Here is a 57,671-nt window from a genome sequence, read left to right as displayed (position 1 = left end):
AAATATAAAAGTCCGTCTCAATTTTGAGGTGGACTTTTTCTTTGAGTTCATTTAAGATTTTGCCCATTCTAAAAAAATGTCTAACTTCGTCCCAAACTTTAGGGGTGTCTGTTACCAACAGACTGAGACTTTACCCTTTGAACCTGATCTGGATCATACCAGCGTAGGGAAAAGTAGATGACTTTTGCTGTACATTCTATTGTACAATAATGGCCATTCCTAAAGTATATTTAAAATTATTAGGAATGGAACTTATAATCAACCACACCCGAAAAACATTTGATGTACTTCCTGCAAACCTGGAAGCATTACTGGCTATTGAGCTGCCCGGAAAGAAAAAAGGCATCGCTGTAGCCCTCAACAATCGTATTATTCCCCTGTCGGCCTGGGCGGAAACCATCCTTAATAACAACGATTCAGTTTTAATCATTACTGCCACTCAGGGCGGTTAATTCTCATATTTAATACCAATATTTATGGCTCACTCCATTACATGTTCGCCATTTCCGAACTCAAAGAAAATCTATATTGAAGGAACAGTACACCCTATCAATGTAGCAATGCGTGAAATACAGCTTAGCCCAACCAAATTGACCAATGGCGGCTTTGAACATAATGCTCCGGTAACGATCTACGATACTTCAGGGCCTTATACCGATGAAAATGCGGTTATTGACATTCAGAAAGGACTTCCAAGAATCAGAGAACAATGGATTCTGGACAGAAATGATGTGAATATTCTGGACGGAATTACGTCTGAATACGGAAAAGTCCGTCTGGCAGATCCGCGTCTTGATGAACTAAGGTTTTCCTATGATCATAAACCTAAGGTAGCACAAGAGGGAAAAGAATTGACCCAGCTTTACTATGCAAAACAAGGAATCATCACTCCGGAAATGGAATATGTGGCGATCAGAGAAAATCAAAGGATAGAACAGCTTGATTCCGTATCAAAAGAAATGGCTTTTCAACATCCCGGACACAGCTTTGGAGCAAATACTCCGAAAAGTAAGATCACTCCGGAGTTTGTAAGAGACGAAATTGCTGCCGGAAGAGCTATTATTCCAAATAATATTAACCATCCGGAAAGTGAACCGATGATTATCGGAAGAAACTTTCTGGTGAAGATTAATGCCAATATCGGAAACAGTGCCGTTTCATCCAGTATCGAAGAAGAAGTGGAAAAAGCGGTATGGGCCTGCCGATGGGGAGCAGATACCATTATGGATCTTTCAACCGGGAAAAATATTCACGAAACAAGAGAATGGATCATCAGAAACAGTCCGGTTCCCATTGGTACAGTTCCTATCTATCAGGCACTGGAAAAAGTAAAAGGCGTTCCGGAAGATCTGACATGGGAAATTTTCAGAGACACTCTGATTGAACAGGCAGAACAGGGAGTTTCCTACTTCACGATTCATGCAGGTGTTTTGTTGAAATATATTCATTTAACAGCAAAAAGAGTAACCGGAATTGTTTCCAGAGGTGGTTCTATTATGGCGAAATGGTGTTTATTCCATCATAAAGAAAGCTTCTTATACACTCATTTTGAGGAGATCTGTGAGATCATGAAGAAGTACGACGTTGCTTTCTCTCTTGGAGATGGTCTTCGCCCGGGATCTATTGCAGATGCCAATGATGCCGCTCAGTTTGCCGAACTGGAAACTTTAGGTGAACTGACAAAAATTGCATGGAAACACAACGTACAGGTAATGATTGAAGGACCTGGCCATGTTCCGATGCACATGATCAAAGAAAATATGGAAAAGCAGCTGGAAGAATGCCATGAAGCTCCGTTCTATACCTTAGGCCCTTTGACAACTGACATTGCGCCGGGCTATGATCACATCACTTCAGGAATCGGGGCGGCGATGATAGGATGGTTTGGATGTGCGATGCTTTGTTATGTAACACCGAAGGAGCATTTAGGACTTCCGAATAAAGAAGATGTAAAAGTTGGGGTGATTACCTATAAGCTGGCAGCTCATGCAGCAGACCTTGCAAAAGGTCATCCGGGAGCTCAGTACAGGGACAATGCATTAAGTAAAGCCAGATTTGAATTCAGATGGGAAGATCAGTTCAACCTTTCATTAGATCCAGAGACGGCAAGAGCTTATCATGATGAAACATTGCCGGCAGAAGGAGCAAAAATTGCCCATTTCTGTTCTATGTGCGGACCAAAATTCTGCTCAATGAAAATTACTCAGGAAATCCGTGAATCTGCAGAAAAAGGAATGCTGGATAAATCACAGGAATTCATTGAAAAAGGGAAAGAAATCTATATATGATCCTGGTAATCACTCCTGAATTGATGGTTCCGAACGAAACTGATGTGATTAATCAACTATTTAAGGAAGGACTTGATCTGCTTCATATCCGTAAACCATGGATCAACAGAGATGAAATGATTGAATTGATCAGCCAAATTGATGAAGCGTTTCATTCACAGTTGGTGTTACATACACATTACGATCTGGGGAAGGAATATAATATTTCAAGATTTCATTTCAGAGAGATTGATCGAAAGGAAGAAACTTATAAACCTTTTGCAGAAGAAAATACCATTTCAACTTCAGTACATGATATCACAACCTATAATACTTTGGACAAAGAATGGGAATATGCTTTCATAAGCCCGTTCTTTCCAAGTATCTCCAAAAAAGGATATGGATTGGATTCTACTATTAAAGATGAAATAAAACATAGGAACCATCCGGATGTAAAATTAATTGCTCTTGGAGGAATTGATCAGGATAATATTCAGGAAGTTTTCAAAACAGAAGCAGATGGAGCAGCTTTATTAGGTGCCATCTGGGAAAGTGAAGAACCTTTAAAAGTATTCAAAAAATGCAGGAACGCCCTTATGTCATGAGTGTTGCAGGCTTTGATCCAAGTGGTGGAGCAGGCTTGTTATCAGATAGTAAAACCTTTGAGCAATCGAAAGTGATGGGACTTGGAGTATGTACAGCGTTGACACTGCAAACAGCCTCCAAATGTCTTAGTCTTGAATGGCGTCCTGTAAAAGAAGTGACTGATGCTATTCAGGTACTGATGGAAAATTATCCGGTTTCAGCCGTGAAAGTCGGAATAGTGAAGGATGCAGAATTTCTGGGTGAAATTGTAAAAACGGTAAAGATTAGCAATCCTGAAGTAAAAATAGTTTGGGATCCCGTTCTGAAAAGCACTTCCGAATTCACTTTTTTTGATCTTAAAACACTTCCTCAATTAAAAACGGTTATTAATAAACTTTGTTTAATAACCCCTAATTATAATGAATACAGTGTTTTAAAGGAACACAATCTTTTATCAGATACAAATCAATGCTCATTGCTGATCAAAGGAGGGCATAGACAAGATCATTTAGGAACGGATATTTTAGTTGAAAACGGAAAAGAAACTCTTTTAGTTCCAGTCGAAGACCATCAAATATATTTTCCTAAACATGGTTCAGGCTGTGTTTTATCATCAGCAATTACAGCAGAACTCGCCAAAGACGAAAGCATGGAAACAGCCTGTAAACAGGGGAAATTATACATTGAAAAATTTTTAAAAAGCAATTCCTCTTTATTGGGAACGCATTCATTATAAACATGGAAAAACTACAATACATATCACAGGGAAACACAATACAGGAACAGGAACTTCATATCCGAAAGGCTTTAGATAATGGGATCAAATGGCTGCAGGTAAGATGGAAAAATGCTCCTGAAAATGAATTAATCAATCTTTGTGAAATTTCAAAACAGCTTTGTTCAGAATATCAGTCGGTTTGTATCATCAATGACCATGTACAGCTGGCAAAAGAAATAGGTGCTGAAGGAGTTCATTTAGGTTTGAATGACCGGTCTATTGAAGAAGCCAGACAGACTTTGGGAGAAAATAAAATTATTGGTGGAACGGCCAATACCCTTTCAGATGTCATCCAGAGAATTAATGAATCTTGTGATTATATAGGTTTAGGTCCATTGAGGTTTACTATAACCAAAGAAAAATTGAGTCCTGTTCTTGGGTTTGAAGGGTATCAGGAAATTGTCGATGGATTAAAAGAAAAATCAATCGACATTCCTAAAATATTTGCCATTGGAAGCGTTACCCTTGAAGATATTTTGCCGTTACAAGAGATTGGCATTTATGGTGTTGCCGTATCCGGACTCATTACCAAGCAGCCAACGATTATTAATGAACTAAAAAAAGTAATGATATGAACAATCAGAAATTAGAAATAGCAGGAAGAACTTTTGAATCAAGACTGTTTTTAGGAACAGGCAAGTTCGGAAGTCTGAAAGATATGGTACAATCTGTCATCGCATCAGAAACGGATATGGTGACCATGGCACTGAAAAGAATTGATGCACAATCCAGTGAAGATGATCTGCTTGACTCATTAAGAGAAACCAATGTTCATCTTCTGCCTAATACCTCCGGAGCCAGAACAGCTAAAGAAGCAGTATTAGCCGCACAATTAGCCAGAGAAGCACTGGAAACAAACTGGGTAAAACTGGAAATTCATCCGGATCCGAAATATTTACTGCCGGACCCTATTGAAACATTATATGCAACCGAAGAACTTGCCAGGCTGGGATTCATTGTGATGCCTTATATTCATGCCGATCCTGTTCTATGCAAACGTCTTGAAGATGCCGGAACAGCTGTGGTAATGCCTTTGGGAGCACCTATCGGAACAAATAAAGGATTAAGAACCCAGGACTTTCTGGAAATAATTATCAGCCAGAGTAATGTTCCTGTAGTGGTAGATGCTGGAATCGGTGCGCCATCAGATGCAGCAAAGGCCATGGAAATGGGAGCGGATGCCGTTTTGGTGAATACAGCCATTGCCGTTGCAAGAAATCCGCTTAATATGGCTGTCGCTTTTAAAGAAGGTGTGATTGCCGGAAGAAGAGCTTTTGAATCAGGATTGGGAGCCATTGCCAACCATGCTGAAGCCTCAAGTCCGCTTACTTCGTTTTTGTTTGAATAAATCAGGATTATGAAAAGCTTTAAAGATGTTTTTGAACGCTATCAATGGGAGGAGGTAAGGAGTAAGCTTGAAAAAGTAAACCTGTTTGATGTAAGATCCAGTCTTCAGAAAAAGAATAAAACCCTTGATGATTTCCTGAATCTTCTGTCACCGGTGGCTTCTCAGGAATTGGAACTGATGGCAGGAATGACACAGGCACTTACCCAAAAACGATTCGGAAAAACCATTCAGTTGTATGCTCCGCTCTATCTCAGTAATGAATGTCAGAATATCTGTACCTATTGTGGATTCAGTCTTGATAATAATCTGAAAAGAAAAACTCTTTCCGATACAGAACTGATGATTGAAGCATCAGTTCTGAAATCAATGGGTGTGAATCATGTACTGCTGGTAAGCGGTGAAGCCAATAAAATAGTGGGAGTTCCCTACTTTCAGAATGCTGTCCGAAAGTTAAAACCTCATTTTTCCAATATTTCCATTGAAGTTCAACCTTTAATGGAAGAAGAATATAAACTGCTTCATGAAGAAGGAGCACATTCCGTATTGGTATATCAGGAAACCTATCATCAGGATGTTTACAGAGAATATCATCCGAAAGGTAAAAAATCAAATTTCCATTTCCGTCTGGAAACTCCGGACAGAATAGGACGGGCGGGAATTCATAAAATTGGGCTAGGAGTTCTCCTTGGACTTGAAGATTGGAGGGTTGATAGTTTTTTCAACGCTTTACACATAGATTATCTTCAGAAACAATACTGGAAAAGTAAATTCTCGGTTTCCTTTCCAAGACTCAGACCGGCAGAAGGAATTATTGAACCTAATTTTATTATGGAAGATAAAGATCTTCTTCAGCTCATTTGTGCCTATAGAATCTGGAATGAAGACCTTGAAATCTCCATTTCTACCAGAGAAAATGAGGTCTTTAGAAATAATATTGTATCTCTGGGAGCTACAGCCATGAGTGCAGGCTCAAAAACCAATCCCGGAGGGTATGCTGTCGATAAAGAATCTCTGGAGCAGTTTGAAACCAGTGACGAACGAAGCATGGATGAGATCAGACTTATGATTAAAAAAGCGGGCTACGATCCTGTGATGAAAGACTGGGATTCAGTATATAGTGGATTTTAAACTTTTAAACCATGAAGAACTTTGAAGAGCTGAAGCTAAATTAAGAAAAATCGAAGATTTTAAGGCCATATCTTCTTAAAGCAAAGCTCAGCTTAATTTTCCTTAAAAACTTAAAGAATCTTAATGGTTCAATTATCATAAAGTATGAAAAAAGAAGATCATTTTTCGCGATACAGCCGGCAGATATTTATAGAAGAGATAGGACTGAAAGGACAAAAGAAACTCATGGCTTCAAAAGTCCTTGTCATAGGAGCGGGAGGTTTGGGAAGTCCCATTATTCAATATCTGGCCGCTGCAGGAGTGGGAACTTTAGGCGTTGCAGATTTTGATGAGGTTGAAATTCATAATCTGAACAGACAGATCATTCATACTGAAAACAGCGTAGGGTTATCCAAAGTGAAGAGCGCCGAAGCATTTGTAGAAAAGCTTAATCATCAGGTTACATTTACAGGAATCGAAGAGAAAATAAATAAAAATAATGCTGAAGACATCCTTTCTCAGTACGATGTAATTGTAGAGGGGTCAGACAATTTTTCCACAAGATATCTGGTGAATGATACCTGTATAAAATTGAAAAAAACTTTGGTCTACGGAAGTATTCTGGGATTCTCAGGACAGGTTGCCGTGTTCAATCATAATGGAAGTAAAAATCTGAGAGATCTATTTCCGGAACCTCCTTCTGATGAAGATATGCCGGATTGTGACAGTCTTGGTGTATTGGGAGCTCTTCCCGGAATAATAGGAAGTATGATGGCTCTTCAGACCTTAAAAATCATCACTGATCTTCCAATAATTGTCAATCAGTTGACATTGGTAGACACGCTGAACTGGAGATTTCAGACGATAGATTTCTGATGTAAATATAAACACTAATATCGCTAATATTTTCACCAATAACACTAATTCAATATCAATAGAAAGAGGCAGTAAAAATTATTACTGCCTCTCTTATTTATCTTAAGAATTATTGTGCCTGCTGCATTACGCCTCCATTATCTTCTTTTTTAGTCTGGTTTAGGATATTCGGATCCTCTTTCGCCAGTTTATTTCTTGTCGGAATTTTATAATTGATGGAAAATCCGAAATTTCTCGTGTCATACTTGCTGCTGATCATTACCGGAGTTCCTGATGGCGGATTAGAACGTACCTGCATCATCTGTCCGTTGAAAATATCATTCGCAAAAACTGAAAGCGTCAGACGGTTGTTCATAAACTTCTTCGTCAGCGTAATATCAAGAGAGTTGTTGAATGGTTTCTCTGCCGTGAAATAGAAATATCCTGCCTTTGGAGTCAGATAGCTGTAATTGGCTGTCATTTTGATGTCTTTAGGCAAAAGAATCTGAGTCATAATATTGAAAATCCAAAATCCTTTATTATTCAGATTGTCGATTTCATGTTTCTGGTAACCAGCATATAAGTACATGAAGTTAATTTTATCAGGATTAAAATCAAACTTCATGATTTCGCTCAAAGGCTTGCTGAAAATCATAAAAGGAACCGGTAATCCCACGTTGAAGTTATGAATTTTCATATTCGAAATATTCACCTGCTCGTTGTAGAGTTTTCTTCCGTCTTTTCGGATGATCTGTGCCACCTGATTGTTTGCTGAACTTACGCTATACCCGATAAATGCATAATCAAAAGCCGAAATTTTCAATTCATAATTATCAAAAATAGTAGGTTGTAGATTCGGGTTACCATTAACTTCCGTACTTGGTCCGGAGAACGTTACGTTATTCGGGTTCAGGGCAGAAATACTTGGTAAGCTGATTTTTCTGTTGTAATTCGCAGCAATATAAACCTGATTCATCATGTTATACTGTACACTCGCGTTCGGGAAAAATTTAAATTTATTGAAAGGAATCAAATTCGCTTCCACCAGTTTTGCATCTTTATCGAAATATCTTGTTACCCCCGAAATGTCATAGTTTTCCGCACGGGAACCCAATGTGAAGTCAAACTTTTTCAGTTTAGCCTGAAACTCCAAATAGGTAGAAGCAGTTTGTCTTTGATATTCAAGATTCGTCAAGCCAAAACTTTCCGTATCATAATCCTGTTTTTCATACAATCCTCCAAAGCTTACCTTTCCACCATCAAGAAGCTTGATAGGCTGGGCATAATCTACTTTAAAGTTGGCAATATTCATTACAGATTCATTGTTCAGAATATCTTTTAAGCCACTCATTGCACTGTTAATTGGTGGATTGGGAGCTGCAGCAAATATACCATCCTGAAAATAATTGTCCTGAGAGAATTTACTGTCTGATCTTGTGTAGCCAAACTGAAAGTCCAGTTTTTGAGATTTGTCAGCAAAACGTTTCTGATACGTTACAACAGCTTCCTGTCTCAAGCTATTGGTATGGGCCACATCAGAAGATGTATAAAAAGCTTCTCTTAAATCCTTTGGATTGTTCTGAAAAGGTAAATCTCCATGACCGTTACTTAAAGTATAATTGTCATTATTATTGTGGTAAATATCGTAGTTTAATAATAATCTGTCCTGTCCTAAATCAAAAGTCAATCCTGATTTTGCAAAATACCCACGTCCGTATCTGTCGGTATGACTTGTTAAAAGCTCATCCTGTTGGCCGTTCAGCATACTTTCACGGTAGTTTTGACCAACATTCAGCTGCCATCCGAAATATTTATTTCTGGCATTTAAATTAACGGAGTTGGTCGTTCTGCTTCTATACTTGTTATAATTTGTGAAAGAATAATTTCCGGAATACGTAGCGGTTAAATATTTATTGGCATTTTTGTTCGTGATGATATTCATGATTGCACCTCCGGATGTAGCCGGAAATTCAGCGCCGGGTTGAGTGATTACCTCAATTCTTTCTACAGAATTGGCAGGCATTCCTTCAAGAAAGGAGTTCAATTCATTGGATGTGATGTTCAGAGGTCTTCCGTTAAGATATACTTCCAGCATTTTTCCCTGGTACATCATTCCTGCGATGTCGGTAGATACCAGTCCAGGAAGCTTTTTTATTCCTTCCAATACGTTTCCGTTGTTCAGCTGAGGTTGCTCGGAAAAGTCAAAAATAGTACGGTCTGCCTTTTGTTCAACTGCTTTTTTAGTTTTGGTGATGACTACACCTTCAATCTGCTTTTCCTGAGGTTTGTTGTTTTTTTCCTGTGAAAAGACAAAAACAGAGCTTAATAAGGATAACGCGAAAATCGTTTTTTTCATAATGTTTTTACTGATATCCGGTTAGACGCTGAAAAAGATAATTTGTTACGCTAAAATGTTGAAAATCGAATTTTAGGTTAAATATTTTTTTATTTACGAAATAATTATATCTTTGCCGGGTAATTATCAAGAATCTCTAGATGGGATAGCAACCTGCAAAAACAAGCAAGGTGCTGCAATCGATAAGCCGGATCTTCCGGAAAAAATGTTTATCATTCTATCATTATCCCATCTTGAATTTTTGTTTTAAAGTTAAATTCAAATGTTTAAAGACAAGGGAAATCTCCTTACATCAGTTATCTTTTATTCTTCGGATCATGAAGTGAATCTTCATTATTCCCATATGTTTTCATGCCATTTCTATATGCGCATGTGTTGTTGCTTCTAGCCTTTTCTATTTCTAAAAAATAATACAAACATTTCGAACATTTATGTAACCTTAAAATTTAGGGATACGGGATTTGTATTGCTCAAAAAACAATTTTTAACAACAAAAAGTAAACAACAAACAACATGCATAATTTCAAGAAAAAAATATTTGTTCCTTCTATTGCGCTTATTTCTACATTTTATTACGCACAGACGGACACGTTACAATCTAAGAAAATAGAAGATGTAGTCATCCTTGGATCAAGAGGTTCCGGAAGATCATTGACAGATACACCTGTTCCGGTAGACATCATTAATATATCAAAAATTTTAAAACAGAGCCCGACTAATAGTATCAGCCAGGCCTTAAATTATATTGTACCCTCATTTTCATCCACTTCTCACACGGTTAACGATGGAACTGACTTTGTAGATCCTGCTCTTTTAAGAGGTTTAGGTCCGGATCAGGTTTTAGTTTTACTCAATGGAAAAAGAAGATACCAGTCTTCATTGATTAATGTTACCCTCACACCGGGAAGAGGATCTGTGGGAACCGATCTTAATGCTATTCCAGCTTTTGCTTTAGAAAAAATTGAGGTTTTAAGAGATGGAGCTTCTGCCCAATATGGTTCTGATGCCATTGCTGGAGTCGTTAACCTTGGATTGAAAAAAAGATTGGGGCTTTCCGGACAGGTGTTTTTAGGTGGATATGCTTCACCTGTTGCCAATAATTTCTCCGGAGGAGTGGATGGACAGACCATTTCTGTAGACCTTAATTATGGAGCTAAAATTGGACAGACCGGATTTTTTAACGTTACAGGTTCTGCCCAATACCGAGACCCTTATTCCAGAGCCGGAGTAAGAGAAGGAGATATCTTCAATGCCTATAATGCCATTAATTACAGAGCATTACAGGATGGAGTGAATATTGATGGGTTGTATAAAAATATTACCAATACTTCCAATACTCAGCAGATTATCAATACAATTAAACAATATGCAGGTAAGGTTGGATATTTTGCACCGGATTTTCAGTCTCAGATTTCGGGAGCAAATAGTATTTCGGACCTTCAAAAATTATTAGGTAAAGATTTTACCTCCCAGGAACTTAATTACAGAGGATTAGAGAGAAAAGATTTCAGTCTGAGAGCAGGACAGTCTAAGCTGCAATCCGGACAGCTCTTCTTTAATTCTGAAATTCCTGTTAATGAGGAATGGAAGGTTTACTCATTTGGAGGTTACAGCTACCGCCTTGGAAATGCCGGAGGATTTTACAGACTTCCTAATACTGAAAGAAACATCAATGCAGTGACTCCCAACGGATATCTTCCTCAGATTGAAGCAACCGTAAATGATTATTCTCTCGCTGCAGGAATCAAAGGGAAATGGAATGGCTGGAATGTGGACTTCAGTAATACATTCGGGAAAAACGTCTTCAGTTTTGGGGTGGTAAATACCTTTAATGCATCACTTACAGACAGTTCTCCAAGAACTTTTGATGCCGGAGGCTCTGAGTTTTCACAAAATACCATCAACCTTGACTTTTCCAAAAAATATGATGTCCTGAAAGGATTGAACATTGCATTTGGAGGTGAATACAGACACGAAAACTATAAAGTAAATGTTGGAAAGGAAAATTCTTATGCTTCTTATGATATTTATGGACGTGTGGTAACCGCTAAAACCCCTGAAAATGAAAAAGTAACCGATTTCTTTGGAAATATAAGACCGGCCGGAGCTCAGGTTTTTCCAGGGTTTAGTCCGGAAAATGCAGTCTCCGGAAACAGAAACAGTATTGCGGCTTATGCAGATGCAGAGCTGGAGGTTACTGACGGATGGCTGCTGGAAGGAGCTTTACGATATGAGAATTATTCAGACTTCGGATCTACATTCAATTATAAGCTGGCAACCAATGTAAAGCTGGCTCCCAATCTAAACTGGAGAGGTGCTGTTTCTACGGGGTTTAGAGCACCATCTTTAGCACAAATCTATTATAGTTCTACTTCTACACTGATTCAACAGGGAAAAACTACACAGGTAGGTACTTTCAGAAACAATTCTGAAGCAGCACAGGCATTGGGTATTCCAAAATTGAAACAGGAAACCTCACAATCCTACAGCACAGGAATTACATGGAAGATTCCGTCATTAAGCCTGACTTTCACAGCAGATGCTTATTTAATAAAGATTAAGGACAGAGTAGTATTGACAGATCTTTTTTTCCGCCCTAATGGTAATTTTACCCCAGGTTCGGATCAGGCAGTTCTTCAGGACGCTTTTGATCTTGCAAGGGCAAGTGCTGCCAATTTTTTTGCCAATGCGGTGGACTCTCAGACGAAAGGGCTGGATATTACCATTTCTCAGAATTCAAAAATCTCATCAGGGATTTCTTTGGAGAATAACTTCGGCCTTAATCTTAATCAGACCAAAAGAATCGGAGATATCCATGCGTCACCTAAATTAGTAAGCCAGATTGATAATTATTTCTCAGAACCGAACAGAGTATATTTTGAAGAAGCTGTACCACGCGTAAAAGCTACCTTATCCAATACGTTAAGAGTTTCCGGATTTACTTTCCTGCTGCGTAATTCTTTCTTCGGTAAAGTGACAGATGCCGATGTTTTAGATGCTAATTTTGACGGAGTAACAGGAAGTACAGAGCACTTCATTCTTAATAATCGTTTGATAACTGATTTATCTGTAGGATATGATTTTAATAAAAATATTTCAGCAACTATCGGGAGCAATAATATATTGAACATACTGCCTTCTAAAAGCCCGAATATAAATTCATTAACAGCTGATAACCAGTTTGTATATTCAAGACAGGTTTCTCAGTATGGTATTGGTGGAAGGTTCTTATTTGCAAGAATTGAATTCAGATTCTAATAAATAAAGCTTAGAAAATTTAATAAAAAAAACAGAGAAGATATCTCTGTTTTTTTATATTCTATTACACCATAAAGAATGAATTATCTATTAGGGTGATTATTCTAATTTTATTTATTTCAGTGAAGAAAATTCAATAAAATCATATTCGGCGGAAGAAGAGAAAAGCTGTCTTAGTACTGCTGCATGGCCATTTCCGGCTATCACAAGAATTCTGTCTTCACTGTTGTGAGGAATCTTCTGAATATTGCGGAACATTCTCAGATTTCTGCTGTACCAATACAAGGCAAGCATATCTGCTCCATCAAATTCTCTAAGTTTAAAATCTCCACTCAGGTAAGCTCCATATCCATACTGATGACTTTCTTTAGAATTCATGTAGGTAAATGTGTCTAAAAGTGATTTGAAATTTTTAGGTTCAGAGCTTTTAAAGAAAACGTTAAACTGTTCGGAGATCAGATCATCACTTTTAAAATCATAATCTTTGCTGCGGTTATTAAAAAATGTAGAATCTGTTTTCCCAAATTTTGTCTGGAGATCATTCCAGATAGATTCTGCATCTATACTGAACAGTTCGTTGACTTTAAGTTCATTGGCGATGCGCATAGCAAGCTGATAGCGTTCGTCTCTTTCTTCTCTGTGTTTTCCCTCACCATACTCCTTCAGTTTTTGGTTTGCATTCCAGTTTGGCCAGGCTTCAATAGCAATCTTAGTAGGTTTAAATTTCTTGATATATTCTACAAGTTCAGCAACTTCCTTTGCAGTTTTAGGTGAAAGAACATCTATCTGATCTTCCTTATTGGTTGTATGAGCATCAAGATTAGGATAGTCAAAGTGGAAAGACCCTACAACAAGGACTTTGGTTTTTGGATTTTTGAAATAGTCCGAAGGCTTCTTTTGAGCAAAAAAGAATGTGGGAATGCATAGTAGAAGAATATAAATGAAGGTTTTCATAGGTTTATTTTTTTTGTTATTAAATTATTGAGCACGGTTTTTCTCTTCAAAATCCACCACTCTTTTATTAGATTTTACTTTCTGATTTCCAAAATTGTAAGTGATGCTGAGTGCCAGTCTTCTGGCATCCCAATAGTTGTTGAATGACTGTGTATTATCTGTGAAATACATATCTGCCTTAAAACCAGACTGCCTGAAAATATCACTCACCGAAAGGTTGACCTGAAGAGCCTTTTTCGCAAAACTCATCTTTACTCCTGCATCAATGCTTGCTCTGTTTTTTGCTGCAATATATCCGTCACGTGAAGGCAGATTCTGCCAGTAGTTGACAAACAGCATGAATGTTTTCGCCTTATTCAGCTGAAAAGTATTGTTGAGGGAATAATAAAATGACTGTCCGTTTTTAGGAATCAGATTGAATCTTGTAATCTGGGTCTCATTGTAACTGAACGAAGTTGAGATATTACTTTCCCAGATTTTGAAAAACGTATCTGTGTAATTGAAATTGATCCCGTACACGTTCTGATTATAATAATTTTCATAGGTACTGGTAAGGTCAATGCCGTTCAGGAATGAAATCTGGTCAAAATTATTCGTAGTTCTCTGGTAATAAAGATTCGCAGAAAATTTACTTTTAAAAATATAATTGAACTCAATATTATGATTAAAAGAGGGTTGCAGGCTTGGATTTCCGGAATAATATGTATTAGGATTGGAATACCATCGGAACGGATCTAAAGCCCGGAAATAAGGACGGTTGATTCTTCGGGAATAATTAATGCTGAACTGATTATTTTCATTGGCTTTATAAGATAAATAAGCTGTCGGGAAAAACTTTCCGTAATTATTCTCAGATTTTGACTGTGTAGTAAGGGAGAAACCGCTGGTTTGTGAATATTCATAACGGAGTCCTGCCTTTACAGACCATTTTTCACCAAAATCTTTACTGGCACTGATATAAGCTGCATAATTCTTTTCGTTATAATCAAAAAGATTGCTCTTTGCAGGATCTGTGATATAATTTCCATTGATGAAATTAAAATATCCAATATCCGAATTATTGGAAAACTGGCTGTATTTCGTACCGGTTTCTAACTGAATTTTTTTGAAATTTAAAGTTAAGTCAGCCTGTCCGGAATAGATCTTATAATCTACCGAAGAAAGATTTCTCACGACCTGTGTTGCGTTGCTGGTGACATTTCTTGTTGTAAAATTAACTTCCGTATCAGGTAAATTTCCATAATAATTGGCTCCGAAACTTAGCTTATGCTCTCCAAATTTCTGGTCAAAATACAGATTAAGCATTTGGGTTGTAAAAGGAGAACGATGCTTTGAATTCGTCTCTGTTTGTAAAGTAGGCGTACCATCTGTAAAGTAACTTTGTGTTGAAGTGATATCCATATTCGTATGCCCCTTTGTAATATCGTATACCAATCCGATATTGGAATTTTTAGAAAGCGAATAATCAAAATTGGCATTCAGACCGAGCCCGTCATTCATATCCCTTCTGTCATCCTTGCTGACAGAAGAACTTTGGCCAATAATATTATATTTTTCTACTGATCTTTTATCTCCGTCATAGCCCATTACTTTTACGGAGGCTTTTATTTTTTCATTCTGATAATTCACTCCTGCCACACTGCTGAAGCCGGCATATGTTTTTTGAGTATAACTGGTCGTCAGATAACCGTTCCATCCAAGATTCTGATTCTTTTTAAGGACAATATTAATGATTCCGCTATTTCCCTGTGCTTCATATTTGGCGGGTGGAGTGGTGATCACTTCTATTTTCAATATATTTTCAGAACGAAGATTTCTCAGATAATTAATCAGTTCAGATCCGGAAAGATTCAGCATCCTGTCATTCACCATCACAGAAACTCCGTTTTTTCCTGCAATAGAAAGAAGACCTTTATTTTCATCCACCTGTAATAAAGGAGTGCCGGCTAAGACCTCGGTTCCCGAACTTCCCTGTGAAAGCATAGAATTCTGAACATTATAAACCAGGCGGTCCACTTTACGCTCTACCAGAATTTTTTTGCCATTCATCGTTACTGCCTCAATTTTGTTGACGTTAGCAGTGTCTTTTGTTTGTGCTGTTGTAAAAGAACAAGCAAGGGCGGTTATAAATAAAAGATGCTTTTTCATAGGTTAGTAATGACAGATTAAATGATCTTTATGTTGAATTTCTCTGACAAAAGTATAGGAAGAGCCTTCCATTGGAAATAGCATTTAGATGAAGCCTGAGATTATACATGTCAAAATAGTTTCGTCGGAAAAAAACAGGTTTTTATCGAAAAGGGTTGATGAATTGTGGGGGTATAGAATTATATTTGAATATGAATAAAAAGCAAATTATCTGGCTTCAGATTTTTTATTGGAGTTTCAATTTTATAGGAAACAACATTACACCTTATTTCTTTTTTCCTGAGCGGAGAGGATTTGAATCATATGTGCTGAACTTTACTTATTTTATTACAGAAATCTCTACTTTTTATCTTTTGTATCTGGTTATTATTCCGAAAGTATTAAATCTGGAGAAACTTTATTCTGCCGTTTTAGTTTTTTTGATCTCTATTTTAAGCTTTGGTGTAATTCGGTATGGAATAGAAGAAGTGCTGCTTCCTATTACCCTTGGATTCAGAAATTATAATAAAGATACCGGACTTTTATATTATTTGACGGATAATATCTACAATGCATCATTGACTGTTTTCATTGCAGGAATCCTGTGGATCGTAGAGAAATATGGTGTTGCCGAAAATGACAAAAAGCAGCTTTTGATTGAAAAAAAACAGGCAGAACTTCAGGCGTTGAAAACCCAGATCAATCCTCATTTTATTTTTAATTCATTGAATAATATCTATTCTCTCGTATATCAAAAATCAGATAAAGCACTTCCTGCCATTGAGGAACTTGGCCAATTACTGAGGTACAGTACAAAAGATCTAGAAAAAGACTCGATTTCTCTGGATAAGGAAATTGGATATATTGACAGTTTAATTGCACTGGAAAAGCTTAGAATCAGAAATCCTGAACTGTTGAGTATAGAAAAAGATATTCAGCATCCACAACTTAAAATTTCACCGATGCTGTTGGTTCCTTTTGTAGAGAATGCTTTCAAACATGGTGATTTTCGTGATAAAGGTTTTGAAATGAAAATCTCTGATCATGATAAGATTCTGCATTTTTATCTTTTAAATTTTAAAACACAGAAAATGAAAGATACCGTGTCTGGAATAGGAATTCAGAATGTGAAAAAAAGACTGGAAATCCTTTATCCTAAACATCAGCTTGAGATCAAAAATTCAGAAACGGAATTTATTGTAGATTTAAAAATTGATTTACGGCATGAATAAGATAAAATGTATTATCGTTGATGATGAGCCGCTGGCAATCTCTCTGCTGGAGCATTATGTAGAGAAAATTCCTTTTCTTGAACTGGTTTTCTCTACAGAGAATCCAATTTTGGCTTTAGAATATCTGCAGAAAAACGATTCGGATCTCATCTTTCTGGATATTCAGATGCCGGAGCTTACGGGAATCAATTTTATGAAGATTGTTGGACCTGATCAAAAGTATATTCTGACTACAGCGTATTCGGAATATGCGTTGGAAGGATATGAACATAACGTTGTGGATTATCTTCTGAAGCCTATCTCCTTTGAAAGGTTTCAAAAGAGTGTATTAAAAGCTCAGGAGCGGTTTTCTTTTCCACAGGAAGAAAGCACCCATTTCTTTGTGAAATCCTCCGGACAAAGGCATCGTATCGGCTTTCATGAGATTTTATACGTAGAAAGTATCAAGGACTACGTCAATATCCGGACAGAAAATGATGAGTTTATTGTTCTGGATACTCTTAAATCAATGGAAAGTCAGCTTTCTGAAAAATTTGTGCGGATTCATAAATCTTTCATTGTCAATTTGGATAAAATCAAAAGTATTGGGGCAAAAAAAGTTGTTCTTCCTGAGTTTGAAATTCCTATCGGGGAAAGCTATAGAACAAATCTTCTGGATAGATTAAAGTAAGAAAATTGTAAGTTTTGGCTAAAGCCAGATGTATTTTATAATTTTAAAAGCGGACTAAAGTCCGCTCCTATTGAATTTATTAGCAGGAATTTTTGGTATGAAAATAAAAAAGACGACTTCAATTGAAGCCGCCTTTATATTAATTAATCTAACAATTAATTTTATTTTTCCTGTTGTTTGATTAGGTTAAGCGCAGAACCCGCTTTAAACCACTCAATCTGCTGATTGTTATAAGTATGGTTTGCCATGATGATATCTTTAGTTCCGTCAGCATGAACGAATTCTAAAGTCAACTGTTTTCCTGGAGCAAACTGGTCAAGATCTAAGAAGTTAACTGTATCATCTTCCTTGATTTTATCATAATCAGCTTCATTAGCGAAAGTGATTCCAAGCATACCTTGTTTTTTAAGGTTGGTTTCATGGATTCTCGCGAATGATTTTACCAATACAGCTTTCACACCAAGGTGTCTAGGTTCCATGGCAGCGTGTTCTCTTGAAGAACCTTCACCGTAGTTCTGGTCTCCTACAACGATTGTTGGAACGCCTGCCGCTTTGTAAGCTCTCTGTACAGCCGGAACCTCACCGTATTCACCGGTTAATTCATTTTTAACTTTATTGGTTTCCATGTTGTAAGCATTTACAGCTCCGATCAACATGTTGTTTGAGATATTATCTAAGTGACCTCTGTACTTCAACCATGGTCCGGCCATAGAAATGTGGTCAGTAGTACATTTTCCGAAAGCTTTGATCAATACCTTAGCTCCTTCAATGTTTTTACCATCCCAAGCCGGGAATTCTTCTAATAACTGAAGTCTGTCTGAAGTAGGACTTACATTCACAACAACGCTGGAACCATCTTCAGATGGAGCCTGATATCCATTATCATCTACCGCAAATCCTTTTGAAGGAAGTTCATAGCCTTTAGGTTCGTCAAGTTTTACCTGCTCGCCTGCTTCGTTAGTTAAAGTATCTGTAATCGGGTTAAAATCTAGTCTGCCTGAGATCGCAACAGCAGCTACCATTTCAGGAGAGGCTACAAATGCATGGGTATTTGGGTTACCATCAGCTCTTTTGGCGAAGTTTCTGTTGAAAGAGTGAATAATAGAGTTTTTCTCTCCTTTTTCAGCACCTTCTCTGTCCCATTGTCCAATACATGGTCCACAAGCGTTGGTAAAGATTCTTGCGTTTTCAAATTTCCTGAAAGAATCTAAGAATCCGTCTCTTTCAGCTGTAAATTTTACCTGTTCAGAACCCGGATTGATTCCTAAGATGGCTTTAGGTTTTACACCTTTTGATACGGCATCTTCTACAATGGAAGCAGCTCTTGATAAATCTTCATAAGAAGAGTTGGTACAAGAACCGATAAGTGCCCATTCAACTTCCAAAGGCCATCCGTTAGCTTCAGCTTTAGCTCTGAATTCTGCAACCGGAGTTGCCAGATCCGGAGTGAAAGGTCCGTTTAAGTGAGGCGTCAGTTCAGAAAGGTTGATTTCTATTAACTGGTCGAAATATTGTTCAGGGTTTGCATATACTTCTGCATCTCCTGTTAAATGCTCAGCAATTTTATCCGCAGCATCCACTACATCCTGTCTTCCGGTAGCAGCAAGATATCTTCTCATAGAATCATCGTATCCGAAAGTAGAAGTTGTAGCCCCAATTTCAGCACCCATGTTACAGATTGTACCTTTACCTGTTGCAGAAAGAGATTCTGCCCCTTCACCGAAATATTCTACGATGCATCCGGTTCCTCCTTTTACGGTAAGGATTCCTGCTACTTTCAGAATAACATCTTTTGCAGAAGTCCATCCGCTCATTTTACCGGTTAATTTTACCCCGATAAGTTTAGGCATTTTAAGCTCCCAGGCCATTCCTGCCATTACGTCTACCGCATCAGCACCACCAACACCTATTGCTACCATTCCCAGTCCTCCTGCATTTACAGTGTGTGAATCTGTACCAATCATCATCCCTCCAGGGAAGGCATAATTTTCCAGTACAACCTGGTGAATGATACCTGCTCCCGGTTTCCAGAATCCGATTCCGTATTTATCACATACAGAACTTAGAAAGTTGAATACCTCAGAGTTTTTGTTGATTCCTTCCTGTAAATCTTTATCAGCTCCTACTTTTGCCTGTATCAGGTGATCCGCGTGAGCTGTGGAAGGAACGGCAACTTTAGTTTTTCCTGCCTGCATGAACTGTAAAAGTGCCATCTGTGCAGTGGCATCCTGCATTGCTACTCTGTCTGGAGCGAAGTCTACATAAGAGTTTCCTCTTTCATAAGCCTGTGTAGCATTTCCTTCCCAAAGGTGGGTGTAAAGGATTTTTTCTGAAAGGGTAAGAGGTTTTCCTACGGTTTGTCTTGCTGCAGCAATTCTTTCCGGGTAACGCTCGTACACCTTTTTGATCATATCAATATCAAAAGTCATATCGTATTTTAGTTTTGTTCTTTTTCCGTTTAATGTTTCCTTTTCTACTGTCTGAAAAAGAAAAATCACTTTTCTATATATCAAAAAACGTTCCTATAATCCATAAACAGGGTTGTTTTTGATTCCAAAATCAATAGATTTTATAACTTTCAATTTAAGAAAAAATAGAATCTATTTTCCGGATTTTATCGAAAAAAAAACATAACTATCTTAAAATAGAAACGTTCTAAACAAAAAATTGGAAGATTTTAAATCCCAAAGGACTAAAATCTTCCAATTATATAATTTTCAATAGTCTTACGACGTATGTGTAAATCTCTTAGTGAGCGCTTGTACTTGTTAATTCTTTAATAGAAGGTACAAAAGTGGTAAGGTCAATACCCTCAACGGCAGCTTTGTATTCATCAATATTAGGAATTCTTCCAATGATCGCAGAAAGAACTACAACCGGAGTTGAAGCAAGTAAAGATTCACCTTTTTTACGTTCAGAATCTTCAACTACTCTTCCCTGGAAAAGACGTGTAGAAGTTGCTAATACTGTATCTCCTTTAGCTGCTTTTTCCTGGTTACCCATACAAAGGTTACATCCGGGACGCTCAAGGTACATTACGTTTTTATATTCAACACGAGCTTCTCCTTTTGGAGCATTATCATCAAATTCAAAAGCTGAATATTTTTCCAGTAATTCCCAGTCTCCTTCTGCCTTTAATTCATCAATGATGTTGTAAGTAGGTGCTGCTACTACAAGAGGAGCATTAAACTCTACCTTTCCTTGTTGTTTTTCAATGTTTCTAAGCATTTGAGAAACAATCTTAAGGTCACCTTTGTGAACCATACAAGATCCTACGAAACCAAGGTCTACTTTTTTCTCACCTCCATAATAAGAAAGGTCTCTGATGGTATCGTGAGTATATCTCTTAGATACATCGTCGTTATTTACATCTGGGTCAGCAATCATAGGTTCTACAATTACATCAAGATCTACAACTACTTCAGCATAATATTTAGCATTTGCATCCGGAGTCAAAGCAGGTTTTTCTCCTGATCTGATCTCTGCAATTCTCTTGTTTGCTTTGTCAATTAGTCCCTGAAGAACTTTATTATGGTTATCCATACCTTTATTAATCATGATCTGGATTCTGCCTTTTGCAATTTCCAGTGATTCAATTAAAGTATTATCTTCAGAAATGTTGATAGAAGCTTTTGCCTTCATCTCAGCAGTCCAGTCTGTAAAGGTAAATGCCTGGTCAGCAGGAAGTGTACCAATATGAACCTCAATGATTCTACCCTGGAATACGTTTTCTCCTCCAAACTGCTTCAACATCTGAGCCTGTGTTGCATGAACTACATCACGGAAATCCATGTGTTCTTTCATGTTTCCTTTGAACGTTACTTTCACAGATTCAGGGATTGGCATAGATGCTTCACCTGTAGCTAATGCAAGAGCAACTGTTCCTGAGTCAGCTCCGAAAGCCACCCCTTTAGACATTCTTGTGTGAGAGTCACCACCAATGATGATGGCCCACTCATCTACAGTGATGTCGTTAAGAACCTTGTGGATTACGTCAGTCATTGCATGATATTCACCTTTCGGGTCGCGGGCTGTAATAAGACCGAACTCATTCATGAATTTCATCAGTTTCGGAATATTAGCCTGAGCTTTTTTATCCCAAACAGAAGCCGTATGACATCCTGACTGGTATGCACCATCAACGATTGGGGAAATCACTGTTGCAGCCATAGATTCAAGTTCCTGAGAAGTCATAAGACCTGTTGTATCCTGAGATCCAACGATATTCACTTCTACACGAACATCTGAACCAGCGTGTAACACTTTTCCTGGAGTAGTTCCAACAGCATTTCTGTTGAATATTTTCTCTACAGCCGTAAGTCCTTGCCCTTCGTGAGAAATTTCTTTTGATGGAGCAAAAACAGCAGGTGCTTCAATTCCTAAAAGCTGAGCTGCAAATGTCTGTAGTTTTTTACCAAATACGATAGCGTAAGATCCACCCGCTTTGATGAATTCCATTTTTTGCGGAGTGAAAGATTTAGTAAGGTCGATAAGTTCTTTATCGCCGTTATATAATTTCTTTTCTTTTGTATTAATCGTTAAAACAGTTCCTGTTGCTACTGAATAAGCTTCTTCAAGAACGATGTCGCCATTTTCGTTACGAATTGGGTTTCCGTTTTCATCAACTTTCTTTACCCAGTTTTTAAGGTCAACACCAATACCTCCGGTAACGTCTACTGTTGTAAGGAAGATCGGAGAAATACCGTTTGTTCCTCCTACAATTGGAGCAATGTTTACGAATGGTACATAGGGGCTGGCTTGTTTACCTGTCCAAAGAGCAACGTTATTCACTCCAGACATTCTTGATGAACCTACACCCATTGTTCCTTTTTCAGCGATAAGCATAACGCTTGCATCAGGATGCTGTGCCTGTAAAGCTTTAATTTCTTCCTGAGCCTCAGGAGTGATCATACATTTACCATGAAGTTCACGGTCTGATCTTGAGTGGGCCTGGTTACCCGGAGAAAGTAAATCTGTAGAGATATCTCCTTCACCGGCAATAAATGTTACTATTTTGATTTCTTCAGCAACTTCCGGCAGTTTCGTAAAGAATTCAGCTTTTGCATAGCTTTCAAGAATTTCTTTTGCGATTTCGTTACCGCTGTTGAATGCTTCCTTCAGACGGGTTGTGTCTGCTTCATAAAGGAAAACCTGTGTTTTAAGAACAGCTGCAGCTTCTTTAGCGATAGCCGGATCGTTACCTAAAGCAAGGTCCAGCAGCACTTCAATAGAAGGTCCGCCTTTCATATGAGATAATAATTCAAAGGCAAATGCCGGGGAAATTTCTTCTACTATGGATTCACCCAGAATAATTTCTTTTAAAAATTTAGCTTTCACTCCCGCCGCACTTGTCGTTCCGGGTAGCGTGTTGTAAATGAAAAATTTAAGAGAATCCGATCGGTCAGCATTACCTGAATCTTTAATCTGTGTAATGATTTCGCTTAGTAATTCAGCACCATCAATAGGCTTTGGATGAAGCCCTTGGGTTTTTCTTTCTTCAATCTCTTTGATGTAATCCTTATAAATATTCATAATAGAAGGTCTTTCAACATTAAAGGTAGGCCTGCTTCTTCTTTACCGGTCTGTACAAATACAGTTAATGACATTTTGAGTTCTCGCATTTTGATGCAACATTAACCGAATAAAGTCAGCATAATCTACACTTTCTTAAAAGTTTTTTAAAATTATCAAACAATTCAAAATGTTCCCAAAATTACGAATTTTTAATATTTTATAGAAACGAAATTATTTAGATTCTTTATAAATATGAATTTTATAATATCTATTTTTGGTCATATTTTTGTAGACATATGGTGAATATGAAAAATATCCTAAATGTTTTATGCATTTTTACTTCGGTTTTCGTTTTTTCACAGACTAAATCTGTGAAGAAAATAACGGTGAAGCAAGGCGTGAAAACAGCGGTTAAGAAAGGGTCTGCAGCTAAAAAGCCTAATCCTGATTTAGTAATAATCAATAAAGATCTTCCGGTTTTGATTCCTAAGAAGAAAGGTGATCATTTTGGGTATGTTAACCAGAAAGGGAAATTTATTATTCAGCCGGAATATCATATTGCCGTATTTTTTTACGAAGACTGCAACCTTCTGAATTCTCCTAATGAAAAAGTTAGAAAATTCGGAACAAAAGAATATGCTACAGTAGAAAAAGATATGATTTCTTACCGGGTAGATCAGTCTGGGAAGAGAGTATACCAGTTCAAAGAAGCCGATTTTGGAAAATGTATATTTGAAGAATATAAACAGCAGCTATTTCAGGCTTATACTCTGAATGGTTTTTACGGCATTATTGAAAAATCAAAATTTGTGAATGCTGCAGATTACAGGCAGTTTCAGATCTATCCTCAATATCAGTATCTGTACATTATGGAAGGTGATGATGTGGCTAATCCCATGATTGTTGCTTCCAATAATGATAAATTTGGAGTGATTGACGTTAACAATAAGATCATCATTCCTTTTGAATATGCCAATATTAAAAGAAACTTTAGCTGGAAACTGGGGAAGATGTTTGAAGTCACGAAAGACGGAAAAAGCTACTATTATGTTGATGCGGACAATAAAACCTATTAGAAAATTATAAATTATAAATTATGAATGATGAATGATGAATGATGAATGATGAATGGTTCATTCAATAACTCCTATTTTCCGTGATGTTTTTATTATCTCATAACCCAATATCCCGCAACCCGTAACCCGGATTTTACATTCTCTTTTATCTCATATATTTTTTGTAATTTTGCGGCTGAAATAAAGGGGTGCTTTAACAGGCTGAGATTATACCCAATGAACCTGGAACAGGTAATGCTGTTTAGGGATGCGTCTTCATCAGGCGCTTATTGTATAATATCTTATCGATCCCCTTTTATTCATTAAATGTCAAAGATTTATAGAATGAAAGGATTATTTTTTTTAGGGCTTAGCGTGGGCTCTGTAGCCTTTATCCAGGCTCAGAATAAGGATTCTCTGAAAATCAGAGAAATTGAAGCCGTCAACTTTACCAAAAGGCTGCCGGTAGCAAAGGAAATCATCAACGTACAGAAAGATTTAGACGGTAAAAATTTAGGACAGGATCTTCCTATTCTTTTAAAAAATCAAACCTCCATTATTTCTACCTCAGATGCAGGAAATGGAGTAGGATATACCGGTTTTAGAATTCGTGGAGTTTCAGGAAGCGGCATTAATGTAATGATGAATGGTGTTCCGTACAACGATTCTGAAAGCCAGGGGACTTTTTTTGTGAATGTTCCGGATTTAACAAGTTCTGCGTCTCAGATTGTTATTCAAAGAGGGGTGGGAACTTCCAATAATGGTGTTTCTGCTTTTGGCGCAAGTATCAATGTGATTTCTAAAGATCCTGAAGAAAAGTTTTATTTTAAAACAGATGACAGCTACGGCTCATTCAATACCTATAAATATTCGGCTGAAGTAGGTTCCGGTAAGTTCTGGAAAAACCGTCTTTCCATAATGGGAAGATATACGCATATTCACTCTGACGGATATATTGACAGAGCTTCATCAAACTTACATTCTTATAATTTCACTGCTTTATTTGAAGAAGGAAACACAAAGCTGCGTTTAATGGCTTTCGGCGGAAAAGAGAAAACCTACCAGGCATGGAACGGGATTGACCGTAAGACATGGGAAACCGATCCTAAATTCAATGTTTCAGGTGCTATTTATGATGCCAATTGGGAGAATATTGTAAGTTTCTATGACAACGAAACAGACAATTACAGACAGAACCACTATCAGTTGCTTTGGGAACAAAAATTCAGTGACCGATGGAATCTTGAAACTACTTTTCACTATACCAAAGGAAAAGGATATTACGAAAACTACAAGCAGGGAGATCCTTTTTCCAGATACAATTTACCTGATTTGACTGAAGGAGGGCAAACTATAAAATATTCAGACTTTATTAGAAAAAAATGGCTGAATAATGATTTTTATGGAGTTGTTTCAACGCTTTACGGAAAGTTTGAAAACTTAGATCTGAATGTTGGCGCTGTTGCCAATCAATATTACGGAAGGCACTATGGAAATGTTACCGGAGTATTTTTTCCTCAGATTGATGAAAGTGAGTATTACAGAAGCCGCTCAATAAAGAATGAAGTATCCGGTTTTGCAAAAGCTTTGTTCAGAGTAGATAATTTTGAATTTTTTGGTGATTTACAGCTTAGAAAAATCAATTATAATACTAAAGTCCTGATGGCTGGTGATGGTGAAGGTGCAGATTTAAGTAAGAACTGGCTGTTTTTTAATCCAAAAGCCGGCGTAAATTACAGAATTGAAGGTGGTAAAGTATTCCTGTCATACGCTCATGCACACCGTGAACCGAACAGAGATGACTTGATGGCGAATAACGATGTTAAACCTGAAAAACTTCACGACATTGAAGCTGGTTTTGAAAAACAGTTCGGGATTGTATCCTTTACAGCGAATCTCTATTATATGTACTATGTGAATCAATTGGTATTAAATGGTGTACTTAATAATGTAGGAGCATTCATCAGAACCAATTCCGGGAAAAGCTACAGAAGAGGTATTGAGGTAGGTGCCCTGGCAAAGCTATCCAAGCAATGGGAAGTTTCCGGAAATGTGACGCTAAGCCAGAGCAGAAACCAGGATTTTAATATTCAAAATGGAGATGTTCCTAAAAGTCTTGGAAATACACAGATTTCATTCTCTCCAAATGTAATTGCCAATGTAGGTCTGAAATTCAACCCTACAAAGAATTTTCAGTTTGCTTTAATGAATCAGTATGTCGGGAAACAATATCTGGACAATACGGAAGATGCAAATCTGCAGCTTAAAGATTATTTCCTGACAGATTTCAACGCTCAGTATCAGTTTAAAATTGGCAATAATGAAATCACATTAAAACTGTTGGTGAATAACCTGTTCAATAAAAAATATGTCAACAACGGATCCGTGTACGAAGGACAGCCATATTATTTTTCACAGGCAGGAACGAATTTCATGTTTGGAGTGAGCTGGAAGATTCAATAATGAGAAGGTCGGAAAGTAAATAAGTGAATTTGTAAATCTGCCCTTTTACCCGTTTCATTATAACTGTTAAGCTTAAAAAAAGAAGTTTAAATACCTGTATTCCAGTTTTGATACAGAATAATCAAAAGACTGTTTCGGCAGTCTTTTTTTATATAGGTTAAATATCTTAAAAAGTCATGAAAAAGTTATAAATTTGCTGCCAAATGAATATTTCAGCATACATTTTAGAATACTTAAAACAATTTGGAACTGCCACGGTTCCAGGCTTTGGGGTGTTTTCACTGAAAAATTCTAAGGCAATTATCAATTCCGAAAACGGGAGTATCTTACCTCCAGCCAGTCAGATTGAATTTACAATAGACTACGAAGTACAGGCTGAAGATCTTACTGCTTTTATTGCAGGACAGAAACAGATGTCCTTAGAGGCTTCAAGAAGTGATCTGAAGATCCAGACAGATTTTTGGAAGAAGAAACTTCAGGCCGAACAGGTTCTTGAAATTCAAAACCTTGGAACAGTTTTCATTGAAGAAGGACATACCCATTTCAAAGGAAAAAGAATAGAATCAGGACGTCCGGACTTTTATGGACTTGAAGAGATCAGATTTTCAGATATCAATAACGGAGAAAAGGTAAATCCTTCAGTTAATCGCGAAAAGGATTTCAAATTCAGAAAAACTCTTCTCTGGGTTTTCCTTTTGATTATTCCGGTTTTGGGGATTTTATATCTGGCTTTTACCCAGCAGGAACTTCTTTTTGGTAAAAAGTCTTTCAATAAGGTTTCCGTACAAACCTCTACCCACAGAATTGTAAAAGATACCATTAAGGTGATGGTACATACCCCAAAAGCATCCGTTTCAGATTCTTTGAAAAAAGATTCATTAGCAAAACCTGTCGGAAAAGGAGTAAAACCAGCTCCGGCCGTTCCAAACAACACTAAGACTAGATGGCAAAAATAAAAAAAGCGTCAGACTCTCTGACCATTATGACCAATATCGTTCTTCCGAACGAAACCAATTCTTTAAGAAATCTTTTTGGAGGTGAACTTTTGGCAAAAATGGACCGTTGTGCGTCTATTTCTGCGGCAAGACACTGCGAGAGAAGAGTAGTAACAGCTTCTGTAAACCACGTGTCTTTCAATCACCCGATTCCGGAAGGCGGAGTAGTGGTATTGGAATCTAAAGTTTCCAGGGCATTTTCTACCTCCATGGAAGTATATGTGGATGTATGGTTGGATGACCCGATCAATCAGAAGAAAATTCATACCAATGCTGGTATTTATACTTTCGTTGCAGTAGATGAATTCAACCGTCCGATTCCGATTCCGGAAATGGTTCCTGAAACAGAAGAAGAAAAAGAAAGATTTGCAGCAGCATTCCGTAGAAAAGAACTTTCATTAATTCTTTCCGGAAGAATGAAACCTCTGGAATCTGTAGAGCTTAAAAAACTCTTCCAGGAACCACAGGAGTCTAAGAAAGATAAGAAATAACCTCCTATAAAACACAAAAGACACAAATATCTGGCACGAATTTCCACAAATGGTTTATGCCTAATCAAATGAAAAAAAATAATCAAAATGGATATTTCAGAAAATGATATATCAAAAATTGTCTACGAAGCAGGGTATATAGTTCATAAGACATTGGGTCTAGGACTTTTAGAAAGTGCTTATGAAGAATGTTTGTTTTATGAATTAAATAAACAAGGTATTCTTGTAGAAAGGCAAAAATCGATGCCATTAGTTTATGATGAAGTGAAAATGGATGTGGGCTATAGGCTTGACTTTTTGATTGAGAAAAAAATTGTACTGGAAATAAAATCTATAGAATCATTACAAGATATTCATTTAGCACAAATACTTACATACTTTCGCTTAAGTAATTGTAAACTTGGAATGTTGATTAACTTTAATACGCTTCAATTTAAAAATGGAGTTAAGAGAGTGATTAACGGGATATTATAATTTGTGTTATTTGTGAAATAAATTAGTGTCATTCGTGTTTAAATTATGAAAATACTTCTTTTAGATAAAAATCATCCTCTTATCACTGAGCAGCTTTTGGCTCAGAATTTTATATTGGAAGAGGATTTTACATCGTCTTATGATGAGGTTTGCAATAAAATTGAAAATTACGACGGGATTATTATCAGAAGTCGTATTCCTTTAGACCAAAATTTTCTGGAGAAGGGTAAGAACCTGAAATTTATTGCAAGGGTAGGAGCCGGAATGGAAAACATAGATATTCCTGTTGCTGAAAAACTGGGAATCCAACTGATCAATTCTCCGGAAGGAAACAGAGATTCCGTAGCAGAACATGTGGTAGGAATGCTGCTTGTGATCATGAACAGACTTTTTATTGCCTCTCAGGAAGTGAAAAATGGGATCTGGAAACGTGAAGAAAACAGAGGAGATGAATTGCTGGGGAAAACTGTAGGGCTTATCGGATATGGAAATATGGGGAAAGCTACAGCTAAAAGGCTTTCAGGATTCGGATGTAAAGTGATCTTCCATGATATACTTCCCGGCCTTTCGGATGAATATGCAATACAGGTTTCTCTGGAAGAGCTGAAACAGTCTGCTGAGGTTGTAAGCTTACATATTCCTTTGACTTCAGAAACGCATTATCTTATAGATGAAACGTTCATTGCAGAAATGAAAAACAACTTCTATTTTGTCAATACGGCAAGAGGAAAGAATGTGAAAACTAAAAGTTTAGTAGAAGCATTGAAGTCAGGAAAGGTAAAAGGTATCTGTCTGGATGTTTTGGAATACGAAAAATCTTCTTTCGAGCATATTGAAACTGAAAATGAAGATTTAAAATACCTTCTTGAATGTGAAAAAGCCATTGTAACACCACACATTGCCGGGTGGACACACCAGAGCAAAGAAAAGTTGGCTCAGTTTATTGTAGATAAAATTGTAGCTTCACATTGTTAAACAATGAAAAATAAAATATAAAAGGCGAATTTACAAAAAGTGAATTCGCTTTTTTATTAACTTTCACTTTTTCGCGATTTTGTCCTTCCAAATTTTATATCTCCCTTCATTTATGTTAAATAATTCATAATGTCCCTATCATGTTTATTATTTATTTTTGAGTTTTATTAAATTGCCGCTCATTTTGAATCTCATGACGAAGCGTAATTTTATACTTATCCTAACTGTTCTTTTAGCAATATTTTCTTGTAAAAAAAAGTCTGAAGCCAAAGAAGTTTCAGCTGAAAATACGACCAATCTACCCAACTATGGAAATGTAGACTTCGGAAGTATTTTCGTCAAAGGTGATGGAGAGCTTTTGAACAGACAGACAACGGTAAGCTATATAGATCAGTATTACAAAAAAATATGGGAAGAAGGCAACCTTAGCGGAGGAATTCTGGTTGCTAAGGGCGATGAAATTCTTTACGAAAATTACAGAGGTTTTGGAAGAGAAGGCAATCAGATGCCGATTGATAAAAATACACCGTTGCATGTAGCTTCGGTTTCAAAGACTTTAACGGCAATGGCAATGATGAAGCTGATTGAGGCTGGGAAAATAAAACTTACAGATCACCTTACTCAGTTTTTTCCAGGATTTCCATATCCCGATGTTACTGTTCAGACTTTATTGGATCAAAGAAGCGGTCTTCCAAAATACGAATATTTTATCACCAAAATACAGCCTGCACCGGCAGAACTTTCAAAACCGTTTATTACGAACCAGGATGTATTGAATATGATTATCAAATACAAACCAGATCTGGCGCGAGATACCGATACAGGATTTATGTACTGTAATACCAATTTTGCTCTATTGGCTTTATTGGTTGAAAAAATAACAAAAACTCCTTTCCCGCAGGCGATGAAAGAAATGGTTTTCACACCCTTGAAAATGAATAATACTTACATTTTCCAGGAAAAAGATATTCCTACAGCCTCTCAGTCATTCTATTATGGGGGAAATAAACTGTATCCTTTAGACAGATTAGATCTTATTTATGGTGACAAAAATGTATATACTACTCCAAGAGATTTGTACAATTTTTCAAAAGCAATGTTTTCGAAAAATTTCCTGAAACCGGAACTCATGGAGATGGTTTTCGCTCCTTACAGCAATGAAAAGTCAGGAATGAATAATTATGGATTAGGATTCAGGATGAAAATTTTTGATAATGGCGAAAAGCTGACGTATCACAACGGATGGTGGCATGGCACAAACTCTGTATTTGCCCACCTTTTAAAATCTAAAGTTACCATCGTGGCTATCGGAAACAAATATTCAAACAAAGTATATACAGCTCTTGCGTTATCCGGATTATTTGAGGATTTTCCTTTACAGAAGGAGAAGTTGCACACCGTTATGCATGATAATAAAGATACTTTAAATTCCGGACAGGAAGTTTTTGGAGAATAATGTTTATTTTTGCTTAAACATTTTCATGAAAAGGTTTCTTTTATTATTTGTTATCTGTTTTCTTGTACATTCATGTGCAAGAGTGGGATCTCCTGTCGGAGGGCCTAAAGATACTTTAGCACCAAGGTTTTTAAGTTCAAACATTGATACTACAAGAATTAATGTCAAAAAAGATATTCACGAGCTCCGTCTGGATTTTGATGAATATGTAACATTGAAGGACATCAATAAAAACCTGATTATTTCACCACCTATTAAAGGGATAACGAGAATTCTTCCTTCGAATATAGCCAACAAATTTGTGCTAATCCAATGGACTGATACTCTTCAGGCGAATACAACGTATAATTTTAATTTCGGAAATTCCATTGTAGATAATAACGAGTCGAATATACTGAGGTATTTCAATTTTGCTTTTTCTACAGGAGACAAACTGGATGATCTTTACATCAGTGGTGAGGTAAAAGATGCAATGGATATTAAAAAGAAAACGGGAACAACAACGGAAAATAAGCTTGTGGTAGGATTGTATCAGGTAAAAGATACGATGGATTATAAGAAAAAACCTTACTATATCACCAAGGTAGATGAAGACGGGTATTATGAATTGAATTATCTGACTCCTGGAAAATATAAAATTATTGCTTTTGACGACGAGAATGGAAATTCTATGTATGACCCAGGAAAAGAAAAGGTTGGATTCCAGAAAGATCCCATCAATGTAGAGAAATCTATTTCAGGATTGAATTTGAAAGTATATCCTTCCAGAAAAGCAGTGAAATATTCAGAAATGAAAGAAATTGCAGGTGGGATTTTAATGTCATTTGAAGGAAATCCAGATGAAGTAAAAGTTCAGTCACTGAATGAGAAAATAAAAGATATCAAAATAATGCATAACCCAAAATCCGACTCTGTCAGAATCTGGTTTGATGCAGTAAAAGATGATGTGGGGCAGACAGCGAATGAAAAACTCACATTTACTCATAATAAAGGTCCCAAAAAAGATAGTGCCTACAGCGTTTCTTTATTTTACAGATATAATAAGAAGAATGCGATGGATGTCGTGAGCGATAATGACGGAACTTCAATCGCTCCAAAAGCAGATTTAAAGCTTGCATCAAACTATATTGTAGATAAAATTGATCCTTCAAAATGGACATTAAAGATCAAAGGTGACAGTTTAACAACTTTACCGTTCACTGCTAAAATTTCAGAAACAAATCCTTATCAGATCCATGTTCAATCAGATTTTGTGATGGGAAAAAGCTATGAACTTACTGTTCCTAAGGAAACCGTATCTTCGTACTATGCAAAAAACAGCCAGTCAAAGCGTTTCGACTTTGATGTTGCTAAAGCAGATCAGTTTGGAAGTGTTGAGTTCTCTATTACCAATGCTCCGGAAGCAAATTATTGGATTCAACTGATAGATTCTTCAGATAAAATTGCCTATCAGAAATATATAAAAGGAGACAAGGTAAAATTTGATATATTGAGACCTGCAGAATATATTGTAAGAATTCTGGTAGATAATAACGGGAATAAATATTGGGATGAAGCAGATTTCGCTAACGATATATTTGCTGAAGATGCTTATATCTTCCATAAAAAAGTAATCGTAAGAGGATTGTGGGAAACAAGAGAAGACTGGGATCTGAAGGATACCAGAACACTTGACAGTCCTAAATCAACATCGGGAGCTCCGGCACCCACATCAACCTCTGTTCCAGCATCAGAAACTCCGCAGCCTGTAACACCTACGGTAACGAAGGAACCGCTGAAAAAAGAATTTAAATCCGGTAATGCTGTTTTAACTCCGGCAAAGTAAGCAGATGAAAATGGCTAAGAAAATCATATTTTGGATATTGGTGGGTTTTGCCCTGATCCAGTTTTTTCCTATTGATAGAATCAATAAACCGGTTGATTCTGCTGCGAACTTCGTTGATGCAAGGAAAGCACCTGAAAAAATCAGAACACTGCTTAAAAATGCGTGTTATGACTGCCATTCCAATGAAACAGTTTACCCGAAATATGCTTTTATTGCACCTGTATCATGGTCTGTAAAAAGCCATGTAAATGAAGGAAGAGAACACCTTAACTTTTCTACCTGGGAAACGTATAATAAGGATTTGAAGAAGGATATGATCACTAAATCTATTCAGACTATCCAAAGCAAAACAATGCCAATGCCGGGTTATATTGTCTATCATAAAGAAGCTAATCTTTCAGAAGCAGAAAGAGCACTGTTGATTCAGTATTTTGAAGAAATGCTGAAAACGAAGACTTATTAGTATCTAAAATAAAGCGGGAAAAAATAAAAGACATAGCTTATTTTCAATGCTTTATTCTTCTGTTATATTATTTTAAGATTATCATAAAATAAAAAACTCTCGCAGATTTTGCAGACCGGCAGATGAATGTGTTTTAACAATCTGCTTAATCTACAAACTCTGCGAGAGAATATATTACAAAAATTATTTCTTTAAATAGCTCCCAAAAAATCTCTTCTGAGAATCAAAGGCAATATCTTCAAGGTCTAGCTCCTGTAAAGGAATCCATACTGCTTCTGAGATCTCTGAGAGTTCAAGATTTACCTCAAACTTTTCCGAAACATTATACTCATAAAAGAGATCGATGGTATTGTAATCAATTTCTTTGTATTGATAGATGTTTGGAAGGCTGGTAAGGTATTTCAGGTTAGAAATATCGATATCAAGCTGAAGTTCTTCAAAAAGTTCTCTTTTACAGGTTTCCTCTGCACTTTCTTTAGGGTCAACGAATCCTCCGGCAAGATCAAGTTTTCCTTTTTTAGGATCTCTGTTTCTTCGGGTAAGGTAAATTTCGTTACCACATCTGATGACAACCGCCACTGCGCCTGCCACATTATTATACAAAGTAAAACCACATTCCGGACAGCTCCATTTCTTTTCGCCGTCCCAGTGTAAGGACTCTTTGCCACAGCTTGGGCAATATTTCAATAGTTTCATTGAGCAATATTAATATTTCTCGGGTGATAACTCAAAATAACATCCCTTAATTCTTCCGTCTTCAGATGCGTATAGATTTCCGTTGTTGTAATACTGGAATGCCCCAGCATTTCCTGAATATAACGGAGATCTGCTCCGTTCTGCAGTAAATGCGTAGCAAATGAGTGTCTGAAGGTGTGTGGAGATATTTTTTTGTTAACCCCTGCTTTATCTGTAAGTTCTTTAATGATAAGAAATACAATCACTCTGGACATAGATGTCCCACGGCTGTTCAAAAAGAGAGTGTCTTCATATTTCTTATTGATCTTACCTTTAGAACGTACCTCTTTGATATAATTTTCAAGCAAATCAGCAGTATAGTCGGCCAAAGGTACAAAACGGGTTTTGTTTCCTTTTCCGTTTACCTTGATGTATTGCTCTTTAAAATTGATATTGGAGATCTTCAGATCAATGAGTTCAGAAACACGAAGCCCGCATCCATATAGTACCTCTATGATGCAGTGGTTTCTTTTTCCAAGATCTGTATTGACTTCAATAGCAGTGATAATTTTGTTGATATCAGGCAGGCTTAAGGTATCAGGGAGGTATAATCCCAATTTAGGGCCTTCAAGTAACGCCGCAGGATTGTCTTCACGATATTCATCTTCAAGCAGAAATTTGAAAAAGGCTTTGATGGAAGATATCCATCTTGCTTGTGATCTCTCACTGAATTTCTGTTTAGAAAGATTGAAAATGTATTCCTGCAGGTTTTCGTAACCGATAGAATCTGGGCCGACGTTTGCCAGATCTTCTTTTGCATAATCTTTTAATTTCTTAATGTCCCGAACGTAGGCGTCGAGAGTGTTTTCTGAAAAATTTCTTTCGAAACGAAGAAATATTTCAAAATCTTTGATCTTTTCATCCCAAGTCATTTGTGCTTATTTTTTTAGTTCACAGTCCGATATTTGTTCTATTTCAATGTTATGGTTTCTCAGGAACGATATTCCATCGTCATCTGAATACTCATTAATATACACCAGTCTCGCAATTCCTGCCTGTAAAATCAGCTTGCTGCATTCTTTACAGGGAGACAGCGTCAGATATAACGTTGCCCCTTTTGCAGATTGAGTAGAAGCGGCCAGCTTTAATATAGCGTTCGCTTCAGCATGCAATACGTACCAGTGTGTTTTCCCTTCTCCATCTTCACAGCAGTTTTCGAATCCCGAAGGAGTCCCGTTGTAACCATCTGAAATAATCATCCTATCTTTTACGATAAGAGCTCCCACCTGTTTTCTCTTACAGTAGGAGAGTTTTGCCCATTCCTGAGCCATTTTTAGATAAGCTTTATCAAACTTATTCATACCGCAGCATTGTTTTTTTTCGAAATAATTTGGATTAAAATCTTTTAGAAAGATTTAAAAGTTAGGCTTTCTCTTCTCTAGAAACGCAGTAACTCCTTCTTTCTTATCTTCCATTTCAAAAAGTTGCCCGAAATATTTAATTTCAGTTTCAAAACCTTTCTCTGTATCAGATAAATTTACGGCATTTATAGCCTTGGATATTGCCATTGGTGAGTTGTAGGCAATCGTGTTTGCTAATTCTTTCGTTTTGGTTAATAATTCTTCAATAGGGTATACTTCATTGACCAGGCCGATCTCTTTTGCTTTTTGAGCAGGGATCATTTTGGCAGAGAAGATCATTTCATTGGCAATACCTTTTCCTACAAGCTTTGGAAGCCTTTGAGTTCCTCCGTATCCCGGGATTAATCCAAGAGTTACTTCAGGAAGTCCTAATCTGGCGTTTTCCGATGCATATCTGATATGGCATGCCATGGCAAGCTCTAAACCTCCGCCTAATGCAAAACCGTTTACGGCTGCAATGATAGGTTTAGACATATTTTCAATTTTATTGAACAATATATTTTGTCCGTTTCTTGCAAGTTCTTCAGCTTTTTCCTGTCCGAAGTCGCTGAACTCCTTGATATCAGCTCCTGCTACAAAAGATTTTTCTCCACTTCCGGTAAGGATAATTACCCTGCAGGAAGTATCAGCGTTAAGCTCATCCAGTGCGGTACTGATTTCCTGAATTGTTTTTGCATTTAAAGCATTTAAACTTCCAGGTCTGTTTATGGTAATAATAGATAATTTATCTTCTTTTTTTAATAATATGTTCTCGTAACTCATTTTTCCACTTTAAAATATCATCCTTTGCAAATTATGAATTTTTTACAAAAAAAAGGAAAAAATATTATTTTTTTTTCCTTTTTTTTAATTTATTATTCAATATGATTATTTGGAATGATTCATCATATTTGCATCAATATTGACATTTAACTGAGAAGCTACTTTCATGCCAAGCTCAATATTAGCACGGAAAAAGTGACATAATTGTCGGTTGATAATCTCGTCTTTTTTAGGCCCGCTGATGCCTTGCATGCTTCCGATAATATTTTGAATCAGACGATCTCTGTCTTCTGCGTTCATTGCTTTTGAATAAAGCAGACCCGGCTGAGTATAATGATCGCTGTCATTATCATTTCTGTTATAACTGGCTACATGAGCACTGTCTAATTCATATTCAAAACCTTTGTAATCAGAATCTGCTTTGATATCATCGAAACTGTTCGGATGGTAATTCGGTTTGTCCTGATAGTAGCTTGAATCTGCCATATAGCCATCTCTCTGGTAGTTATTGACCGCAAAAGGACATCTGTTCACCTCCAGTTGATGTGCGTTGACACCCACTCTGTAACGGTGTGCATCAGGATAAGAAAATAGTCTTCCCTGCAGCATTTTGTCAGGTGAGAAACTAATTCCGTTAATCAGGCTGCTTGGTGAAAAAGTAGATTGTTCAACATGAGCAAAATAATTAACAGGAACTTCATTAAGTTCCATTTCTCCTACCTCAATCAATGGGAAGTCATCATGAAACCACACTTTTGTTACATCAAAAGGATTCCATCTGAAGTCTTTTGCCTGTTCCTCAGTCATCACCTGGATATACAGGGTCCATTTCGGGAAGTCTCCGTTTTCAATAGCATTGCAAAGGTCTTCCTGGGCGAAGTCCGGATTTTCGCCGGCCATTTTTACCGCTTCTTCATCAGTGAAGTTTTTCACTCCCTGCTTGGTTTTGAAGTGGAATTTTACCCATACTCTTTCATTATTGTCATTAATCATGGAGAAAGTATGAGACCCAAATCCATGCATATGTCTGTATCCGTAAGGCGTTCCTCTGTCTGACATTAATATAAGAACCTGATGAAGCGATTCAGGATTTAAGCTCCAGAAATCCCACATCATGGTGGCGCTTTTTAAATTGGTTTTTGGAAGTCTTTTTTGAGTATGAATAAAGTCCGGAAATTTTTTTGCATCCTTAATAAAGAATACCGGAGTATTGTTTCCTACAAGATCCCAGTTTCCGTCTTCTGTATAAAATTTTAAAGCAAAACCTCTAGGGTCTCTTGCTGTATCTGCGCTTCCTTTTTCTCCTCCTACAGTAGAAAAACGGGCAAACATTCTGCATGAATTTCCTACTTTTGAGAACAGTTTTGCTTTTGTGTACTGGCTGATGTCATGGGTTACGGTAAAAGTTCCATAAGCACCGCTTCCTTTAGCATGCACAATCCTTTCAGGAATTCTTTCCCTAACGAAATGCGCAAGATTTTCCTGAAGAATAAAGTCTTGCAGCAATACCGGGCCTCTTGGTCCTACCGTCTGTGAATCCTGATGCTCAAAGTAAGGTGCGCCGTTGCTTAACGTTAATTTTTTAGAATCCATATAATTGAAGATTTGAATAATTCTTTTTCCTTTTTCTAAATCGAAGTGTAAAGGTAATGAATATCAAATTTACTTGAATTTTTAATTGCTAATAACAAAAACGTTATATCTTTGTAATAGATAATATTAATCAAATGAACATTCAGCAACTGGAGTATCTTATCGCTGTTGATAAGTATAAACATTTTGGTAAAGCAGCTCAGGCATGTTTTATTACACAACCTACGTTAAGTGCCATGATACAGAAATTTGAGGATGAACTGGATGTGAAGGTTTTCGACAGAACTACTCACCCGATTCGTACCACAGATGTAGGTCTTCAGATTATTGATCAGGCAAAAGTTATTATAGAATCTGTCAATGAGCTGAAAAACAAGGCGAACCTTTTGAATAATATTTTAGGAGGAACTCTTAATCTGGGAATTATTCCTACGGTTTCTTCTTTCATTCTGCCTACGGAAATTTTCAGGTTCCTTGAAGACAATCCAAAGATTCAGATGAATGTAAAAGAAATGACAACGGATAATATTATTAAAGCTTTAAAAGCAGGAGAACTGGATGCGGGAATTATCTCAACTCCTTATGATACTGCTGACGAGTTTTATCAGGATTTCTTATTCAATGAGGAGCTGATGATTTACAGTTCCAATACAGAAGCCAACAAAAAGAATTCTTACATCATTCCGGAAGATCTGAATGTAGAAAAAGTATGGTTACTTGAAGAAGGAAACTGTCTTAGAAATCAGTTTGAGAACATCTGTCATTTGAAAGAAAATACCCTGAAGCCTAAAAATTTAGACTTCCTGGCTTCCAATATCCAGACCTTGGTACACATGGTAGATAAAGTAGGAGGAATCAGTATTCTGCCAGAACTTGCTTTGAGTCAGCTTTCAGAAGAACAGAAGAAAAATGTTTTCAGATTCAAAAAACCTTTCCCTTATCGAGAAATCAGTATTATTTATTATAAGCCAACATTTAAGCAAAAAATAATTGATGAATTGTCACATTCTATCAAAACTTCTTTAGAACTTAAGCTGAATTATCACGAAAGTCCAAAAGAATTTGTAAGCATTAAGCCTCAGTAATGGAAATGCTTTAAAGTGATAGAAATCATCAATTTAAATAAAATTATAATTAATAAACAAAATTTTTGAGTATTACAAAAATAGTGCTTAAATTTGCTGACGTTTATTACGAGGAAAAATTTGACCTGATTGCAACCTCTATAAAAATATGCTAAAACAGTATTCTTTTTTGGGCAATTTTATTTCATATTTTTCTTCAATACAATTTTTTTAAATCTTTAAAAACAAAAGAATTATATGTCTTATTTATTTACATCTGAATCCGTTTCAGAAGGACATCCGGATAAAATTGCCGATCAAATCTCTGATGCATTAATCGACCATTTTTTAGCATATGATAAAGACTCAAAAGTAGCATGTGAAACTCTTGTAACTACCGGACAGGTGGTATTGGCAGGGGAAGTAAAATCAGATGCTTATCTTGATGTGCAGACTATTGCCAGAGAAGTAATCAACGGAATTGGATATACAAAAGGTGAATATATGTTCAATGGAGATTCTTGTGGAGTGATCTCTGCCATCCATGAGCAGTCACCTGATATCAACCAGGGAGTTGACAGAGCTGTAAATGACGAGTCTTTCGAAGCAAAAGCAAATGCACAAGGAGCAGGAGATCAGGGAATGATGTTCGGGTATGCTACCAATGAAACGGCTAACTATATGCCTCTTGCATTGGATCTTGCCCACACGATTCTGAAGGAACTTTCTGCCATCAGAAGAGAAAATAAAGAAATCACTTATCTTCGTCCTGATGCAAAAAGCCAGGTAACTATTGAGTATTCTGATGATCATAAACCAATTAGAATTGATTCTATCGTAGTTTCTACTCAGCACGATGATTTTGCAGCTGAAGAGGAAATGTTGAATAAGATCCGTGAGGATATTAAAAACATTCTGGTTCCAAGAGTTGTTGCACAACAGACTGAGGAAATCAAAGCTTTGTTCAACGATCAGATCAAATATCACATCAATCCTACAGGGAAATTTGTAATCGGAGGACCTCACGGGGATACAGGTCTTACAGGTAGAAAAATCATTGTTGATACCTACGGTGGTAAAGGAGCTCACGGAGGAGGTGCTTTCTCAGGAAAAGATCCTTCTAAAGTAGACAGAAGTGCTGCTTATGCTACAAGACATATTGCTAAAAACTTAGTGGCTGCAGGAGTTGCTGATGAAGTTTTGGTGCAGGTTTCTTATGCTATTGGTGTAGCTGAGCCTTGTGGTTTATATATCAATACTTACGGAACTGCAAAAGTAGATCTTCATGATGGAGAGATTGCGAAAAAAGTTTCTGCAATTTTCGATTTAAGACCTTATGCTATTGAGCAGAACTTAAAATTAAGAAATCCTATTTATCAGGAAACTGCTTCTTACGGGCATATGGGTAAAGAGCATTATATTGCTGATAAAACTTTTAATAAAGGACATAAAAATGAGCTTACATTGGAAGGGCTTGAGTTCTTTACTTGGGAGAAACTAGACAAAGTAGAGGAAATTAAAACCGCTTTCGGAATTTAATTTTCCCCTTAAAGAATAATAAATGAACTGCTTTATCTCTTGATAAGGCAGTTTTTTTTTAATTTTACACCTTAATAATATAGAAAGATGATGAATTTTAGAACTGTAGTTGCTGTCCTGTCCCTGTTTTTGCTAAGTACATTAGCAAAGGCACAATATACCATGCATAAAATGATTACTGTGGGGTATACTTATCAGAATCAAAGTTTTGGTGAAATAGGAGGGAAATTGCTTTTTCTTAAAAATGACGATGTGATTTACAGATTGGGAGGATCTGCACTGATGGGAGTTGCGGACTCCAAATTTGCTATCATGCCAAAGCTCCAGGCGGATGTTCTTCTTAATTTTGAAAAAAATGTAGACTTCTATCACTCGTATTATTTTTTAGCAGGGGTAGAAGGAACCAATAAATACATTGCCCCTAAAATAGGAGTCACCTTATTTGGGATGCTAGACCTTACCGGAGGCTATGCTTTTCCTATCGGAGATACCCGATTGAACGGAAAAGAGATGAAAGGTCTGAATATTAATTTTACATTAAATATCCCTACCGTATTCATTCATGACATGTTTAAATGATTTTTTTTAGATTTTTCTCTAAAAAATTTAATAATAGGTTAACAGTTATTAAAAAAATATTATATTTACATCATAATAATTGTACTACCGCCTATAGAAGAGACTCTACTCTAGAACTGTTTTGTTTATACAGCAAAGACCAGAAGAAATATCTGGTAGAATGGCTGTCTGCAAATATTTATATTGAGAAGAGTTATGAAATCAAAATCGGATAGTTTACTAATTTCCCTTTACCAGAAAGGAGACGAGGGTGCGTTGTCAACCCTTATTCATCGACATCAGAGAGAACTGTTTACATTCATTTTTTATAAAATTAATGATGAAGATTTAGCGAATGATATCTTTCAGGACACCTTTATGAAGATTATTGTTATGCTGAAAGAAGGGCGTTATAACGAAGAAGGTAAATTTATCCTTTGGGCGAAAAGGATTTCCCACAATTTAATTATCGACCATTTCAGATCAAAAGCAAAGAATATAAAGGTTTCAGAAACTACTTTTGAAACCGATGAATATTCTATTTTTGATTTGATCAGAGAGCCTTCTGAAAATATTGAAGATCAGCTTGTGACGAATCAGATACAGGAAGATCTTTTAAGGATGCTGCAGTTTTTACCACAAAATCAACAAGAAGTAATCAAACTAAGATTTTTTGACGGGCTGAGTTTCAAGGAAATTGCGGATCATACAGATATGAGCATTAATACTACTCTTGGAAGAGTACGGTATGCGCTGATAAACCTGAGAAAAATCATGGATGAAAATAATATAATATTAACCAGATAAATAATATTTTGGGAAATTTCACGTTTTAAGGAAAACATACTTCGCTTATGAAAAAAAATGACTCCTTAAAAGTGAAAACTTTGAAACCTAAGAAACAAACTATTGATTTTTTGCTGAATTTTTCTAAAAGCCTTGAAGTTGTGAAAAGCAAGAGCAAAAATTATCCAATTTTAAAAAATTAAAATGATTAACTTTGTGCTGTATGAAAATGCAGCATGTTTTTTTTGACCTGGATAATACACTCTGGGATCATCGTAGAAATGCCTATCTTACCATCAAGGAACTTTTTGAAAAACAGGAAATTACTTCAAAGTATCATATTGACTTTGAAGAGTTTCATTCTGTTTACCATGATATCAACGAAGATTTATGGGAAAAGATCAGAGATGGAATTATTGGCAAAGAGTATTTGAGAGAACACCGTTTTTATGACTCATTTAAACATTTTGGAGTAGAAGATAGAGAACTTGCCCTTTATTTTGAAGAGCACTTTCTTGATAATATTGTGAGTCATAATGAATTGGTAGAAGGAGCTGAAGATGTTTTGGAATATCTGAAAGCTAAGAATTATACATTACACATTATTTCCAATGGATTTCAGGAGGTAACGGAAAGGAAATGTACCTTGTCCGGAATTGCCCCTTATTTTAAAACGATTACCAGTGCAGATGCTGTAGGAGTAAGAAAACCTAATCCCAGGATTTTTGAATACTCTTTAGGACTTTCTGAAGCCAGAAAAGAAGAAAGTATCCTGATTGGTGATGATTGGATTGCTGATGCCATGGGAGCAACAGACTTCGGAATGGATGCCATTTTCTTTGATGTTTATAAAGAAGATAAACGGAAAGAAGGATTAAAAGCCATTACCCATCTTCAGCAGATTAAAGAATACTTATAAATGTAAGACCATAAAGTCTAAAGTATAAATATAGGCCACTAAGATTATCTTAGTGGCTTTTCTGTTTTATAGACTTGAGAAATCAACGTAAAGATGTTTGATTATCCACGAAAATCTGCGATTAAGACTAAATCATAAATTCATTTATTTTTTTGCTGGATTAGTTTTCCCAATTCTTTCCCAAATTGATTTGCAACTTTGCTCCATAATAATGATAAAAAAATTAAATGTTATGAAAAATGTAAAGAAAATCACAGGAGTATTGATGATCATTTTTTTATTAATAGGAGGCTTCGTTTCTGCACAGGACAGAGCAATCAATGTTAATCAGTTACCCAAAACAGCTAAAAACTTTCTTGCTGCCCAATTTAAAGGAATACCTGTAACCTCGGCCATCGAAGACAGAGAAATTTATGGAGTAGATGAATATAAAGTATATCTGACCAATGGAATGAAAATAGAGTTTGACAGCAATGGAAACTGGAAAGAAGTGGATGGAAAGCATCAGAAAGTTCCGTATGGTTTCATTCCTGTATCGATCAGAAACTACAGTACAAAGAATTTCCCGAACACTTACATCATCAAGATCGAAAAGAAAAGATGGTCTTATAAAGCAGAACTTTCCAACGGACTGGAGCTTGAATTTGACAGAAACGGAAATTTTAAAAGAATTGATGATTAATACTTAACCGATGCAAACACTAAATTTTAATATTATGGTCAACTGGAATTTAATAAACAGTAACGGAAGAAAGATTTCTTCTGCTCAGATTAGAAAGAATATAGTTTCATTTATCACAAGGAATCATCCTTGCAGTGTCATTGACTCTATTGAAAAAAAATATAATGCTTATAAGATTCATTTGATGAATGGTCTATGTCTTGTTTTCGATGCAGATGGCCGTAACGTGAAATCAAATTAGATTATTCATGAAAAAATACCTGAGGGAAGAGGGCAGAGAGCATTTTCATTTTATAGATATCTTATCGGTTATCTATCATATAACCCTTATATTGATCATATTCTCGTAGACTCTTGGATGTGTATCTCTATCTCCGGCTTCCCTCCTTATAATTTCCTATATTTGATATTAGTTAATCATGCAGCAGAGCATATACACCCAGAGGTATGAAGATTTTAATAGTAGAAGATGAACCCGAACTAAAAGATACGGTACAGAAGTTTCTGGAAGCAGAACATTTCATTGTAGAGTATGCAGAAAATTACAGCAATGGGCTGGAGAAAATTATTTCTTACGAGTATGACTGTATTTTGCTGGATATTATGCTGCCGGACGGAAACGGAATAGATCTGCTGAAAGAAATAAAAAAAATGCACAAGAAAGATCCCGTGATCATTCTTTCTGCCAAAGACTCAGTAGATGACAAGGTAACCGGATTGGAAATAGGGGCGGATGATTATCTTGCCAAACCTTTTCATCTTGCAGAACTGATGGCGAGGATCAAGTCGGTGATCAGAAGAAAAAATCAGGATGGTGAAAATATCATCCGATACAAAAATATAAGTATTGATCCGGAGAACAGAACAGTGAAAGTGGGAAATGAGGAGTTAGTCCTTAACCGCAAAGAATACGATCTATTGTATTATTTTGTGATCCATCCGGAAAAAACTTTACAGAAAACGACTTTGGCAGAAGCTATCTGGGGAGATTACATCGATCAGGCGGACAGTCTGGATTTTATTTATTCACAGATTAAAAATCTTCGTAAAAAATTAAAAACACTTAATGCAGAAGCTGATTTCCAGGCTGTATACGGAATAGGATATAAATTCATCTGATGAAAGTCTCTTTAAAATATTATACCATAAAATACCTGATCATCATCCTGCTGTTTGTTATTGCAGTTTGGGCAGGGTTGTTTTATGCCTACATTCTGGATGAAGTACATGATAATGTGGATGACGGATTGAAGGACCGGAAAATACAGATTATCAAAGCTGTTTATCTGAATCCCCAGCTGCTGAATAATAATGATTTTGGATTTAATGAATTTAAAATTAATCCCATTAAAGCTGAAGAGTATCAAAATAAAAGCAGGCTTTACAATAAGATGTATTATATGGAATATGATGATAAAGACCAGCCTTACAGAGTTCTTGAGGCAGACTTTATCGATCAGTTTAAAAATCAGCAGAGGCTTGTCATAAGAACGTCTACCGTAGAAGAGGACGAATTGATCTACGACCTTACGACTGCTTTAATTGTGCTTTATATCCTTTTGGTAATAAGCATTGTTGTCATCAACGGATATCTTTTGAATAAAGCAATGAGACCTTTCTACCTGATTTTGGATAAGCTTAAAAAATATCAGTTCGGAATCCCTTTTTCACAGGAAAAGCAGACATATAAAATTACCGAGTTCGAAGAATTGAATGTCGAAATCAATGAAATGATTGAACGTAACGAGCTTGTTTTTTACCAGCAGAAACAGTTTATTGAAAATGCGTCCCACGAACTTCAGACTCCTTTGGCTATTGTTATTAACAAAATTGACCTTCTGATTCAGAATGATGACCTTGATAAAAAGAGTATGACCTTTCTTACTGAAGTTAAAAATGATCTGCGAAGAATGGTAGGCTTAAACAAATCTTTATTAATGCTTTCCAAAATTGAAAACAGTCAGTTTAATAAAACTTCAGATGTTGACTTTAATGGAATGATTGCTCAGTTAGTTCAGAATTATGAAGATTTCATCGCATTTAAAAAAGTAGAGGTCAATATTATAGAGAAAGGAAAATTCGTTGCAGATTTTAACCAGGATCTGGCAGATATTCTGCTGTCCAATCTTCTTAAAAATGCGGTTAAATATAATAATGAAGAAGGAACGTTAAATATTATTGTTGAATATAACCGGATTACATTCCAAAACAGCGGTACAGCCATTCCTTTAGATAAGTCAAGGATCTTTAACCGTTTTTACAAGCAAGGATCAGATCATACCTCTACAGGATTAGGATTGTCTATCATTAAGACCATTATAAAACAATACCCGGGTTGGGATATTGTCTATGAATTCGGCGATCAGATGCATTACTTTATCCTGACAAAGAATAACGGAAAATGATATTCAGAAAATCATAATAAATAAAAAAAGCCTTTCGTTTGAAAGGCTTTCTTATGTTTACAACTTAGTATTAAAATCCTAAGCTTGTTCTTACTCTTTTAAGAGTTTCCAGGGCAATAGGTCTGGTTTTCTCGGCACCTTGCTGTAGTTTTGCTTCCAGCTCATCAAGGTTGTTCATATAATAAGCGAACGTTTCTCTTTCTTTCTCAAAACGTACCAGAATAAGATCCAGTAATTCCTTCTTAGCATGTCCGTATCCGAAGTTTCCGGCAAGATATTTTACTCTTAACTCTTCAGTTTGTTCAGGTGTTGCAATAAGTTCATAGATCTGGAAGGTTTTATCAGTTTCGGGATCTTTAGGTTCCTCCAGAGATTTAGAATCTGATTCAATGCTCATTACCTGTTTTTTCAGTTCCTTTTCAGGTAAGAAAATATTGATAATATTTCCCATTGATTTAGACATTTTACGCCCATCAGTTCCGGGAACATATTTCGTGTCCTGCTGAAGTTCTGCTTGTGGTAATACAAGCACTTCTCCCATTTGATTATTAAACCTGGAAGCTACATCTCTTGCAATTTCCAAATGCTGAAGCTGATCCTTTCCTACAGGTACAATCTCTGCATCATACAGTAAAATATCTGCAGCCATCAGAATTGGGTAAGTAAATAAACCTGCATTTACATCCTGAAGTCTGTCAGCCTTATCCTTGAATGAATGAGCCAATGTTAATCTTTGATAAGGAAAAAAACATGATAAATGCCAAGAAAGTTCACAGGTTTCAGCGATATCACTTTGTCTGTAGAAAAATGTTTTTTCAGTATCTAATCCACAAGCAAGCCAAGCCGCAGCAATCTCGTAGGTATTTTGTCTTAACGTTTGCGCATCTTTAATCTGTGTAAGCGTGTGAAGATTCGCAATAAATAAAAATGATTCATTTCCTTCCTGCTTGGATAGTTCAATAGCAGGAATAATTGCCCCTAATAAGTTTCCAAGATGGGGTGTTCCGGTGGCTTGAATGCCGGTAAGAATTCTTGACATTTGTTTAAAATTTATATTAAAGAATTAATGAATTACAAATTTACGAGGTTTGTTGGGAATAACGAAAGATAAAAGATAAAAGATAAAAGATAAAAGATAAAAGATAAAAGATGTTGTCATTTAAAATTCAATGGAGGTGGGATATAATTCTGAGCGGAGACGAAGAAAGCCCAGCCAGCTTTAAATTAAGAATTCATTATTGGCTTTAGCCAAAACCTCTCAACTCATAATCCAGTATCCTTCTCCACCATTATCTGTGAAATCCGTGGTTAAAAAATATTAAGGAATCACAATTTTCTCCCCACCAAATTTAGGTTCTACTCCGAAAAGAAGGTCCCAGTATGCCTTAGCTTTGGCAGCGTACTCTCTCATATTGGTCTTTAAACCTGCGTATTTATTTACATCAGCAGCATTATAACCAAAGGCTTCCATTCCGTTTTTTCTGGCCAGGAAAACAGCTCTTTCATTGTGGAATTTCTGAGAGATAATCACCAGTTTTGTCTGGCTGAAAATATCTTTTGCCCTTACCACAGAATCCAGTGTTCTGAATCCGGCATGATCTAAAATGATTTTATCCTGTGGAACTCCTTTCTGCATTAATGCCAGCTGCATATCTTCAGGTTCATTATAGTCTTTGGTGCTGTTGTCACCACTTACAATAATATATTGGATTTTTCTGCTTTTGTATAAGTTGGCAGCAGCTTCAATTCTATTGTAGAAATAAGCATTCGGGGTTCCGTTGCTCAGAAGTTTTCCGGTTCCCAGTAACAGACCCGTTTTTGCTTCCGGTACATCTGCAATATTATAGGAAACGAAAGATTCGCTGTCCTTTTTTATGCTGTAATTTGCCCAGGCAATAAAAATAATTCCTGCAACCAGAAGAAGCAGGAAAATTTTAAAAATATTTTTGATTATTTTTTTCATCCGAAAATACATCTTTTAAAACTCAAGCCCGTTTGGAAATGCTTTTTTTCTGAAGATTAGAAGGAAAGCTGCACCTACTGTGATCGCAGAATCGGCAACATTGAAAATATATTTGAAGAACTCAATATGTTTTCCTCCTATTAAAGGCCAGCTTTCAGGGACGTACCAGTCTACTACCGGGAAATGAAGCATATCCACTACACAGCCTTTCATAAAGGTAGAATATCCCTGCCCAAAAGGAACAAGCTTAGAGATACCTCCATACCCAATCCATCGGTCAGTACTGGCGTCATACACTGTTCCGGTGTCGAAGATCATCCCATAAAACATTCCGTCAATAAGATTTCCGATTGCTCCGGCGAAAATGATGGCCATAGGAATCAAAAGATAATTGGATGCTCCGTCTTTCAACCATTTTTTAAACATATATACCATTCCTCCAATCAGGAAAACTCTTAGGATTACCAGAAAGTATTTCCCGATGATTCCGCCAAAATGAAATCCATAAGCCATTCCAGGGTTTTCAACAAAAGTTTTGTTAAAGAAACCATTGACTACAGGAATACTTTCATTCAGTTCAAAATGAGTTTTGATGTAAATTTTTGAAGCCTGGTCAATCAACAACACTAAAAATGTTATCGCTAATATCTTTTTCATTACTCTCCTTTAGGTTTTGAAGGTTTTGCAGCAGGTTTTATATTTTTATTATCACTTGCTTTCTTAACCACTTTCTGTCCGTTATACGAACTTTTAACATGAGCTTTTTCAAATTTAATGTTCATTTCTTTCAGTACACTTTTCAGTGCGCTAAGCTCCATTGCATTTTTTGGATGTACTATAATAGATTCCATTTCTTATATTTAATTTTTACATTTTGGACAATTCGTCGAGTCGTTTTCTATCTTTTTCAGATAAATCACTGATTCCGTTTCTGCCCATTTTGCTTAAAAGTCTGTCGATCTCTTTCTCCCGCTCGCGTTTATCAGAATTGAATTGATCATCAATAGTATAGTTTTTCTGAGGTTCAGAAAAGAATCTGTTTTTAATCCATTCTCTATTGAAAAACAGTAATGCTATTGCGATAATAAATCCTAAAATTAATAATTCGCTCATAGGTATACATTAAAAATTAGGTTTATAAAGTATCCGTGAATACGATATAAACCCAATATTATTTTTTACAAACCTTGCGGTTATTTTTGCATGTTTTTCGCTTCGATGCTCAGCGTAGCATGAGGAACGGCTAAAAGTCTTTCCTTAGGAATCAGTTTTCCTGTTACTCTGCAAACACCATACGTTTTATTTTCGATTCTGATCAAAGCATTTTTAAGATCACGCACAAATTTTTCCTGTCTTCCTGCCAAAATAGAGTTCTGCTCTTTGCTTAATGTTTCTGCTCCTTCCTCAAAAGCTTTGAAAGTAGGAGAGGTATCATCAGTTCCATTATTCTGGTCATTGATGAAACTTTCTCTGATAAGCTGAAGATCTTTTTCTGCTTTTTCTATTTTTTCTTTAATAATTGCCTTAAATTCCTGTAAATCAGCATCGCTGTATCTAACTCTTTCGTCTGACATATTCGTTCTCTTTTTTAATAAAATTATGAAATGGAATTTGAAATATAATAACTACATGTTAATTTTTTTCAACATTTATCTTAAAATTAACCTCATCTATTTCGATTTCGTTAAAATTTGAAAGTGAAGATACAATTTCTATTTTATTTGACAAGACTTCAGAAGAAATATATTCTTCATTTTTCTTAATATCATTAAGGAAAGGTGAGTTTTCTTCAATGGAGATATTAATCTTGTCTGTCAGTTCAAAGTCTTTATCTTTTCGCAGGTTTTGAATTCTGTTGATGAATTCTCTTGCGATACCTTCAGATTTTAGCTCATCGGTTAACGTCAAATCTAATGCCACAGTTGTTTTACCATCTGAAGTAACCGTCCATCCCGGGATATCTTTTGTAGAAATTTCTACATCATCAAGTGTGATTTCATATCCCTGAACATCTAGTTTTCCTTCTTTTTCAAGACCGGCAATCTGTTCTGTATTAAGATTTGCAATCTCGGCACCTACCACCTTCATGTCTTTTCCTAATTTAGGACCAAGAGCTTTGAAGTTGGGTTTTATCTGTTTTACAATTAAGTGAGATGCTTCTTCAGCATTGATTAACTGTAATTCTTTCACGTTTACTTCCTGTTTGATCAGATCCGCAACAGCAAGAATTTGCGCTTCTGTTTTAGAATCCAATACAGGAACCAATACTTTTTGTAACGGCTGACGAACTTTTACATTTTCTTTCTTTCTTAGTGAGAAGACCATACTTGTAATGTTCTGAGCAAGATGTGTTTTTTCAACCAGATCCTGATCAATTAAGCTTTCATCAGCTACCGGGAAGTCTGTTAAGTGTACAGATTCACAGTTCTCTTTACCTGTTACTTTATTCAGGTCCTGGTATAATTGATCCATAAAGAACGGAGCAATAGGAGCAGATAGCTTAGCCACTACTTCAAGACATGTGTATAATGTTTGGTAAGCAGAGATCTTGTCATCAGAATATTCTCCTTTCCAGAAACGTCTTCTGCATAATCTTACATACCAGTTACTCAGGTTATCATTTACAAAAGTGCTGATTGCTCTTGCTACTCTTGTGGGTTCATAGTCTTCATAGAAAGCTTTTACTTCTTTGATCAGAAGATTCAGTTCAGAAAGAACCCATCTGTCAATTTCAGGACGGTTTTCCACTTCCTTTTCTGAATAGTTGAAGCCGTCAACATTCGCATATAAAGCAAAGAATGAATAGGTATTGTAAAGCGTTCCGAAGAACTTTCTTCTTACTTCGTCAATTCCTTCAATGTCAAACTTCAGGTTTTCCCACGGGTTTGCATTGGAGATCATATACCAACGGGTAGCATCCGGTCCATATACAGAAAGTGTTTCAAACGGATCTACAGCATTTCCTAAACGTTTTGACATCTTCTGTCCGTTCTTATCCAGAACAAGACCATTACTCATTACATTTTTATAAGCAACAGAATCAAACACAGCAGTTCCGATCGCGTGAAGTGTATAGAACCATCCGCGGGTCTGGTCAACACCTTCTGCGATGAAATCAGCAGGGAATGCCTTATTGTTGTCGATTAATTCTTTATTTTCAAAAGGATAATGCAATTGAGCATAAGGCATAGACCCTGAATCGAACCAAACGTCGATCAGGTCGCTTTCACGTCTCATTGCTTTTCCTGAGTCAGAAACCAATACTATTTTGTCTACTACGTTTTTGTGAAGATCCACAAGCTCATAGTTAGACTCAGCCATATTTCCGATGATAAAACCTTGGAACGGGTTTTCAGTCATCAATCCAGCTACAATTGATTTCTCGATTTCGTTGTATAACTCTTCTACAGAACCGATGATCTTTTCTTCTTTCAGGTCATCTGTTCTCCAGATTGGCAACGGAATACCCCAATATCTTGAACGGGAAAGATTCCAGTCGTTTACATTTTCCAACCAGTTAGCAAAACGTCCTTCTCCGGTAGCTTTTGGTTTCCAGTTGATTTCTTTGTTCAAATTAACCAATCTGTCTTTTACAGCGGTCATTTTTACAAACCATGAATCCAGCGGATAATACAATACCGGTTTGTCAGTTCTCCAGCAATGTGGATAAGAGTGAACATATTTTTCTACTTTGAAGGCTTTGTTCTCTATTTTCAATAGGATCGCAAGTTCTACATCCCATGATTTCTCAGGAGCAGTTCCTTCATCGTAATATTCGTTTTTGATATAGGTTCCGGAGAATACCTCAGGAACATTTTCACCTTTGATGAATTTACCCTGTAAATCTACCAATGGCACAAGGTTGTCATTTTCGTCCTTCACCAACATTGGCGGGATCTCAGGCTGAGCCATTTTAGCAACTCTCGCATCATCAGCACCAAAAGTAGGCGCTGTATGAACGACACCTGTACCGTCCTCTGTCGTTACGAAATCTCCCAGGATTACTCTGAATGCATTTTCAGCATTATCGTTGGGTGTAAACCAAGGAACTAATTGCTCATATCTCGTGTCAACAAGTTTTTCTCCTGTAAACTCTTTTAAAACCTTGAAAGGAATTACTTTAGTTTCTGAAGTATAGTTGGCAAAATCTTCATCTGTACCTTCTGTATATTTTTTACCGAAAATTTTAGGTAAAAGAACTCTTGATAAAACAACAGTTACGGGTTCAAATGTATATTGGTTGAAAGTTTTAACTACAACATATTCAATATCTCTCCCTACAGTAAGAGCTGTATTGGATGGCAATGTCCATGGAGTTGTCGTCCATGCAAGGATATGAACATCTCCGTCCACATCATTGAATAATGCTGAAGAGTCTTTTTTTACTTTAAACTGAGCGACAACCGTTGTGTCTGAAACATCACGATAGGTCCCGGGCTGATTCAGCTCGTGAGAAGAAAGTCCTGTTCCTGCTTTCGGAGAGTAAGGCTGGATCGTATACCCTTTATACAACAAGCTTTTGTCATATAATTGTTTCAATAACCACCAAACGGTTTCCATATATTTTGACTTGTATGTGATGTACGGATCATCAAGGTCTACCCAATATCCGATTTTCTCCGTAAGGTTATTCCAAACATCGGTATAACGCATTACTGCTTCACGGCAAGCTCTGTTATAATCTTCAATAGAGATTTTTTTGCCAATATCTTCTTTCGTGATTCCTAATTCTTTTTCTACACCCAGTTCCACAGGAAGACCATGCGTATCCCAGCCTGCTTTACGGAAAACCTGCTTTCCGTTTTGAGTCTGGTAACGGCAGAAAATATCTTTCAATGCTCTTGCCATTACGTGGTGAATTCCAGGCATACCGTTTGCTGAAGGCGGACCTTCATAAAAAACAAACTCAGGATTTCCCTGACGAATCTCAACACTCTTATTGAAAGTTTTATTTTGTTTCCAAAATTCCGCTACATTCTCTGCTACGTCAATAAGGTTGAGGTTTTTGTATTCTTTAAATTGGCTCATTGTAAATATCTCAATATCGTTGATTAATTAAGTCTGCAAATTTACTAAAATTTGTCGGTTTATAATATATGTTTTATTTTGATATCATCTATTAAAAAGTTCAATCTCAGAAATATAAATAGAGAAAGTGAAAAAAGTGAATAGTGAATGGTCAATAAGTGAATTTTTCTGGCTGTTTTCATGTGAAATTTTATGTAATTTATTCAATAGAAGTGGCTTTAGCCGAAACTAAAAAGTTGTCTACATCTAAAAACATAAACATCTGTGAAAATCCGTGTAATCTGTGGTTAAGAAATACTTATATCAATTCAAAAATAAGGACATGATGATTGGAAATTCGTATATTTAAGTAGCTCTAAATCCAAATGCTGTATGAAAACCTTTTATCAACTGATGCTTTTTGTTTGTTTTATCAACACGAGCATTATACAGGCTCAAAATAATTACCCTCAGAATTATTTCCGGAATCCTTTGAATATTCCCATGCAGCTAGCTGCCAATTTTGGTGCTGTAAGGACAAACCACTTTCATATGGGACTTGATTTAAGAACGAACAGTCAGGAAAATTTGCCGGTTGTTGCCGCAGCAGAAGGATATGTGAGCAGAATAAAAGTGGAACGGTACGGTTTTGGAAATGCAGTGTACATTACTCATCCCAATGGCTATACTACTGTGTATGCCCATTTGAACAAATACTTCAATAAGCTTGATGAATATGTAAAGGAAAGACAATATAAAGACGAAAAGTGGGAACAGGATATCACGTTCCAGCCTGGACAGTTTCCGGTGGAAAAAGGACAGCAAATTGCACTAAGTGGAAATACCGGAGGCTCTGCTGGTCCGCATTTACATTTTGAAATAAGAGATACCAAAACAGAAGAATGTCTTAATCCCTTGCTTTTCGGTTTTGCTATTCCAGATACTGTAGCACCCATTATCAGCGGACTGTATTGGTATGACCGACGTTTCAGTACCTACGAACCTGGCGCGAACGGAATTGCAGTAAAAAAAGCTGGAAATGTTTATACTTCTCATCTCGTTCAGGTTAATTCTCCGGAAATAAGTTTTGCCATTAAAGCCGTAGATAAAGCCAATCAAGGGTTTAATCTGGGGATTTATAACGCAGAATTATTGATGGATGGCAAGTTGATTTATAGTTTTAAAATTGATAAAGTACATTATGACGAGACCCGCTATATCAACGGCTGTATAGATTATACTAAATTCATCAGGGATAAAATGGGAATTCAGCATTTGTCAGTTTTACCGGGGATGAAACTTCAGAATTATAGTCTTTCCAATCTGGCAGGGATTATCAATCTCCCGGATGAAGAGGTTCATACGATTGAAATTATCTTGAAAGATACAAAAGGAAATACAAGCCGGTTAACAACAAAACTTCAGTTCAATAAAACTTCGGACAAAGTATCTTCTACAGGAAAAACGCTAATGCCTAATGAAGGAAAAACAATTTCTACCGAAAATACTGAGATTAATTTCAGCAAAAATACAGTATATGATGCAGTAAATTTCAATGCCTATGAAAAACCGGATAGCGATCCCAATGCGATTTCAAATAGTATTGTTTTGCATAGTCCATATATCCCGGTTCATGTTGAATATACTTTGAAAATAAAACCGAATAGAAAATTAACCAATACAGAAAAAGATAAAGCCGTTATTCTCCTTGATTATGGCAGTGACAAAGATGTCGTCAAGGTACAATGGAATAACGACTGGGCAGAAGGTAAATTCAATAGATTGGGTACCGCAAAATTATTAATAGACAATAATCAGCCATCTGTTTCATCAGGCTGGAGTGAAGGAGCACTGGTTAATAACAGTTCTTTATTGTTAAAAGGAACAACAAAAGTGGGAGATATTGTTTCATTCCGGGCCGAACTGGATGGGAAGTGGCTTCGCTTTGCCCGTGTAAAAGATAATTTTATCTACACCTTTGATGAAAAGTGCCCGAGAGGATCAGGTTCTCATACTTTAAAAGTTACAACAGTAAATACCGCTGGAAATACAAACATACAATCCTTTACTTTCCAGAGATAAATAATCTTTTAATACTTGAATCTTTAAATCTTTTAATTTTAATTAAATAAATTTGCTCTTTAAAAATTAAAATCATTGGAATTTCATCCGTCAATCGAGAAAGCAGGGACTCAGGAAATCAAACTATTTCAGGAAGAAAAACTTCATGAACTTTTGGGGTATCTGGAAGCTCATTCACCTTTTTATCAAAAACTGTTCAGAGAAAATAATATCCATATTGCTGATATCCGTACTTTGGAGGATCTTCAGAAAATCCCTACAACGACGAAGAATGATCTGCAGCAGTACAACCATGATTTTTTCTGCATAACACCGGATAAGATTGTGGATTACAGTACCACTTCCGGAACGTTGGGAGATCCTGTTACTTTCGGGCTTTCGGATAATGATCTCGAAAGACTGGCTTATAACGAAGCGATCTCTTTTGCCTGTGCCGGAATTCAAAAAGGGGATGTTGTTCAGATGATTACCACCATAGACAAAAGGTTTATGGCGGGACTTGCTTATTTTCTGGGGTTAAGAAAAATGGGAGCAAGCGTAGTGAGAATGGGACCTGGAATTCCTGAACTGCAATGGGATTCCATTTTCAGATACAAACCTAAATATCTGATTACCGTTCCTTCTTTCCTGTTGAAAATGATTGACTATGCCGAGAAACATGGATTGGATTATAAAAATTCCAGTGTTTATGGAGCTGTATGTATCGGAGAAAGTATCAAAAACCAGGATTTTACAGATAATATCCTTTCTCAGAAAATCAAGGAAAAGTGGAATATAAAACTTTTTTCAACCTATGCCTCTACAGAAATGAGTACCGCTTTTACAGAGTGCGAATTTCAGATTGGAGGACATCACCACCCGGAACTGATCATTACAGAAATTCTGGACGACAACGGAAACCCTGTACAAGAAGGAGAAAGTGGCGAGCTTACCATCACCACTTTAGGGGTAGAAGCTATTCCTTTGTTAAGATTTAAAACCGGAGATATTGTAAAAGCACACTATGAGCCATGCCCGTGTGGAAGAAGTACAATGAGATTAGGGCCTGTGGTAGGCAGGAAACAACAAATGATCAAATACAAAGGAACAACTTTGTATCCGCCGGCAATGAACGATATTTTGAATGATTTTAATACTATCTTATGCTACCAGATCGTCATTCAGGCTAACGACATCGGACTTGATGAAATTATTATCAAACTAAGCACTGAAGAAGAATACGACAGCTTTGTGAATGAAGTCAGAGATCACTTCCGTGCAAAATTGAGAGTAAGTCCGAAAATTGAAATCATTGACTTTGATATCTTATCTAAAACAGTTTTTAATCCAAACAGCAGGAAACCAATCACTTTTATTGATTTAAGATAAAATTAAAAAATAAAGAGTCAATAGAAGCTTCCTTTTATAATATCTTTGGGCTCTAAAAGTAAAAAGCTAATACACTATGAAAAAACTATTATTGCTGGTCTTTGTAGTTATAATGACCACTGCTTTCGGACAGGAAAAAATGAAATTAGTTGCCGGAAGTTTGGGTGTTTTGAAAGATCAGACTGAAGTAAACGTTGAGGTTAAGTTTGAGAATGTACTATTTATGAAAGAAAATATTACAGAAACTCAATATCTTGAAAACAGGAAAAAACAAGTTCTGGACAATCCTAAAAGAGGAGAAGAGGCATGGAAACAATGGATTGAAGAATGGGAAAAATACAAAAAGGAATATTATGTGGACTATTTTGCAAAGGGTTTGAATAAGACCTATAAAAATATTTCATTTAAAAAAGATGCTGCTGCAAAATATACTCTGCGCTTGGAAACAAATTGGATATTTCCGGGCTGGCATGCCGGGATTACTGCAATGACTGCTGAAATATCAGGTAAAATAAAACTGGTGGAAACAGATAATCCTTCTGTTGTTTTAGCTGAAGTAGAACTTAATAAGTTTGATAAATTTGTGCAAAATAAAGAATTTGTAATGGAGTACGGAAGAATAGCCTCAGCCTATGATTCTGCCGGAAGGTATTTAGGAAGAGAAATTAAAAAGTCTTTAAAATAAAACAAAAAACGGTCTGAAAATTCAGACCGTTTTTTTTATGCTTGGTTTTGCTGCTCCTGTTTTTCTGATTTGATCAGGTTCGCAAGGTTTTTAATAACCGTATCGTGCTTTTTCACAAAAGGATTGTCTTTGTTCCAGACATAACCTGCTAAAACAGCACAGATCTTTTTCTTTACATCCGGATTTTCCGGCTGGTGGAAGAAGAGCTCCTGAAGGTTTCCGGTATACCATTCTTTTACGTATGTTGTGAAAACATCCACTCCATATAAAATGTAGTCTGTGTATTCCCTCTGCCAGTCAATTTTTTCTCCGTTTAATTGTCTTAATGCCAGTTTGGCGGCCAGCATTCCGGATTCTGTAGCAAAAGCCATTCCTGAAGAGAATACCGGATCAAGGAATTCTGAAGCATTCCCGGTTAAAGCAAATCCGTCTCCGAATAAACTTTTTACCGAACAGGAATAATCTTTCAGATGTTTTGGCTCAAAAAGAAAATCTACATTCCCAAAACGTTTTACATAATAATCAGAAAGAGAAATAGCTTTTCTTAAAGCCTCTGTTGTATCTCCGTTCTCAGATAATTTGTCGATATATTCCGTTGGGCCTACAATTCCTAAACTTGTATTTCCGTTGGAAAAGGGAATTACCCAAAGCCATACTTCTGTTTCAATAATATCAAAAGAAATCAAAGTTCCTTCCTCTCCCGGTTCTCTGTTGATATCGTCTACATGAGAGAAAATTGCAGAGTGAGGAGACAGTTTTGAAGGTTTTTCTAAATCAAGCAGACGAGGCAGTACTCTTCCGTAGCCGCTGGAATCAATAACAAACTTAGCATGGATTTCTTTCGTTTCTCCATCTTTAGTTCTTACCGTCGTTACAGAATATGTTCCGTCAAATTGTATGTCAATAACTTCAGT

At 36.5% G+C, this 57,671-nt stretch carries 50 protein-coding genes and 2 riboswitches (1 of these 52 only partly in view); of the genes, 32 read left to right on the top strand and 18 right to left on the bottom strand.

The features are described 5' to 3' along the window. Window positions 1–90: 90 nt before the first annotated feature. A riboswitch (TPP riboswitch) is annotated at window positions 91–187 on the top strand. Window positions 188–245: 58 nt separating this feature from the next. The 8 genes from thiS to ACTJIP_RS18205 all read left to right on the top strand — a co-directional run bounded on the left by thiS (window position 246) and on the right by ACTJIP_RS18205 (window position 6,961). After that, entirely contained in the window at window positions 246–452 is a 207-nt protein-coding gene (thiS, locus tag ACTJIP_RS18240) for a sulfur carrier protein ThiS (protein ID WP_077419579.1), read from the top strand. Window positions 453–476: 24 nt separating this feature from the next. Then, a complete protein-coding gene (gene thiC, locus ACTJIP_RS18235; RefSeq protein ID WP_077419487.1) occupies window positions 477–2,288 on the top strand; it encodes a phosphomethylpyrimidine synthase ThiC in 1,812 nt (603 codons plus the stop codon). Next, a complete protein-coding gene (locus ACTJIP_RS18230; protein WP_077419488.1) occupies window positions 2,285–2,872 on the top strand; it encodes a thiamine phosphate synthase in 588 nt (195 codons plus the stop codon). The genes thiC and ACTJIP_RS18230 overlap by 4 nt, the downstream gene beginning before the upstream one ends. Then, complete coding sequence (locus ACTJIP_RS18225; protein WP_440704921.1) at window positions 2,848–3,588, top strand: hydroxymethylpyrimidine/phosphomethylpyrimidine kinase; 741 nt, start codon at window positions 2,848–2,850, stop codon at window positions 3,586–3,588. The genes ACTJIP_RS18230 and ACTJIP_RS18225 overlap by 25 nt, the downstream gene beginning before the upstream one ends. 2 nt (window positions 3,589–3,590) lie before the next feature. Continuing rightward, window positions 3,591–4,205 (top strand): thiamine phosphate synthase, encoded by a 615-nt coding sequence (locus ACTJIP_RS18220; RefSeq protein ID WP_440704920.1) that lies wholly within the window; start codon window positions 3,591–3,593, stop codon window positions 4,203–4,205. Then, a complete protein-coding gene (locus tag ACTJIP_RS18215) occupies window positions 4,202–4,978 on the top strand; it encodes a thiazole synthase (protein WP_180564767.1) in 777 nt (258 codons plus the stop codon). Before ACTJIP_RS18220 ends, ACTJIP_RS18215 begins: the two co-directional genes overlap by 4 nt. 9 nt (window positions 4,979–4,987) lie before the next feature. Next, window positions 4,988–6,106, top strand: coding sequence for a 2-iminoacetate synthase ThiH (thiH, locus tag ACTJIP_RS18210; protein WP_440704919.1), 1,119 nt, complete (start codon window positions 4,988–4,990; stop codon window positions 6,104–6,106). Window positions 6,107–6,250: 144 nt separating this feature from the next. Next, window positions 6,251–6,961, top strand: coding sequence for a HesA/MoeB/ThiF family protein (locus tag ACTJIP_RS18205; RefSeq protein WP_077419493.1), 711 nt, complete (start codon window positions 6,251–6,253; stop codon window positions 6,959–6,961). Window positions 6,962–7,070: 109 nt separating this feature from the next. On the opposite strand, the gene ACTJIP_RS18200 is transcribed toward ACTJIP_RS18205, so the two are convergent. Then, complete coding sequence (locus tag ACTJIP_RS18200) at window positions 7,071–9,296, bottom strand: outer membrane beta-barrel protein (protein ID WP_440704918.1); 2,226 nt, start codon at window positions 9,294–9,296, stop codon at window positions 7,071–7,073. Between the two features lie 118 nt (window positions 9,297–9,414). Further along, a riboswitch (SAM-I-IV-variant riboswitch) is annotated at window positions 9,415–9,512 on the top strand. A 297-nt stretch (window positions 9,513–9,809) separates the two neighbouring features. Here ACTJIP_RS18200 and ACTJIP_RS18195 point away from each other — a divergent pair. Beyond that, window positions 9,810–12,554 (top strand): TonB-dependent receptor plug domain-containing protein, encoded by a 2,745-nt coding sequence (locus ACTJIP_RS18195; protein ID WP_077419495.1) that lies wholly within the window; start codon window positions 9,810–9,812, stop codon window positions 12,552–12,554. Window positions 12,555–12,668: 114 nt separating this feature from the next. Here ACTJIP_RS18195 and ACTJIP_RS18190 read toward each other — a convergent pair whose 3' ends face one another. Together ACTJIP_RS18190 and ACTJIP_RS18185 are read right to left on the bottom strand one after the other, a co-directional pair. Continuing rightward, a complete protein-coding gene (locus tag ACTJIP_RS18190; RefSeq protein WP_440704917.1) occupies window positions 12,669–13,508 on the bottom strand; it encodes a DUF5694 domain-containing protein in 840 nt (279 codons plus the stop codon). A 24-nt stretch (window positions 13,509–13,532) separates the two neighbouring features. After that, the gene (locus ACTJIP_RS18185) at window positions 13,533–15,656 is read right to left on the bottom strand and encodes a TonB-dependent receptor domain-containing protein (RefSeq protein WP_440704916.1); all 2,124 of its coding nucleotides are present in this window, start codon (window positions 15,654–15,656) and stop codon (window positions 13,533–13,535) included. A 191-nt stretch (window positions 15,657–15,847) separates the two neighbouring features. Between ACTJIP_RS18185 and ACTJIP_RS18180 the strand changes: the two genes are divergently transcribed. Further along, window positions 15,848–16,867 carry a sensor histidine kinase gene (locus tag ACTJIP_RS18180; protein WP_077419498.1) on the top strand — a complete coding sequence of 340 codons (1,020 nt, stop codon included), beginning with the start codon at window positions 15,848–15,850 and terminating at the stop codon, window positions 16,865–16,867. Beyond that, entirely contained in the window at window positions 16,860–17,537 is a 678-nt protein-coding gene (locus ACTJIP_RS18175) for a LytR/AlgR family response regulator transcription factor (protein WP_077419499.1), read from the top strand. Before ACTJIP_RS18180 ends, ACTJIP_RS18175 begins: the two co-directional genes overlap by 8 nt. A gap of 161 nt (window positions 17,538–17,698) precedes the next feature. Here the strand turns inward: ACTJIP_RS18175 and ACTJIP_RS18170 are convergent, their stop codons facing one another. Next, complete coding sequence (locus ACTJIP_RS18170; protein ID WP_077419580.1) at window positions 17,699–19,966, bottom strand: aconitate hydratase; 2,268 nt, start codon at window positions 19,964–19,966, stop codon at window positions 17,699–17,701. Between the two features lie 319 nt (window positions 19,967–20,285). Then, on the bottom strand, window positions 20,286–23,069 hold the full coding sequence (locus tag ACTJIP_RS18165) for a bifunctional aconitate hydratase 2/2-methylisocitrate dehydratase (protein ID WP_077419500.1): 2,784 nt from the start codon (window positions 23,067–23,069) through the stop codon (window positions 20,286–20,288). A 287-nt stretch (window positions 23,070–23,356) separates the two neighbouring features. On the opposite strand from ACTJIP_RS18165, the gene ACTJIP_RS18160 reads away from it, so the two are divergent. From ACTJIP_RS18160 to ACTJIP_RS18120, 9 genes are all read left to right on the top strand, one after another. Continuing rightward, window positions 23,357–24,127 carry a WG repeat-containing protein gene (locus tag ACTJIP_RS18160; RefSeq protein ID WP_232539021.1) on the top strand — a complete coding sequence of 257 codons (771 nt, stop codon included), beginning with the start codon at window positions 23,357–23,359 and terminating at the stop codon, window positions 24,125–24,127. A gap of 324 nt (window positions 24,128–24,451) precedes the next feature. Continuing rightward, window positions 24,452–26,569 (top strand): TonB-dependent receptor, encoded by a 2,118-nt coding sequence (locus ACTJIP_RS18155; RefSeq protein WP_440704915.1) that lies wholly within the window; start codon window positions 24,452–24,454, stop codon window positions 26,567–26,569. 203 nt (window positions 26,570–26,772) lie between these two features. Continuing rightward, a complete protein-coding gene (locus ACTJIP_RS18150; protein WP_077419503.1) occupies window positions 26,773–27,525 on the top strand; it encodes a hypothetical protein in 753 nt (250 codons plus the stop codon). Continuing rightward, window positions 27,513–28,055, top strand: coding sequence for an acyl-CoA thioesterase (locus ACTJIP_RS18145; protein ID WP_077419504.1), 543 nt, complete (start codon window positions 27,513–27,515; stop codon window positions 28,053–28,055). Before ACTJIP_RS18150 ends, ACTJIP_RS18145 begins: the two co-directional genes overlap by 13 nt. Before the next feature lie 87 nt (window positions 28,056–28,142). After that, window positions 28,143–28,529 carry a GxxExxY protein gene (locus ACTJIP_RS18140; protein ID WP_317169696.1) on the top strand — a complete coding sequence of 129 codons (387 nt, stop codon included), beginning with the start codon at window positions 28,143–28,145 and terminating at the stop codon, window positions 28,527–28,529. 45 nt (window positions 28,530–28,574) lie between these two features. Next, complete coding sequence (locus ACTJIP_RS18135; RefSeq protein ID WP_428168768.1) at window positions 28,575–29,504, top strand: 2-hydroxyacid dehydrogenase; 930 nt, start codon at window positions 28,575–28,577, stop codon at window positions 29,502–29,504. Between the two features lie 193 nt (window positions 29,505–29,697). Continuing rightward, complete coding sequence (locus tag ACTJIP_RS18130) at window positions 29,698–30,960, top strand: serine hydrolase domain-containing protein (RefSeq protein ID WP_440704914.1); 1,263 nt, start codon at window positions 29,698–29,700, stop codon at window positions 30,958–30,960. 25 nt (window positions 30,961–30,985) lie between these two features. Then, window positions 30,986–32,785: an Ig-like domain-containing protein gene (locus tag ACTJIP_RS18125; protein WP_180564760.1), complete on the top strand. Its 1,800-nt coding sequence runs from the start codon at window positions 30,986–30,988 to the stop codon at window positions 32,783–32,785. Window positions 32,786–32,789: 4 nt separating this feature from the next. Next, window positions 32,790–33,248, top strand: a complete 459-nt coding sequence (locus tag ACTJIP_RS18120; RefSeq protein WP_440704913.1) for a heme-binding domain-containing protein — start codon at window positions 32,790–32,792, stop codon at window positions 33,246–33,248. 183 nt (window positions 33,249–33,431) lie between these two features. On the opposite strand, the gene ACTJIP_RS18115 is transcribed toward ACTJIP_RS18120, so the two are convergent. The 5 genes from ACTJIP_RS18115 to ACTJIP_RS18095 all read right to left on the bottom strand — a co-directional run bounded on the left by ACTJIP_RS18115 (window position 33,432) and on the right by ACTJIP_RS18095 (window position 37,699). Beyond that, window positions 33,432–33,944: an NUDIX hydrolase gene (locus ACTJIP_RS18115; RefSeq protein WP_219071893.1), complete on the bottom strand. Its 513-nt coding sequence runs from the start codon at window positions 33,942–33,944 to the stop codon at window positions 33,432–33,434. After that, window positions 33,941–34,855, bottom strand: coding sequence for a site-specific tyrosine recombinase XerD (gene xerD / locus ACTJIP_RS18110; RefSeq protein ID WP_077419511.1), 915 nt, complete (start codon window positions 34,853–34,855; stop codon window positions 33,941–33,943). The genes ACTJIP_RS18115 and xerD overlap by 4 nt, the downstream gene beginning before the upstream one ends. 6 nt (window positions 34,856–34,861) lie before the next feature. Further along, a complete protein-coding gene (locus ACTJIP_RS18105) occupies window positions 34,862–35,284 on the bottom strand; it encodes a deoxycytidylate deaminase (RefSeq protein ID WP_076356921.1) in 423 nt (140 codons plus the stop codon). A gap of 54 nt (window positions 35,285–35,338) precedes the next feature. Further along, complete coding sequence (locus ACTJIP_RS18100; protein ID WP_180564758.1) at window positions 35,339–36,106, bottom strand: enoyl-CoA hydratase/isomerase family protein; 768 nt, start codon at window positions 36,104–36,106, stop codon at window positions 35,339–35,341. Between the two features lie 105 nt (window positions 36,107–36,211). Then, window positions 36,212–37,699 (bottom strand): catalase, encoded by a 1,488-nt coding sequence (locus ACTJIP_RS18095; RefSeq protein WP_180564757.1) that lies wholly within the window; start codon window positions 37,697–37,699, stop codon window positions 36,212–36,214. Window positions 37,700–37,833: 134 nt separating this feature from the next. On the opposite strand from ACTJIP_RS18095, the gene ACTJIP_RS18090 reads away from it, so the two are divergent. The 9 genes from ACTJIP_RS18090 to ACTJIP_RS18050 all read left to right on the top strand — a co-directional run bounded on the left by ACTJIP_RS18090 (window position 37,834) and on the right by ACTJIP_RS18050 (window position 45,652). After that, window positions 37,834–38,784: a LysR substrate-binding domain-containing protein gene (locus tag ACTJIP_RS18090; RefSeq protein WP_440704912.1), complete on the top strand. Its 951-nt coding sequence runs from the start codon at window positions 37,834–37,836 to the stop codon at window positions 38,782–38,784. 237 nt (window positions 38,785–39,021) lie between these two features. After that, on the top strand, window positions 39,022–40,302 hold the full coding sequence (gene metK / locus ACTJIP_RS18085) for a methionine adenosyltransferase (protein ID WP_219071892.1): 1,281 nt from the start codon (window positions 39,022–39,024) through the stop codon (window positions 40,300–40,302). A gap of 87 nt (window positions 40,303–40,389) precedes the next feature. Beyond that, window positions 40,390–40,881, top strand: coding sequence for a hypothetical protein (locus ACTJIP_RS18080; protein ID WP_077419515.1), 492 nt, complete (start codon window positions 40,390–40,392; stop codon window positions 40,879–40,881). A gap of 195 nt (window positions 40,882–41,076) precedes the next feature. Next, the gene (locus ACTJIP_RS18075; protein ID WP_047377368.1) at window positions 41,077–41,667 is read left to right on the top strand and encodes an RNA polymerase sigma factor; all 591 of its coding nucleotides are present in this window, start codon (window positions 41,077–41,079) and stop codon (window positions 41,665–41,667) included. A 202-nt stretch (window positions 41,668–41,869) separates the two neighbouring features. Further along, window positions 41,870–42,565, top strand: a complete 696-nt coding sequence (locus tag ACTJIP_RS18070) for a YjjG family noncanonical pyrimidine nucleotidase (RefSeq protein ID WP_077419516.1) — start codon at window positions 41,870–41,872, stop codon at window positions 42,563–42,565. Window positions 42,566–42,797: 232 nt separating this feature from the next. Continuing rightward, a complete protein-coding gene (locus ACTJIP_RS18065) occupies window positions 42,798–43,247 on the top strand; it encodes a PepSY-like domain-containing protein (protein WP_428168764.1) in 450 nt (149 codons plus the stop codon). Window positions 43,248–43,257: 10 nt separating this feature from the next. Further along, window positions 43,258–43,488, top strand: a complete 231-nt coding sequence (locus ACTJIP_RS18060) for a PepSY-like domain-containing protein (RefSeq protein ID WP_077419518.1) — start codon at window positions 43,258–43,260, stop codon at window positions 43,486–43,488. A 206-nt stretch (window positions 43,489–43,694) separates the two neighbouring features. Continuing rightward, window positions 43,695–44,366 (top strand): response regulator transcription factor, encoded by a 672-nt coding sequence (locus tag ACTJIP_RS18055; protein ID WP_047381613.1) that lies wholly within the window; start codon window positions 43,695–43,697, stop codon window positions 44,364–44,366. Further along, entirely contained in the window at window positions 44,366–45,652 is a 1,287-nt protein-coding gene (locus ACTJIP_RS18050; protein WP_077419519.1) for a sensor histidine kinase, read from the top strand. The genes ACTJIP_RS18055 and ACTJIP_RS18050 overlap by 1 nt, the downstream gene beginning before the upstream one ends. A 70-nt stretch (window positions 45,653–45,722) precedes the next feature. On the opposite strand, the gene trpS is transcribed toward ACTJIP_RS18050, so the two are convergent. The 7 genes from trpS to ileS form a co-directional block, all read right to left on the bottom strand. Beyond that, window positions 45,723–46,691 (bottom strand): tryptophan--tRNA ligase, encoded by a 969-nt coding sequence (trpS, locus tag ACTJIP_RS18045; protein WP_077419520.1) that lies wholly within the window; start codon window positions 46,689–46,691, stop codon window positions 45,723–45,725. A 279-nt stretch (window positions 46,692–46,970) separates the two neighbouring features. After that, window positions 46,971–47,615, bottom strand: coding sequence for a SanA/YdcF family protein (locus ACTJIP_RS18040; protein WP_077419521.1), 645 nt, complete (start codon window positions 47,613–47,615; stop codon window positions 46,971–46,973). Window positions 47,616–47,630: 15 nt separating this feature from the next. Beyond that, window positions 47,631–48,272 (bottom strand): lipoprotein signal peptidase, encoded by a 642-nt coding sequence (locus ACTJIP_RS18035; protein ID WP_077419522.1) that lies wholly within the window; start codon window positions 48,270–48,272, stop codon window positions 47,631–47,633. Then, window positions 48,272–48,466 carry a DUF2683 family protein gene (locus ACTJIP_RS18030; protein ID WP_077419523.1) on the bottom strand — a complete coding sequence of 65 codons (195 nt, stop codon included), beginning with the start codon at window positions 48,464–48,466 and terminating at the stop codon, window positions 48,272–48,274. Before ACTJIP_RS18030 ends, ACTJIP_RS18035 begins: the two co-directional genes overlap by 1 nt. A 16-nt stretch (window positions 48,467–48,482) precedes the next feature. After that, entirely contained in the window at window positions 48,483–48,728 is a 246-nt protein-coding gene (locus ACTJIP_RS18025; RefSeq protein WP_077419524.1) for a DUF6576 domain-containing protein, read from the bottom strand. 80 nt (window positions 48,729–48,808) lie between these two features. Next, the gene (locus ACTJIP_RS18020) at window positions 48,809–49,189 is read right to left on the bottom strand and encodes a TraR/DksA family transcriptional regulator (RefSeq protein WP_002983772.1); all 381 of its coding nucleotides are present in this window, start codon (window positions 49,187–49,189) and stop codon (window positions 48,809–48,811) included. Window positions 49,190–49,247: 58 nt separating this feature from the next. Continuing rightward, window positions 49,248–52,643: an isoleucine--tRNA ligase gene (gene ileS, locus ACTJIP_RS18015; protein ID WP_440704911.1), complete on the bottom strand. Its 3,396-nt coding sequence runs from the start codon at window positions 52,641–52,643 to the stop codon at window positions 49,248–49,250. Between the two features lie 372 nt (window positions 52,644–53,015). On the opposite strand from ileS, the gene ACTJIP_RS18010 reads away from it, so the two are divergent. The 3 genes from ACTJIP_RS18010 to ACTJIP_RS18000 all read left to right on the top strand — a co-directional run bounded on the left by ACTJIP_RS18010 (window position 53,016) and on the right by ACTJIP_RS18000 (window position 56,757). Then, entirely contained in the window at window positions 53,016–54,704 is a 1,689-nt protein-coding gene (locus ACTJIP_RS18010; protein WP_077419526.1) for a M23 family metallopeptidase, read from the top strand. 75 nt (window positions 54,705–54,779) lie between these two features. Further along, window positions 54,780–56,072 carry a phenylacetate--CoA ligase family protein gene (locus tag ACTJIP_RS18005; RefSeq protein WP_440704910.1) on the top strand — a complete coding sequence of 431 codons (1,293 nt, stop codon included), beginning with the start codon at window positions 54,780–54,782 and terminating at the stop codon, window positions 56,070–56,072. A gap of 76 nt (window positions 56,073–56,148) precedes the next feature. Beyond that, entirely contained in the window at window positions 56,149–56,757 is a 609-nt protein-coding gene (locus tag ACTJIP_RS18000; protein ID WP_139348606.1) for a hypothetical protein, read from the top strand. A gap of 35 nt (window positions 56,758–56,792) precedes the next feature. On the opposite strand, the gene ACTJIP_RS17995 is transcribed toward ACTJIP_RS18000, so the two are convergent. Next, a protein-coding gene (locus ACTJIP_RS17995; protein WP_440704909.1) for an NAD(P)/FAD-dependent oxidoreductase crosses the window boundary here: on the bottom strand, window positions 56,793–57,671 show its 3' portion. It continues 378 nt past the right edge of the window; only the last 879 of its 1,257 coding nucleotides appear in the window; its start codon lies off the right edge, out of view — the gene reads right to left on this strand; the stop codon is at window positions 56,793–56,795.

Source organism: Chryseobacterium sp. 22543 (assembly GCF_052044565.1).
In the GTDB taxonomy this organism is placed as follows: Bacteria; Bacteroidota; Bacteroidia; order Flavobacteriales; family Weeksellaceae; genus Chryseobacterium.
This window is presented reverse-complemented; position numbering and strand designations above follow the sequence as displayed.

Excerpts from the sequence above, each read along its gene's own strand:
- thiS (WP_077419579.1), top strand. The coding sequence starts at position 246 with ATGGAACTTATAATCAACCACACCCGAAAAACATTTGATGTACTTCCT.
- thiC (WP_077419487.1), top strand. The coding sequence starts at position 477 with ATGGCTCACTCCATTACATGTTCGCCATTTCCGAACTCAAAGAAAATC.
- ACTJIP_RS18230 (WP_077419488.1), top strand. The coding sequence starts at position 2,285 with ATGATCCTGGTAATCACTCCTGAATTGATGGTTCCGAACGAAACTGAT.
- ACTJIP_RS18225 (WP_440704921.1), top strand. The coding sequence starts at position 2,848 with ATGCAGGAACGCCCTTATGTCATGAGTGTTGCAGGCTTTGATCCAAGT.
- ACTJIP_RS18220 (WP_440704920.1), top strand. The coding sequence starts at position 3,591 with ATGGAAAAACTACAATACATATCACAGGGAAACACAATACAGGAACAG.
- ACTJIP_RS18215 (WP_180564767.1), top strand. The coding sequence starts at position 4,202 with ATGAACAATCAGAAATTAGAAATAGCAGGAAGAACTTTTGAATCAAGA.
- thiH (WP_440704919.1), top strand. The coding sequence starts at position 4,988 with ATGAAAAGCTTTAAAGATGTTTTTGAACGCTATCAATGGGAGGAGGTA.
- ACTJIP_RS18205 (WP_077419493.1), top strand. The coding sequence starts at position 6,251 with ATGAAAAAAGAAGATCATTTTTCGCGATACAGCCGGCAGATATTTATA.
- ACTJIP_RS18200 (WP_440704918.1), bottom strand. The coding sequence starts at position 9,296 with ATGAAAAAAACGATTTTCGCGTTATCCTTATTAAGCTCTGTTTTTGTC.
- ACTJIP_RS18195 (WP_077419495.1), top strand. The coding sequence starts at position 9,810 with ATGCATAATTTCAAGAAAAAAATATTTGTTCCTTCTATTGCGCTTATT.
- ACTJIP_RS18190 (WP_440704917.1), bottom strand. The coding sequence starts at position 13,508 with ATGAAAACCTTCATTTATATTCTTCTACTATGCATTCCCACATTCTTT.
- ACTJIP_RS18185 (WP_440704916.1), bottom strand. The coding sequence starts at position 15,656 with ATGAAAAAGCATCTTTTATTTATAACCGCCCTTGCTTGTTCTTTTACA.
- ACTJIP_RS18180 (WP_077419498.1), top strand. The coding sequence starts at position 15,848 with ATGAATAAAAAGCAAATTATCTGGCTTCAGATTTTTTATTGGAGTTTC.
- ACTJIP_RS18175 (WP_077419499.1), top strand. The coding sequence starts at position 16,860 with ATGAATAAGATAAAATGTATTATCGTTGATGATGAGCCGCTGGCAATC.
- ACTJIP_RS18170 (WP_077419580.1), bottom strand. The coding sequence starts at position 19,966 with ATGACTTTTGATATTGATATGATCAAAAAGGTGTACGAGCGTTACCCG.
- ACTJIP_RS18165 (WP_077419500.1), bottom strand. The coding sequence starts at position 23,069 with ATGAATATTTATAAGGATTACATCAAAGAGATTGAAGAAAGAAAAACC.
- ACTJIP_RS18160 (WP_232539021.1), top strand. The coding sequence starts at position 23,357 with ATGAAAAATATCCTAAATGTTTTATGCATTTTTACTTCGGTTTTCGTT.
- ACTJIP_RS18155 (WP_440704915.1), top strand. The coding sequence starts at position 24,452 with ATGAAAGGATTATTTTTTTTAGGGCTTAGCGTGGGCTCTGTAGCCTTT.
- ACTJIP_RS18150 (WP_077419503.1), top strand. The coding sequence starts at position 26,773 with ATGAATATTTCAGCATACATTTTAGAATACTTAAAACAATTTGGAACT.
- ACTJIP_RS18145 (WP_077419504.1), top strand. The coding sequence starts at position 27,513 with ATGGCAAAAATAAAAAAAGCGTCAGACTCTCTGACCATTATGACCAAT.
- ACTJIP_RS18140 (WP_317169696.1), top strand. The coding sequence starts at position 28,143 with ATGGATATTTCAGAAAATGATATATCAAAAATTGTCTACGAAGCAGGG.
- ACTJIP_RS18135 (WP_428168768.1), top strand. The coding sequence starts at position 28,575 with ATGAAAATACTTCTTTTAGATAAAAATCATCCTCTTATCACTGAGCAG.
- ACTJIP_RS18130 (WP_440704914.1), top strand. The coding sequence starts at position 29,698 with ATGACGAAGCGTAATTTTATACTTATCCTAACTGTTCTTTTAGCAATA.
- ACTJIP_RS18125 (WP_180564760.1), top strand. The coding sequence starts at position 30,986 with ATGAAAAGGTTTCTTTTATTATTTGTTATCTGTTTTCTTGTACATTCA.
- ACTJIP_RS18120 (WP_440704913.1), top strand. The coding sequence starts at position 32,790 with ATGAAAATGGCTAAGAAAATCATATTTTGGATATTGGTGGGTTTTGCC.
- ACTJIP_RS18115 (WP_219071893.1), bottom strand. The coding sequence starts at position 33,944 with ATGAAACTATTGAAATATTGCCCAAGCTGTGGCAAAGAGTCCTTACAC.
- xerD (WP_077419511.1), bottom strand. The coding sequence starts at position 34,855 with ATGACTTGGGATGAAAAGATCAAAGATTTTGAAATATTTCTTCGTTTC.
- ACTJIP_RS18105 (WP_076356921.1), bottom strand. The coding sequence starts at position 35,284 with ATGAATAAGTTTGATAAAGCTTATCTAAAAATGGCTCAGGAATGGGCA.
- ACTJIP_RS18100 (WP_180564758.1), bottom strand. The coding sequence starts at position 36,106 with ATGAGTTACGAGAACATATTATTAAAAAAAGAAGATAAATTATCTATT.
- ACTJIP_RS18095 (WP_180564757.1), bottom strand. The coding sequence starts at position 37,699 with ATGGATTCTAAAAAATTAACGTTAAGCAACGGCGCACCTTACTTTGAG.
- ACTJIP_RS18090 (WP_440704912.1), top strand. The coding sequence starts at position 37,834 with ATGAACATTCAGCAACTGGAGTATCTTATCGCTGTTGATAAGTATAAA.
- metK (WP_219071892.1), top strand. The coding sequence starts at position 39,022 with ATGTCTTATTTATTTACATCTGAATCCGTTTCAGAAGGACATCCGGAT.
- ACTJIP_RS18080 (WP_077419515.1), top strand. The coding sequence starts at position 40,390 with ATGATGAATTTTAGAACTGTAGTTGCTGTCCTGTCCCTGTTTTTGCTA.
- ACTJIP_RS18075 (WP_047377368.1), top strand. The coding sequence starts at position 41,077 with ATGAAATCAAAATCGGATAGTTTACTAATTTCCCTTTACCAGAAAGGA.
- ACTJIP_RS18070 (WP_077419516.1), top strand. The coding sequence starts at position 41,870 with ATGAAAATGCAGCATGTTTTTTTTGACCTGGATAATACACTCTGGGAT.
- ACTJIP_RS18065 (WP_428168764.1), top strand. The coding sequence starts at position 42,798 with ATGAAAAATGTAAAGAAAATCACAGGAGTATTGATGATCATTTTTTTA.
- ACTJIP_RS18060 (WP_077419518.1), top strand. The coding sequence starts at position 43,258 with ATGCAAACACTAAATTTTAATATTATGGTCAACTGGAATTTAATAAAC.
- ACTJIP_RS18055 (WP_047381613.1), top strand. The coding sequence starts at position 43,695 with ATGAAGATTTTAATAGTAGAAGATGAACCCGAACTAAAAGATACGGTA.
- ACTJIP_RS18050 (WP_077419519.1), top strand. The coding sequence starts at position 44,366 with ATGAAAGTCTCTTTAAAATATTATACCATAAAATACCTGATCATCATC.
- trpS (WP_077419520.1), bottom strand. The coding sequence starts at position 46,691 with ATGTCAAGAATTCTTACCGGCATTCAAGCCACCGGAACACCCCATCTT.
- ACTJIP_RS18040 (WP_077419521.1), bottom strand. The coding sequence starts at position 47,615 with ATGAAAAAAATAATCAAAAATATTTTTAAAATTTTCCTGCTTCTTCTG.
- ACTJIP_RS18035 (WP_077419522.1), bottom strand. The coding sequence starts at position 48,272 with ATGAAAAAGATATTAGCGATAACATTTTTAGTGTTGTTGATTGACCAG.
- ACTJIP_RS18030 (WP_077419523.1), bottom strand. The coding sequence starts at position 48,466 with ATGGAATCTATTATAGTACATCCAAAAAATGCAATGGAGCTTAGCGCA.
- ACTJIP_RS18025 (WP_077419524.1), bottom strand. The coding sequence starts at position 48,728 with ATGAGCGAATTATTAATTTTAGGATTTATTATCGCAATAGCATTACTG.
- ACTJIP_RS18020 (WP_002983772.1), bottom strand. The coding sequence starts at position 49,189 with ATGTCAGACGAAAGAGTTAGATACAGCGATGCTGATTTACAGGAATTT.
- ileS (WP_440704911.1), bottom strand. The coding sequence starts at position 52,643 with ATGAGCCAATTTAAAGAATACAAAAACCTCAACCTTATTGACGTAGCA.
- ACTJIP_RS18010 (WP_077419526.1), top strand. The coding sequence starts at position 53,016 with ATGAAAACCTTTTATCAACTGATGCTTTTTGTTTGTTTTATCAACACG.
- ACTJIP_RS18000 (WP_139348606.1), top strand. The coding sequence starts at position 56,149 with ATGAAAAAACTATTATTGCTGGTCTTTGTAGTTATAATGACCACTGCT.